At 66.7% G+C, this 57,671-nt stretch carries 49 protein-coding genes (2 of these 49 cut by a window edge); 34 read left to right on the forward strand and 15 right to left on the reverse strand.

The window, feature by feature from the left end; translation table 11 throughout:
• The 14 genes from eccCa to AB0H61_RS29815 all read left to right on the forward strand — a co-directional run.
• A protein-coding gene (eccCa, locus tag AB0H61_RS29750; RefSeq protein WP_357310882.1) for a type VII secretion protein EccCa crosses the window boundary here: on the forward strand, positions 1–1,294 show its end. It extends 2,717 nt beyond the left edge of the window; only the last 1,294 of its 4,011 coding nucleotides appear in the window; its start codon lies off the left edge, out of view; its stop codon occupies positions 1,292–1,294.
• Between the two features lie 99 nt (positions 1,295–1,393).
• Positions 1,394–1,708 carry a hypothetical protein gene (locus AB0H61_RS29755; protein WP_357310883.1) on the forward strand — a complete coding sequence of 105 codons (315 nt, stop codon included), beginning with the start codon at positions 1,394–1,396 and terminating at the stop codon, positions 1,706–1,708.
• Positions 1,709–1,729: 21 nt separating this feature from the next.
• Positions 1,730–3,178 carry a PPE domain-containing protein gene (locus AB0H61_RS29760; RefSeq protein ID WP_357310885.1) on the forward strand — a complete coding sequence of 483 codons (1,449 nt, stop codon included), beginning with the start codon at positions 1,730–1,732 and terminating at the stop codon, positions 3,176–3,178.
• Between the two features lie 45 nt (positions 3,179–3,223).
• Positions 3,224–3,595 (forward strand): hypothetical protein, encoded by a 372-nt coding sequence (locus AB0H61_RS29765; RefSeq protein ID WP_357310887.1) that lies wholly within the window; start codon positions 3,224–3,226, stop codon positions 3,593–3,595.
• Between the two features lie 50 nt (positions 3,596–3,645).
• Positions 3,646–3,951: a hypothetical protein gene (locus AB0H61_RS29770; RefSeq protein ID WP_357310889.1), complete on the forward strand. Its 306-nt coding sequence runs from the start codon at positions 3,646–3,648 to the stop codon at positions 3,949–3,951.
• 81 nt (positions 3,952–4,032) lie between these two features.
• Complete coding sequence (locus AB0H61_RS29775; RefSeq protein WP_357310891.1) at positions 4,033–4,863, forward strand: ESX secretion-associated protein EspG; 831 nt, start codon at positions 4,033–4,035, stop codon at positions 4,861–4,863.
• A gap of 34 nt (positions 4,864–4,897) precedes the next feature.
• Positions 4,898–6,496 (forward strand): AAA family ATPase, encoded by a 1,599-nt coding sequence (locus tag AB0H61_RS29780; protein WP_357310893.1) that lies wholly within the window; start codon positions 4,898–4,900, stop codon positions 6,494–6,496.
• Positions 6,487–8,010, forward strand: coding sequence for a type VII secretion integral membrane protein EccD (gene eccD / locus AB0H61_RS29785; RefSeq protein ID WP_357310895.1), 1,524 nt, complete (start codon positions 6,487–6,489; stop codon positions 8,008–8,010). Before AB0H61_RS29780 ends, eccD begins: the two co-directional genes overlap by 10 nt.
• A complete protein-coding gene (gene mycP, locus AB0H61_RS29790) occupies positions 8,010–9,368 on the forward strand; it encodes a type VII secretion-associated serine protease mycosin (RefSeq protein ID WP_357310897.1) in 1,359 nt (452 codons plus the stop codon). Before eccD ends, mycP begins: the two co-directional genes overlap by 1 nt.
• Positions 9,365–11,059 carry a type VII secretion protein EccE gene (gene eccE, locus AB0H61_RS29795; RefSeq protein ID WP_357310899.1) on the forward strand — a complete coding sequence of 565 codons (1,695 nt, stop codon included), beginning with the start codon at positions 9,365–9,367 and terminating at the stop codon, positions 11,057–11,059. The genes mycP and eccE overlap by 4 nt, the downstream gene beginning before the upstream one ends.
• A gap of 15 nt (positions 11,060–11,074) precedes the next feature.
• Positions 11,075–11,425, forward strand: a complete 351-nt coding sequence (locus AB0H61_RS29800; protein ID WP_357310901.1) for a helix-turn-helix transcriptional regulator — start codon at positions 11,075–11,077, stop codon at positions 11,423–11,425.
• A gap of 82 nt (positions 11,426–11,507) precedes the next feature.
• Positions 11,508–12,509 carry a discoidin domain-containing protein gene (locus AB0H61_RS29805; RefSeq protein ID WP_357310903.1) on the forward strand — a complete coding sequence of 334 codons (1,002 nt, stop codon included), beginning with the start codon at positions 11,508–11,510 and terminating at the stop codon, positions 12,507–12,509.
• Positions 12,510–12,517: 8 nt separating this feature from the next.
• Positions 12,518–13,216 (forward strand): hypothetical protein, encoded by a 699-nt coding sequence (locus AB0H61_RS29810; RefSeq protein WP_357310905.1) that lies wholly within the window; start codon positions 12,518–12,520, stop codon positions 13,214–13,216.
• A 116-nt stretch (positions 13,217–13,332) separates the two neighbouring features.
• Positions 13,333–18,276, forward strand: coding sequence for an NAD-glutamate dehydrogenase (locus tag AB0H61_RS29815; protein ID WP_357310907.1), 4,944 nt, complete (start codon positions 13,333–13,335; stop codon positions 18,274–18,276).
• A gap of 90 nt (positions 18,277–18,366) precedes the next feature.
• Here AB0H61_RS29815 and AB0H61_RS29820 read toward each other — a convergent pair whose 3' ends face one another.
• Complete coding sequence (locus AB0H61_RS29820; RefSeq protein ID WP_357310909.1) at positions 18,367–19,410, reverse strand: SPFH domain-containing protein; 1,044 nt, start codon at positions 19,408–19,410, stop codon at positions 18,367–18,369.
• A 204-nt stretch (positions 19,411–19,614) separates the two neighbouring features.
• Between AB0H61_RS29820 and AB0H61_RS29825 the strand changes: the two genes are divergently transcribed.
• Positions 19,615–21,153, forward strand: coding sequence for an amino acid permease (locus AB0H61_RS29825; RefSeq protein ID WP_357310911.1), 1,539 nt, complete (start codon positions 19,615–19,617; stop codon positions 21,151–21,153).
• A gap of 138 nt (positions 21,154–21,291) precedes the next feature.
• Positions 21,292–23,865 (forward strand): tetratricopeptide repeat protein, encoded by a 2,574-nt coding sequence (locus AB0H61_RS29830; protein ID WP_357310913.1) that lies wholly within the window; start codon positions 21,292–21,294, stop codon positions 23,863–23,865.
• 4 nt (positions 23,866–23,869) lie between these two features.
• On the opposite strand, the gene AB0H61_RS29835 is transcribed toward AB0H61_RS29830, so the two are convergent.
• A complete protein-coding gene (locus AB0H61_RS29835; protein WP_357310915.1) occupies positions 23,870–24,223 on the reverse strand; it encodes a DUF1707 domain-containing protein in 354 nt (117 codons plus the stop codon).
• A 109-nt stretch (positions 24,224–24,332) separates the two neighbouring features.
• On the opposite strand from AB0H61_RS29835, the gene AB0H61_RS29840 reads away from it, so the two are divergent.
• The 5 genes from AB0H61_RS29840 (at position 24,333) to AB0H61_RS29860 (ending at position 31,409) form a co-directional block, all read left to right on the forward strand.
• Positions 24,333–24,629 (forward strand): WhiB family transcriptional regulator, encoded by a 297-nt coding sequence (locus tag AB0H61_RS29840; protein WP_357310917.1) that lies wholly within the window; start codon positions 24,333–24,335, stop codon positions 24,627–24,629.
• 85 nt (positions 24,630–24,714) lie between these two features.
• Positions 24,715–25,446: a MerR family transcriptional regulator gene (locus AB0H61_RS29845; RefSeq protein ID WP_357310919.1), complete on the forward strand. Its 732-nt coding sequence runs from the start codon at positions 24,715–24,717 to the stop codon at positions 25,444–25,446.
• Between the two features lie 139 nt (positions 25,447–25,585).
• Positions 25,586–26,149 (forward strand): dihydrofolate reductase family protein, encoded by a 564-nt coding sequence (locus AB0H61_RS29850; protein WP_357310920.1) that lies wholly within the window; start codon positions 25,586–25,588, stop codon positions 26,147–26,149.
• Positions 26,150–26,265: 116 nt separating this feature from the next.
• Positions 26,266–28,821, forward strand: coding sequence for an AAA family ATPase (locus AB0H61_RS29855; RefSeq protein WP_357310922.1), 2,556 nt, complete (start codon positions 26,266–26,268; stop codon positions 28,819–28,821).
• A 5-nt stretch (positions 28,822–28,826) separates the two neighbouring features.
• On the forward strand, positions 28,827–31,409 hold the full coding sequence (locus tag AB0H61_RS29860) for an AAA family ATPase (RefSeq protein WP_357310924.1): 2,583 nt from the start codon (positions 28,827–28,829) through the stop codon (positions 31,407–31,409).
• 83 nt (positions 31,410–31,492) lie between these two features.
• On the opposite strand, the gene AB0H61_RS29865 is transcribed toward AB0H61_RS29860, so the two are convergent.
• Complete coding sequence (locus AB0H61_RS29865) at positions 31,493–31,807, reverse strand: hypothetical protein (protein WP_357310926.1); 315 nt, start codon at positions 31,805–31,807, stop codon at positions 31,493–31,495.
• A 218-nt stretch (positions 31,808–32,025) separates the two neighbouring features.
• Here AB0H61_RS29865 and AB0H61_RS29870 point away from each other — a divergent pair, with 218 nt between their 5' ends.
• Positions 32,026–32,337 (forward strand): pyrimidine/purine nucleoside phosphorylase, encoded by a 312-nt coding sequence (locus AB0H61_RS29870; protein ID WP_357310928.1) that lies wholly within the window; start codon positions 32,026–32,028, stop codon positions 32,335–32,337.
• A gap of 4 nt (positions 32,338–32,341) precedes the next feature.
• Here the strand turns inward: AB0H61_RS29870 and AB0H61_RS29875 are convergent, their stop codons facing one another.
• On the reverse strand, positions 32,342–33,718 hold the full coding sequence (locus AB0H61_RS29875) for a lipase family protein (RefSeq protein ID WP_357310930.1): 1,377 nt from the start codon (positions 33,716–33,718) through the stop codon (positions 32,342–32,344).
• A 340-nt stretch (positions 33,719–34,058) separates the two neighbouring features.
• Between AB0H61_RS29875 and AB0H61_RS29880 the strand changes: the two genes are divergently transcribed.
• Positions 34,059–35,315, forward strand: a complete 1,257-nt coding sequence (locus tag AB0H61_RS29880) for a helix-turn-helix domain-containing protein (protein WP_357310932.1) — start codon at positions 34,059–34,061, stop codon at positions 35,313–35,315.
• A 13-nt stretch (positions 35,316–35,328) separates the two neighbouring features.
• Here AB0H61_RS29880 and AB0H61_RS29885 read toward each other — a convergent pair whose 3' ends face one another.
• Complete coding sequence (locus tag AB0H61_RS29885) at positions 35,329–36,636, reverse strand: helix-turn-helix domain-containing protein (RefSeq protein WP_357310934.1); 1,308 nt, start codon at positions 36,634–36,636, stop codon at positions 35,329–35,331.
• Positions 36,637–36,854: 218 nt separating this feature from the next.
• On the opposite strand from AB0H61_RS29885, the gene AB0H61_RS29890 reads away from it, so the two are divergent.
• From AB0H61_RS29890 to AB0H61_RS29920, 7 genes are all read left to right on the forward strand, one after another.
• Positions 36,855–37,613 (forward strand): ABC transporter ATP-binding protein, encoded by a 759-nt coding sequence (locus AB0H61_RS29890; protein ID WP_357310936.1) that lies wholly within the window; start codon positions 36,855–36,857, stop codon positions 37,611–37,613.
• Positions 37,610–38,344, forward strand: a complete 735-nt coding sequence (locus AB0H61_RS29895; protein ID WP_357310938.1) for an ABC transporter ATP-binding protein — start codon at positions 37,610–37,612, stop codon at positions 38,342–38,344. Before AB0H61_RS29890 ends, AB0H61_RS29895 begins: the two co-directional genes overlap by 4 nt.
• Position 38,345: 1 nt before the next feature.
• Positions 38,346–39,227: a branched-chain amino acid ABC transporter permease gene (locus AB0H61_RS29900; protein ID WP_357310941.1), complete on the forward strand. Its 882-nt coding sequence runs from the start codon at positions 38,346–38,348 to the stop codon at positions 39,225–39,227.
• Positions 39,224–40,315, forward strand: a complete 1,092-nt coding sequence (locus AB0H61_RS29905; protein ID WP_357310943.1) for a branched-chain amino acid ABC transporter permease — start codon at positions 39,224–39,226, stop codon at positions 40,313–40,315. The genes AB0H61_RS29900 and AB0H61_RS29905 overlap by 4 nt, the downstream gene beginning before the upstream one ends.
• Positions 40,305–41,555, forward strand: a complete 1,251-nt coding sequence (locus AB0H61_RS29910) for an ABC transporter substrate-binding protein (protein ID WP_357310945.1) — start codon at positions 40,305–40,307, stop codon at positions 41,553–41,555. The genes AB0H61_RS29905 and AB0H61_RS29910 overlap by 11 nt, the downstream gene beginning before the upstream one ends.
• 77 nt (positions 41,556–41,632) lie before the next feature.
• Positions 41,633–42,382, forward strand: coding sequence for a hypothetical protein (locus tag AB0H61_RS29915; protein WP_357310947.1), 750 nt, complete (start codon positions 41,633–41,635; stop codon positions 42,380–42,382).
• A gap of 170 nt (positions 42,383–42,552) precedes the next feature.
• Positions 42,553–43,017 carry a DUF2231 domain-containing protein gene (locus tag AB0H61_RS29920; protein WP_357310949.1) on the forward strand — a complete coding sequence of 155 codons (465 nt, stop codon included), beginning with the start codon at positions 42,553–42,555 and terminating at the stop codon, positions 43,015–43,017.
• Positions 43,018–43,600: 583 nt separating this feature from the next.
• Here the strand turns inward: AB0H61_RS29920 and AB0H61_RS29925 are convergent.
• Together AB0H61_RS29925 and AB0H61_RS29930 are read right to left on the reverse strand one after the other, a co-directional pair.
• Positions 43,601–44,359: a TipAS antibiotic-recognition domain-containing protein gene (locus tag AB0H61_RS29925; protein WP_357310951.1), complete on the reverse strand. Its 759-nt coding sequence runs from the start codon at positions 44,357–44,359 to the stop codon at positions 43,601–43,603.
• 58 nt (positions 44,360–44,417) lie between these two features.
• Positions 44,418–45,305: a DUF2268 domain-containing putative Zn-dependent protease gene (locus AB0H61_RS29930; RefSeq protein ID WP_357310953.1), complete on the reverse strand. Its 888-nt coding sequence runs from the start codon at positions 45,303–45,305 to the stop codon at positions 44,418–44,420.
• A gap of 2,029 nt (positions 45,306–47,334) precedes the next feature.
• Here AB0H61_RS29930 and AB0H61_RS29935 point away from each other — a divergent pair.
• Positions 47,335–48,825: a DUF222 domain-containing protein gene (locus AB0H61_RS29935; protein ID WP_357310955.1), complete on the forward strand. Its 1,491-nt coding sequence runs from the start codon at positions 47,335–47,337 to the stop codon at positions 48,823–48,825.
• 222 nt (positions 48,826–49,047) lie between these two features.
• Here the strand turns inward: AB0H61_RS29935 and AB0H61_RS29940 are convergent, their stop codons facing one another.
• Together AB0H61_RS29940 and AB0H61_RS29945 are read right to left on the reverse strand one after the other, a co-directional pair.
• Positions 49,048–49,236 carry a hypothetical protein gene (locus AB0H61_RS29940; RefSeq protein ID WP_357310957.1) on the reverse strand — a complete coding sequence of 63 codons (189 nt, stop codon included), beginning with the start codon at positions 49,234–49,236 and terminating at the stop codon, positions 49,048–49,050.
• Between the two features lie 150 nt (positions 49,237–49,386).
• The gene (locus AB0H61_RS29945) at positions 49,387–49,851 is read right to left on the reverse strand and encodes a hypothetical protein (RefSeq protein WP_357310959.1); all 465 of its coding nucleotides are present in this window, start codon (positions 49,849–49,851) and stop codon (positions 49,387–49,389) included.
• A gap of 566 nt (positions 49,852–50,417) precedes the next feature.
• Here AB0H61_RS29945 and AB0H61_RS29950 point away from each other — a divergent pair.
• Positions 50,418–51,029 (forward strand): hypothetical protein, encoded by a 612-nt coding sequence (locus tag AB0H61_RS29950; RefSeq protein WP_357310961.1) that lies wholly within the window; start codon positions 50,418–50,420, stop codon positions 51,027–51,029.
• A 79-nt stretch (positions 51,030–51,108) separates the two neighbouring features.
• On the opposite strand, the gene AB0H61_RS29955 is transcribed toward AB0H61_RS29950, so the two are convergent.
• The 4 genes from AB0H61_RS29955 to AB0H61_RS29970 all read right to left on the reverse strand — a co-directional run bounded on the left by AB0H61_RS29955 (position 51,109) and on the right by AB0H61_RS29970 (position 53,523).
• Positions 51,109–51,282 carry a hypothetical protein gene (locus AB0H61_RS29955; RefSeq protein ID WP_357310963.1) on the reverse strand — a complete coding sequence of 58 codons (174 nt, stop codon included), beginning with the start codon at positions 51,280–51,282 and terminating at the stop codon, positions 51,109–51,111.
• Between the two features lie 39 nt (positions 51,283–51,321).
• Entirely contained in the window at positions 51,322–51,717 is a 396-nt protein-coding gene (locus AB0H61_RS29960; protein WP_357310965.1) for a hypothetical protein, read from the reverse strand.
• Positions 51,718–51,858: 141 nt separating this feature from the next.
• A complete protein-coding gene (locus tag AB0H61_RS29965) occupies positions 51,859–52,656 on the reverse strand; it encodes a DUF5984 family protein (protein WP_357310966.1) in 798 nt (265 codons plus the stop codon).
• A 75-nt stretch (positions 52,657–52,731) separates the two neighbouring features.
• A complete protein-coding gene (locus AB0H61_RS29970) occupies positions 52,732–53,523 on the reverse strand; it encodes a 3-oxo-5-alpha-steroid 4-dehydrogenase (RefSeq protein ID WP_357310968.1) in 792 nt (263 codons plus the stop codon).
• Positions 53,524–53,637: 114 nt separating this feature from the next.
• Between AB0H61_RS29970 and AB0H61_RS29975 the strand changes: the two genes are divergently transcribed.
• Together AB0H61_RS29975 and AB0H61_RS29980 are read left to right on the forward strand one after the other, a co-directional pair.
• Positions 53,638–54,447, forward strand: a complete 810-nt coding sequence (locus tag AB0H61_RS29975) for a ketosteroid isomerase family protein (protein ID WP_357310970.1) — start codon at positions 53,638–53,640, stop codon at positions 54,445–54,447.
• Between the two features lie 107 nt (positions 54,448–54,554).
• On the forward strand, positions 54,555–55,724 hold the full coding sequence (locus tag AB0H61_RS29980) for an alpha-hydroxy-acid oxidizing protein (protein WP_357310972.1): 1,170 nt from the start codon (positions 54,555–54,557) through the stop codon (positions 55,722–55,724).
• On the opposite strand, the gene AB0H61_RS29985 is transcribed toward AB0H61_RS29980, so the two are convergent.
• The gene (locus AB0H61_RS29985) at positions 55,721–55,912 is read right to left on the reverse strand and encodes a hypothetical protein (protein ID WP_357310974.1); all 192 of its coding nucleotides are present in this window, start codon (positions 55,910–55,912) and stop codon (positions 55,721–55,723) included. The two genes, AB0H61_RS29980 and AB0H61_RS29985, sit on opposite strands and share 4 nt — an antisense overlap.
• A 142-nt stretch (positions 55,913–56,054) precedes the next feature.
• Positions 56,055–57,671, reverse strand: partial view of a cytochrome c oxidase subunit I gene (ctaD, locus tag AB0H61_RS29990; protein ID WP_357311085.1) — the 3' portion only. Its footprint extends 108 nt past the window's final position; 1,617 of the gene's 1,725 nt are visible here — the last part of the coding sequence; its start codon lies off the right edge, out of view; the stop codon is at positions 56,055–56,057.

The following is a 57,671-nucleotide window of genomic DNA, read 5'->3' on the forward strand; positions in this document are numbered from 1 at the left end:
CACCGAGCTCGGTATCGATTCGATGCGTGAGTTCCGGCGGCGCAGGAACTCGCCACGGGAATCGGCCGAACTCACGGCCCGGGGTGACCAGCACGGTGACGTCTTTCTCGTCGTCGACGGGTGGGATATCGGATTCGCCGTCACCGGGCCGTATTTCGATGAGTACCTGCCGGTAATGGAATCGATTGCGACGCAGGGTCTCAACTTCGGGATCCACCTGGTGGTCAGCAGTTCCCGCTGGGCGGCGATTCGCCCCGCCATCAAGGATTTGTTGCAGACCCGCCTGGAAATGCGACTGGGCGATCTGACCGACACCGTATTCAATCAGCATCGCCATGTGGTCGCGGCGATTCCGGCCGATCGCCCGGGTCGCTGCATTTCGAATGACGGGCTGCACATGTTGACCGCCTTGCCGCGTGTCGACGGATCCGGTGATATCGACTCCGCGGGTGCGGGTCTCGCGGCCGCGATCGACCAGCTGACGCAGTCGTACTCGGGCCGCATGGCGCCGCCGGTCAGACTGTTGCCTTCGCAGATCAGCCTCGACGAGATCCGTGGTGGCCGACCGGCGCCCGCGACCCTGGCACAGCGTTTGGTGGTGCCATTCGGTATCCGTGAATCCGATCTGACGCCCGCGGCCATCGATTTCGGTGTCTCGACACACCTGATCGTGCTCGGCTCGACCGGGTGCGGTAAGTCGACGGTATTGGCCGCGCTGCTCGAATCGATCCGTACGCAGTTCGACAAGGACCAGGCCCGCGTACTTCTGGTCGACTATCGCCGCCAGCACATGGAGGCCATCCCGGACGAGCAGTCGATCGGATATCTGACCAGCGAACGCGACTTGCGGGAGGGGCTACCGGCATTCGCCGAGAAAATGCGTAGCCGTCGCCCACCCGATGATGTGACCCCGCAGCAGCTCAAGGAGCGTTCGTGGTGGACCGGCCCGGAGATATTCGTGGTCGTAGACGATTACCACATGGTGGCGCAGCGTGGCCAGATGAATCCGCTGGAACCGTTGAAGGACATCCTTGTCGACGGTAGGGATACCGGCCTGCATGTCATCGTGGCCCGGAATATCGCGCAGGCGGATACGGCCCTGTACGACAACGTGATGGGCCAGATGAAGAATCTCAACTCGTCGGGTCTGATCATGGATGGGTCGAAGCTGGACGGCATGCTGATCGGTGATGTGAAGCCGTCCAAACAGCCGGTGGGCCGTGGCGTCCTCGTCGAGCCGCTGCACTCTCGAAAGGATCTCGTGCAGGCGGCCTGGACGCCGCCGCAACCGTGATCAAAGCCTCGCCCGGCAATATTCCCAAGGTTGGGAATGGCATAGCGTTCCTGGTGTACCGCTCCACTCGAGCAGGTGTCCAGCGTTAGGAGATTTTCAATGCTCGATATCAACCCGGAACATCTCCCCATTATCAGCGCCCAGCTCGGTATCACGCAGGCCAGCCTGGCAGCGGTTATCGGCACCTCGGCTTCGCGGTCGGCCCCCGTGCCCTGCGCGATAGATCCGGTGAGTACGAGTGTCGGCGAAATGATGCTGAGCTTCGCCCAGGACTTCTATCCCCAGACGGCGAATGGGTCCGCCAGACTCGCCGAGGGTTCGGAAGTCCTCGTCCCGGTGAGCGCGAGCTATATGGCCGGCGATACCACCGGCGGTGTCGATGTCGGCTGCGCGGGCGCAGTCCTGAACGCGTAGCAGACCGGGTCGGAGCACATCATGCCCGCCGATTATGGTTCCGCGGAAGAGGCCAAGCTCGCGGGATATGCCAGGGCGATCGGTCATCTGACGAAGCTGGCCTCCACATTTCAATACGGTGGCCTGCCGCCCGAGGTCAATTCCGCACGTTTGAGTTCCGGGCCGGGGCCGGGGCCGCTGCTCGCCGCGGCAGGGGCGTATCAGGAATTGTCCGCGACGTTGGCCGCGACCGCGGCCGCGTCCGATGGCTCCATGACCACGATGGACGTGTCGTGGCAGGGGCCCTCCTCGGAGCAGGCGAAGGCGGCGTTCCGAAAGCACGCGCACTGGCTGCGCGCTCAGTCGCAGGTGGCCAACGCGGCGGCGACCAAGGCTACCGCCGCGGCGGGTGCATACGCCGCCGCGATGTGCGCCATGCCACCGCTGCCTGTCATCATCGCGAACCGGATGACCACCATGGCGCTGATCCTCGGGAATGGCCTGCAACAGAATCAGGTGGCCATCGCGGCCAATGAAGCCCTGTATATGGGCATGTGGGTACAGGCGGCGCAGACCATGGACGCCTATTCCACCACCGCCACAACCCTTATGGCGACTATGCCGACACCCGAGGCGCCGCCCTCGATCGTGCCGCCGGGTGGCGGACCGACTCCTCCGGGCGGCGGTCCGGGCGGCGAACCGCCGGTTTTCAGAATCGGTCCGAATGGTCCGGACAATCCCGGCCCGGGAGATCCAGGTCAGCCGGGTCAGCCCGGCAATCCCGGGCAGCCTGGGAACCCGGGCCGGCCCGGTGATCCTGGTCAGCCGGGAGATCCGGGACAGCCGGGAGATCCTGGTCAGCCGGGAGATCCGGGTCAGCCCGGTGATCCTGGTCAGCCGGGAGACCCTGGTCAGCCGGGAGACACGAGACCCCCCGAGCACGTGGATGTCGAGAACGCCTTGGCTGATCTGACGGACACGATGTCCGGCTCGGATGGCCAGGGTTCGGTGGAGAATCTCGGCTTCTACGGGACATCCCCGTATTCGTCGACCTTGGCCGGACTCAATGGCGGTCTCGGCAGTTCGGTGGCACTCGGGATGACACGCGGTGGACTGGGTTCGATGCCGGGTTCCGGCACCGGATTCCGGATGCCCGCCAATTGGTCGCTCGGCAGCGGACAGGCATTCGGCGCGACATCGGGCAATATGACGTCCGCGCCGATGGCCCGCAAGGCCCTTCCCCGTGGAGTCACCGCGCCGAAGGCCCGGATGCGCAGGCGCCGGGATGAGGAAAACCGTCAATCGAAGGTCTTCGTACCGGGTGAACTGCAGGAAGTGCCGGTGCTGGAGCGTGCTCCCGCCATCGGCGTCATCGAGTACGTAGATGGTGACCGTCCCGACGAGTCGATCACCGAACAGCTCCTGCTGGTCGGCGTTGTCGGGGGTGCCGATATCGATTCGGCATCGGCCGATCAAGAGCGTCCCCGGTGATTGCACCGAGGCCGAGTGTAATTCAGCTCCGGAAAGGAAATAACAATGGCTGGCGAACTTAATGCCAACCCGGATCAATTGATCCCCGCAGCTAAGACGGGAATCGGCCTGCAGGGCAATCACGAAGGCTATCTGAAGAGCCTGATCGCCGTTCAGGACGAATTGCAGGCGGCGGTCAAGAGCCAGGGCGGCGGCGTGGCGATTCAGCAGGCGATGACCCAGGCGTGGGAGAAGGGCAGCGCTCTCTCCACCTCGCTGCAGGAAATTATCAATACCCTGCTGGACACGGGTATCAAGGTCGACGTCTCCGATATGGAGAATGCCGCCCAGGTGCAACGTGCTACCGCTTTCGGTCTCGATGGCGTGAACAGCGTTGCCGGGGATATGAGCGGCGGCAAGGTCAATACGCACTGGTGACGGCCATCCGGCTGTCCGATCGATAACCGCCCGAGAAAGATAGATACGCGATGATCAGCTACAAATACGCCGCCGTGAGCTCCAATGCATTGACCTTCGGGAACATTGTCACGCAGATCACCAACAACAACAATGCGCTGCGGGGCCTGGAATCGGGTCTCAAGGGTGCCTTCACCGGTGAGGCCGCCGATACCGGTTGGCACCCGCAGATCGACCGCCTCATGGGGAAGATCGACGAGTACTCCAATGCCCTTGGCAACCTGAAGACAGTCATCGATACGGTCGCCGGTGAAGCGGGCACCATGCATATCACCGACAAGGATCAGGGCGGACGGTTCCTGGCCCTCAAGATCTAGTTCTTCGGTACATTCGGTTCGCTCCGAAGGACAGCACAGGGCGGCCGGAATCCATCCGACGACTACATGTTTGGTGAAAGTGTGGAGACTGATCCGGTCGCCATCGACCTGAATGTCGATGCCGCCCTCATGTTGCAAGACATGGTCGGCATCGACTCCTATCCGCCGGTATTGGCTTTGCTGCCGAATATCTATCACATCGAGGATCGGGACCGGGTACGCGCCGTCGTCGGCGAACAGCTCACCGAGGTGGGCGTCATCGAGGACGGTCGCGTACACCCGGTGGTGGAGCATTGGCTGCAGTGCCTCTACCGGCCGGATATGGAACTTGTCGCGCGGGTCGCCGATACCGGCCTGGACGGCCGGCCCAAGGCGATGCTGCGAATGTCGTTGGTGCGCAGCGGCGAGACCCATGTGCTCGCGGTGCGCAATGACGATCACGTCGTCATCCAGTCGGTGTTCCAGCAGCAGCGCGAGCTGGACACGCTGGCGGCGGCACTGGCCGCGGCGTTGAATCCGCATCCGGTGCTGCGGTTCCAGCCGCTCACCGCGTCGATGGAAGATTTCGCCGATATCCCTGCCGAGCAGCGGGAGCGTCAGCTGGCGCTGCTGGAGCTGGGTGCGAATCCGCATACGGCGGGGCTGCTCAGCCGGGTGCTCGACGAAATCGTGCAGCGGGCAGAGGTATTGATGATCGAACACCGCGACGGCGGCTCGGCGCAGACCCAATTCTGCCTGAGCGTGCTCGACACCTTGTCGGGCCGGGTTGTGGTGACGCCGAGCGTGGCGATGGACGGCCAAGGGTGGTCGACCTACACGCCGGGGGATGATTCGGCCCTACGCGCGGGCATCGCGGCCCTGGTCGAAATGTTGCCCGGCAGAAGCTGGTTCGATACCAGCAGAGTCAATTGAACGTCCCTGTGTGGTTGTGGAGAGGACGGCGGATATGAGCCGAACGTCGATTGTGAACGGTCATTCGACGGAATCCGTGCGACCGAAGGGCGGTTACGACGCCTTCTTCGCTTCGGCGGACCCGGTCGAACCGGCTGCCACGCATGAACTTTCGGGTGGGGTCGTGGCGTCGGCCCAGCCGCAGCACGAGCCGCCCGCACCGCAGCCTCCCATGTCGCAGCCACCAGCATCGACGCAGGGCGCTTCCCACGACGGACCTCCTGGATCCGGCGCGGTCACCCCGAGGACCGACGCGGGTCCGCAGGCGCCACGCTGGACGCCGGAGGCAAGTGCGCAGTGGTCCCAGCAGGCGTCCACTCCGTCGGCGGGGTCTGTCCATTCGGCGCAGTCTCCTTCGGCCGCTCAGCCGGTTCCGCCCGCGCAGCACACACAACCGCCACAGGCGCAGTCGGCTCCGCTCCCGCAGCAATCGCAATCGGCCCAGTCGGTTCCCGCCACCAACGCGGTACCGGCCGCTGAAGCCCAGTACACCGAGCGGCACGCGGAGGCCCAGTACACGCCGTTCACCCCGGGCGGCTCGGTCGTACCCGTTTCCGCGCACAGCGAAGCGTCCACCCGTGTCCCCGACCGAGTGGACCACTCCGCCTACGAATCCCTCCCACGGATCGAGGTCCTGCCCGCCGCCCTCAGCTCGAGCGATCTGCTCGCCGATATCGCCGCGGCCAAACGCGCCCAGCTGCGTTCCACCACCGGTATGCGCGGCGCACTCAACAAGGTCGGTTTCAACCTCGGTCTCTCGCCCGCCGAACAGCGCACCGAGGAGCGCCGCGGCCGAATCCGCCGCCAGCTCACCTCGACCTATCAGATCGCGGTGGTCAGCGTGAAAGGCGGCGTCGGCCGCACCACCACCGCCGCGACGCTCGGCTCCACTTTCGCGGGCCTGCGTCCGGACCGGGTGGTCGCCATCGACGCCAACCCCGATTTCGGCGATCTCTCCACCCGGACCAGCCGCCACCCCTACGGGCTCACCCTCCGCGATCTGGCCCAGGCCTCGAATATCGATGCCTTCTCGGCGGTGCAATCGTTCACCTCGATCAACGACTCCGATCTCGCGGTGGTGGCCTCACCGTGGACCACCGAGGCCACCGAGGCCCTCTCCGGTCCCGAGTACAACACCGCCGTCGAGGTCCTGCGCCGCCACTACAACCTCCTGCTGGTGGATTGCGGTACGGGAGTGCTGGATTCGGCGACCGGAACCGTTCTGCAGACCAGTGACGCCGTCGTGGTAGTCACCCCCGCCACGGTGGGTGGTGTGACCGGCGCGGTCGCCACGCTCAATTGGTTGAGCTCGCACGGCTTGCAGCATTTGGCCGCGACCTCGATCGTCGCGATTGTGCACCACCAACCCAATAAGCCGACGGTCGAGGTCGGCGCGATAGAGAAGTTGTTCGCGACGGCACAGCGCCCGACCTGCCTGCTGCCCTACGACGCGCACCTGGCCGAGGGCGGCGAAATCGATCTGCGACTGCTGGATTCGGATACCGTGCTCGCCTTCGAGGAACTCGCGGCCGGACTGGCCGACAACTTCCCGGCCTACCTCACCGGTGGCGCGGGCGATCGCGGGTGGCGGTGACCACCGCCGTCGCACCTGCACCGACCACGACCGATTCGCCCGCGGAGGTCGCGCGGGCACGTATCGCGGTCATGGTCGCGACCTATCAGGTCGACGTGGTGCTCCCGACGAAGTTCACGATCGAGACCTTCATCGACGACCTGCTGGTGGTCCTGGCCGCGGCGATCGATGACGAGAGCGTCGATTTCACACCCCCGACGGGGCAGTGGAGTCTGGCCCGCCCCGGCGAGGCGCCGCTGCCCCGATGGCGCAGTCTCGCCGATCACGACATTGTCGACGGCGCGGTGCTGATGCTGTCGGTGGTAGAATCCGCCGAGGTCTTCACGCCGGTCGTCGAGGACATCACCGATGCGCTCGCGCTGATCAACGAACGCGAATTCGCCGAATTCGACGCCGATACCGCCGCGGTGGTCGGACTGACGGTGCTGGGAGTCGGTTCGGTCGCGATCTCGGCCATGTGGTCGTGGTGGTGGACCGAGACCGGTTCGGTGCTCTGGTGCGGGTTGCCCGCGCTGCTGCTCGGCGCGATCTGCTGGGGCGCGGCGGTGCTGGCGCGCAAGCGCAAGTCGGCACCGAAAATCTCACTCGGCCTGGTGCTTTCGGCGCTGCCATTGCTATTCGTCGGCGGTGCGATGCTGGTGCCGGCGGCCTACGGCGTGCCGGGGCCGTTCGCCGCGGCCAATTACGCGGCCGGATCGGTGGTGGCGGCCGCCGCGGCCATGACCCTCATGCGGTTGACCGGATTGGGCATCGCCACGCTGATGGCGGTGACGGTGCTCGGCGTCTCGGTGACCACCGCCATGATTCCGCTGACATATCTGGATATTTCGCTCCGGCAGGTCACGGGTGGTGCGGTCGTGGTCGGTCTGATCCTGCTCACGGCCGCGCCGCGCATGGCCGTTGTCATCGCGCGGATCCGCCCACCTGACCTGCCCGACCCCGGTAACGAGGTATCCCCGGCCACCCTGAACGACATCTTCGACGCTGAAACCCCTCGCGACGGCGAGGTGACCGAAGAGCCCGAGGGCCAGCGCAATCAGGCCGTCGGCATCGAAACCCGGGCACGGCTGGCGGTGACCAGCCTGCGCGGGCTGATCGTGGCGACCTCGACCCTGCTCGCCGGTTCCGCGGTGATCTCGGCCGCCGTCAGCCCTGGCGGCATCCGGGAGATCGTGATGGCCGCCGCGGTGGTCGGCATTCTCGCGATGCGCGCGCGCTGGTTCCCGGATCGGGTGCAGGCGATCGCGCTCGTCACGGCGGCCGCGTGCACGGTGATCGGCGTCTGCGCGATCCTGCTCGCGGCCTACGAGACCGCGCCCGCGCGCCTGGTCGTCGTCCTCGTCGTCGCGCTGGCGGCCTGCGCCGGATGCGTTGCAGCGGTGCGCCTTCCCGGCGTACGGCTGTCGCCGGTGACCCGCCGTGTCATCGATCTGTTCGAATTCGCGCTCATCCTCGTCGTGCCGATCATCGCCTGCTGGATCATGGGCATCTACACCGCGATGAGAGCGATTTGATGCGCCCCGGCCATACCGTGGCGGCGCTGCTCGCTGCCATCGTGCTCGGCACCGCCGCTGGTCCCGCGGGCGCGGTCGATCCACCGCAGGTGATTGTCGGGCAGGCGCCGGGCGACGAACCGCCCGGTCCGGAACTCCCGACGAAACAGGACAAGGGCTGCCTCGCGGCCGGAGTGCTGCGCGACAGCGACCTGACCCAGGTGCCGCCCGCGGAGCAGATGCTGAACCTGCGGCAGGCCAGGGCGCTGAGCCGCGGCGGCGGTGTCACGGTCGCCGTCATCGATACCGGGGTCCACCCGAATCCCCGCCTGCCCAACCTCGTCGGCGGCGGGGACTTCGTCACGGCGGGTGGCGACGGCCTCTCCGACTGCGATGCCCACGGCACGCTGGTGGCCGGAATCATCGGCGCCGCATCGGATGTCGCGGATGGGTTCACCGGCGTCGCCCCCGATGCCAGGATCATCTCCATCCGGCACCGCTCCGGTGCGTTCAGCCTCGAACGACCGATAAGCAGCGATCAGGCCCAGCAACTCGCCCTCGAGATCCGGACCTTGTCGCGGGCCATTCTGCGCGCGGCGAGCCTGGGGGCCGGGATCATCACGGTGTCGCTGCCGGTGTGTATGGCCGTGGACGCGCAGGTGGACCAATCAATGCTGTCGGCGGCCATCGGATACGCCGTGCATGTGAAGGGTGCGCTCATCGTGGCGGGCGCGGGCAATACCGGCAGCAACGGCTGCGATCAGAATCCGGATATCGACCCGGGCAGGCCCACCGACAAGCGGAATTGGTCCAAGGTCAAAACGATCTCCACCCCCGGATGGTTCGGCCCCGAAGTGCTCACCGTCGGATTCACCACCGCGACGGGCGTTCCGATGGCGGATTCGCTGACCGGCCCCTGGGTTTCGGTCGCGGCGCCCGGCACCGGAATCGAATCGCTCGGCCCCGGCGGCGGCGGCCTGATCAACGGCGTCGGCGACCCGAACAAGCTGGTCCCGGTCGGCGGCGCTTCCTTCGCCGCCGCCTATGTCAGCGGCGTTGCCGCGCTGCTACGGTCGCGCTTCCCCAACGAGACCGCGTCCGAGATCGCCGCCCGCCTACAGGCCAGTGCGCACGCCCCTGCCCGGGGCATCGATAACGCGGTGGGCGCGGGCGTGATCGATCCGCTGGCGGCACTGAGCTATCGCACGCCGCCCGAGCCCCCCGCCGGGCTGTTCCGATCCGCGCCCCTCGTCATGCCGGACCCGCCGCGCCCCGCCGATCGGCGGCCCGCCGTCGCGGCGACCATTGTCATCGTGGCGACGGTATTGCTCGGCCTCGGCACGAGTATCGGGACCGCGGTGGTCCGGAGGCGGCGGTGAGCTTTCCGAGTGTTCGGGTGGCCGGTCTCGAACGGGGTCCGGTCGCCGTTGTGGTGATCGGCGGCGCGCCGGTTCTCGTCGCGCTGTCCGCGCGCACCCCGTGGTGGGTCGGCGCCGTGACATTGACCGTCGCGCTGGTGGCGGTCACGGTCCAGGTCAACAATCGGACCGCCGCGCGCTGGCTGATCGACTGGTCCGTCTACAGATTCGGCAGGACGGCAAGGGCCAGGGCCCGCGCGAATCTGCCGAATGTGCTCGATGTGGAGGTCGCCGCGGGTGTCTGCGGCGTCAGCGAGGCGGGTTCGGTGCTGGTCGCGATGATTCAGCTCGCCCCCGATCTCGACTTACCCACGGTGATCGCCGAACAAACCGTCTACACCGAAGATACGGTGCCGATCCACCTGCTGATCCCGATGCTCGACCAATACGGCATCGCGGTGGACATCGATATCGTGACCACCGGCCAGCGGGTCCGTCCCTCCGGCAGCTACAGCATGCTGTACGACCAGCTGATCGGTTCGCATCCGGTGGTCGGTAACCGCCTGACCTGGCTCGTGGTCCGGCTCGATCAGGAACGCAACCTGGCGGCGCTGGCCAAGCGCGGACCGTGCTCGGTGGTGGCGCCGAAGGCGCTGGCCAGCGCGGCGCATCGCATCGCGGGCCGCCTGCGCGAGCACGGCCTCGCCGCGCACGCACTGCCCGCTGCCGCCTTGCGCGACGCGACCCGACTGTTGCACGCGGGCATCGAGCTCTCCGATCTGCGAGAGACCTGGAGCAGTCTGGAATCGTCGGTACCCGGTCGCAGTGTGACCAGCTTCCTGATCGACTGGACTCGGCTCGACGGCGCCGGTTTGGACGACTGCTGGGCCTGGCGGCGCGGACGCACCACCCTGGTGATCAGCCTGACCGATACCGCCACCGGGCCGCGTGCCCTGGTCCGTTACGTCGGGCCCGCGGCGACCACGTCGCCGCCGGAATACCTGCGTTTGCTGACCGGTCGGCAAACCGAGGCGCTGCTGGCCTCGCTGCCGGCGGCACTGTCCGCGCACGCGTTGCCGGGTGAGTCCGCGCGCACCGAGCTGGCACCCGAGGAGCTCGCCGATCTGGCGATCGCCATCGGACCCAACGGGCAGATCCTCGGCGCCATCAGCGGCCAGCAGCGCCATACCCTGGCGCTACCGCTCTTCGATCCCGCTCGCTACAACCCGCGCAGGCGCACCATCGACGTGCACGCGAACCTTCCTGTCGCGCAGCAGATCGTGCTCCGGGCGATGGTCGTCGGCGCGGATGTGGAGGTGCACACCACCCGCCCGCACCGCTGGCGGCAACTCGTGGCCGAGGTCGGGGATCCCACCTCGCTGCGGCTTGCGCCGGAACGTGGGGCCGCCGACTCGGACGCTGCTCCCGCGACGATGGCCGTCTTCGACCAGGTGCCGCCGCGGGCTTCCGCGGCGCACACCACGGTGACCATCAGTGATCCGGGTGGTCCGCGTCGTCGTTCCGCGGATCTGGCGATCAATCAGGTCAGCGCGACCGTGGTGGATGTCAGCATTCCGATGCGCACGGTGCGGGTCGATCTGATCGAACCCCGCGGCGAGACCCGCTATTTCGACGCCGATGAGGCGGGCCCGGCCCCGGCCTCGGCGAATGGGTCCGCGGTGGCGCCGCCCGGTGGGCGTCGCGCGGGCTGAAAGAGCGAGACGGTAATGTTCAGCAGTGTGGTAGCGGATCCTCGAGCCGATGGCAGCGAATTCCATCAGGATGGCGAGGAGGCGTTGACTCCCAGGCAAGCGGCAGCGGCGATCTTCTCGAGCCGACTGTCGGAGCTGATCGCGGAGTCGGTGGTCTCGACCGATGACGGGTCCACGCGGTCGCTCACCCTCTATTCGCTGGCGCAGCACCTGGAGCTGGCGTATCCGGATGTCCCGGTCTCCCAGTCGGGGCTGTACCGGCTCATCCACGGTGACGCGATCCCGCGGCTCGATCTGATCATCGCCCTCGCTCGCGTATTCGATGTTCCCCCCGAATACTTCGTGACCGAGGAGAAGAAGTCCTGACCGTGTCCGGCGCGGTGCACTGTTCCCGTCACCGGGAATAACCGCGAACCGCGGTGTGGCTCGGGCGCATACGATCCCGTCCATGTCCGGCGCGGATCCAGGCGACGTATTTCTCCATCATCGAGTCGCCATCCTGGATGCTCTGCTCGCGGATCCCGCGTTCGCGTCATCCGGCGCGGGTGCGGATCCGGAGTTCGGCGACGCCGCCACCGGTTGGTCGGCGGCGATGCCGGGGCCCGACTCGATGCCGTCCGGCCCGCAGGTCCGGCGGCGCGCGGCCGGGCCGAAGGCGAGTGACCGGATCAACGCGCTGCTGAACGGGCATGCGACCGAGGCGGATCCGCCCGCGGACTTCTCCTCGGAGTTCGCCGAGGCGGTGACCAGGAACACCGAGGCCACAGGCAGCAAATCCGAAGCGCCACCGGCCGCCGAGCGGCCGGACCGCAAAAGCGCACCGGATCTGCTGACGCGCCTGAAGCAGCCCAAAGTCGCTTTGGCGATCGCCGGTGTCTGTGTGGTCCTGCTGGTGTTGGTATTGGTCCTCACCGGTGGCGAGGACCAGAAACCGCAGGACCGGGTGCTGGTCATCACCGCGACACCCACCGCGGCGGCCACGGCGCCGCCAACATCCGCCGCGCCCGTCGCCAAAACCCTGCAGGTGCAGTCCGCGGTGGCCAACTGCCCGCCCGGAAGTACCGCCGGAATGGATGCTTTCGGTGGCCAGCAGGGCAAGGCGTGGTCCTGCGTACGGGCATACAAGATCGACGGCCAGATCCTCACCATCGACCTCGGTAAGAGTCAGCAGATCGACTCGATCGGCATCGTGCCCGGCTGGGACCACATAGATGCGGACGGGCAGGATCAGTGGACCAAATACCGGACGGTCAGGCGGGTTTCGTACCAATTCGACGACAGCGCCGCGACCACCTACACCCAGCAGACCATGGACCAGCGCACCCTGGTGGTCACCAAGATCGATCCCCCGGTGACCGCCTCCAAGATCGTGCTGACGGTCCTGGAGTCCAAGGGCGCCCCCTCGATCAACACCACGGCGATCTCCTCGATCGTGATCACCGGGCGGTGAGGACCGCGGTGTCCGGTTTGATCTGCCAGTACTGCTCGCACCGCAATTCCAGTGCCGACCCGCGCTGCAACCATTGCGGTGCGCCGCTGGTCAAGGCGTTGGAAAAGGCCGTGGAACTCGGTACCGCGGTGGCGACGGGTGGTGCGGCGACGGTCGCGAGCGCGGTGGCGGGTGTCGAGGCGATCGAGTCGGCGGCCAAGGGCGCCGAAAACCCCTCCGGCGGTAAGGCTCCGATCTGGCAGTGGCGCGCGGTGGGGATGATCATCGTGGTGCTGTCCGTCTTGGGCATCGTGGTGGCGCGTTCCTGTGCACTACACCTGCCGTCGGTGGCGGAGGTATCCGGCGCCCAGGTGCTGCCCGAGCGATTGCGCACCGCCGCCAGCTGTCAGCGGATGGACCCCGTACAGGAGGTCGACAAATGCGTGATCGCCGGAAATGATCCGATGCTCTGGGGTGGGATCACGGCGGGTCGGGAGCTGACGTTCTATTTCCAGGTGTCCGCGTCGGACCGGCTGACCGAGACCATCGCTCGCTGGCGCGCGGCGGGCGGGGTCATCGTCACCGATTCCTGGGTCTTCGCGGCGGTCGGGCCGTCGGCAACCGTGTTGTACGCGAATACCCGCACCGGGCTGCGCATCGAGACGGGAACGTTCGCTGGTGTCTCGGGGGCGCAGACCTTCTTGACGCGCTCGGGCCTGACTCGGTGAAGCCGCCGGTCCGGGTGGTGACCTGTTTAATGTGCCGCTATACAATGGCACATTAAACAGGTAGTGTTTATGGACCGTACGCGGTACGGACTCAGATCTCCGGAAGGCACGGGCCGATGGCGGCACCCACTCAGCAAATGATCTCCTCGAAGCGGTTCCACACCGATCCGACCGATTTGGCCTCGGCCTACTTCCGGTGGATCCAACCGGGCGCGACCGCGCCGACGATCACCGATCGCGCCGAACAGATCTTCCGGCACCATCGGGAGCTCGCGGCGATCCGGCGGCCCGGCTCGGCGACCACCCGGGTGTATCGGCCCGCGGACGGCAGCGGTCTCGGTGCGGCCGTCCAGATCGTGAACGATGATATGCCGCTGCTGGTCGATTCGGTGACCGCCGCTCTGCGCCGGCTCGGCGCGACCGTCACCGAGGTGGTGCACCCGGTCTTCGACGTGGTGCGGGACGAGGGCGGCGCCCTGCGCGCCATCGCGCCGACCATCGGTGAGGACCCCGGCGAACGCCGGAAGCCGGTGGACGGCGGCAGTTTCGCGGAATCCTGGATGCACGTGCAGCTGGGGTCGGAGGTGCGCGAGGAGGTGCTGGACCGGATAGAGCAGGCGCTGGCGCCGCTGCTCGGCGATCTGCGCCAAGTCGCCGACGACACCGCGGCGATGGTGGCGGCCATGGGCGAGGTGGCCGAACGGCTCGACCGGGGTGCGGCCCGGACCTCGGACCCCGAACTGACCGAATGCTCGAAGCTGTTGCGCTGGCTGGCCGACGGGCACTTCACCGTGCTCGGCTCCGGGTACTACCGATTCCGCCGATCCGGTCCGACGCCCGAGGCCGAACTCGAACAGTGGCAGGTGCCCGGCACCGGGCTCGGTGTGCTGCGCACCGGATCGCGCGCCGGGCTCAGCGTTCCGGTGCAGGGCGTCAAACGACCGGTGCTGCGCATGTTCCACGGATCGCTCGATTCGCTCATCTCGGGCTCGCGGGACCTCTACTTCGTCAGCGTCGCGGATTACGGCAGCGATGATCCCGACGGTACGGACCCCTCCGGTGACACCGTCGCCCTGGTCAAGGGCGAACGGGTCTTCGTCGGCACCTTCACGGTGACCGGCCTGCACGAGAACATCCTCGATATCCCGGTCATCTCCAGCCGGGTGCACCAGGTCATCGAATGGGCGGGCTTCGGGCTCAATTCGTTCTCCGGCCAGGCGATGCTGGAGATGATGCAGTCCTTCCCGAGGGTGGAGCTGTTCTCCACCGATGCCCGGCGCCTGTTCGAAACCGTCTCCGCCGTCATGAATTCGGTGCTGCGGCGCCAGGTTCGCCTGTTCATCCGCCAGGATGCGCGCAGTGGCGCGGTCTACTGCCTGGTCTATCTGCCGCGCGATCGCTACTCCACCGAGGTTCGAACGCGCATGAGCGATGTCCTGCGCGCCGAATTCGGCGGTGAGCAGATCGCGTACTCGGCCAGGGCCACCGAATCGGAGTCGGCGGTCGTCTATTTCACGGTGCACCGCAGCCCCGACGCGGGTCCGGTGGACAGCTCCGAGGCCAACCGCGAGCGCGTCCAGGAATTGCTCTTCGCCGCCACTCGGACCTGGGCCGACCGTTTGGTGGCCGCGGCCGGGCTGACCACGGTGCCGCAGGCGGTCGCGCAGGAGTACGCGGCGGCATTCCCGGCGAGCTACCAGCAGGAGCACGATCCGGACGGCGCGCTCGCCGATCTGCAACGGCTGGAACGGCTGGGCGAAGGCGCCATTGATACGAATCTGTACCGCAATCCCGAATCACCGTCGGGCGATTGGCGATTCACACTCTATGTGGCCGGCGACGGCATCTCGCTGAGCCGGGTGCTTCCGATGCTGCACAGTCTCGGCGTCGAAGTGGTCGACGAGCGTCCCTACCGGATCGTGCGGGCGGGCGGCGCGCAGCGCTGGATCTACGACTTCGGCGTGCGGGTTCCCGCGGCGCTGCTGCGGGATGCGTTCGACCCGGACCTGGAGGCGGACCTCACCCGCTCCGAATTCGAGCCGGGTGCCGACGGCGGGCTGCGAAGGCGCTTCGCGGAGTGCGTCGCGGCCATGTGGTTCGGCCGCGCGGAGGTCGATGGACTCAACGAGCTGGTGCTGCGCGCGGGACTGCATTGGCGCCAGATCGCCATGTTGCGCGCCTACGCGAAGTACCTGCAGCAGGCCGGGTTCGCGTACACACTCGGCAATATCACCCGCGTGCTGCTGACCCACCCGATGCTGTCGCGGTCGTTCACCGAATTGTTCGACGCCCATTTCGATCCGGACGCGACGGGTCCGCAGGCCGCCGGACGGGCGAGCGAGATCGCCGCGCGGCTGCGGGCGGAGATCGATGCGGTGGTCAGTCTGGATACCGATCGGATTCTGCGCGCCGTGCTCGGCCTGATCACCGCGACTCTGCGCACGAATTACTACCGACGCGATCGCGACGGTGCGGCTCCCGCCTACCTGTCGTTCAAGTTCGATCCCCAGGTCATCACCGAATTGCCCAGGCCGAGGCCGCAATTCGAGATCTTTGTGTATTCGCCGCGGGTGGAGGGCGTGCATCTGAGGTTCGGTCCGGTGGCGCGTGGCGGGTTGCGTTGGTCGGACCGGCTCGAAGATTTCCGTACCGAGGTGCTGGGCTTGGTGAAGGCGCAGGCGGTGAAGAACGCGGTGATCGTGCCGGTCGGCGCGAAGGGTGGGTTCGTGGTGAAGCAGCCGCCCGCCGCCACGGGTGATCCGGTGGTCGATCGGCAGGCGATGCTGGCCGAAGGTGTGGCCTGCTATCGGACCTTCATCTCCGGTCTGCTGGATCTCACCGACAATGTCGACCACGCGACCGGTGCGGTGCTGCCACCCGATCGAGTGGTGCGCCGCGATGACGACGACACCTACCTGGTGGTGGCCGCGGATAAAGGCACCGCGACCTTCTCCGATATCGCCAATGATGTCGCGCACCAGTACGGCTTCTGGCTCGGTGATGCCTTCGCCTCCGGCGGCTCGGTGGGCTATGACCACAAGGCGATGGGCATCACCGCGAAGGGCGCGTGGGAGAGCGTGAAGCGCCACTTCCGCGAGCTCGAGATCGACACCCAGGCCCAGGATTTCACGGTCGTCGGCGTCGGCGATATGAGTGGTGACGTCTTCGGCAACGGCATGTTGCTCTCCGAGCACATCCGTCTGGTCGCGGCCTTCGACCACCGGCATATCTTCCTGGATCCGAATCCCGATGCCGCGCGTTCCTTCGCCGAGCGGGCACGGATGTTCGCACTGCCGCGTTCCTCGTGGGCCGACTACGATTCCACGCTGATCAGCACCGGCGGTGGCGTCTACGACAGGTCCGCCAAGGCCATTCCCGTCACGCCGGAGGTGCGGGCGGCACTGGGCCTGGGGCCCGAGGTGACCAGGCTCGCGCCGCCGGAGATGATCAAGGCGATCCTGCTGGCTCCGGTGGACCTGCTCTGGAACGGTGGCATCGGCACCTACGTCAAGGCGGCCTTCGAAACCCACGGCGATGTCGGCGACAAATCCAATGACGCGGTGCGCGTCGATGCGGATCGGTTGCGCGTCAAGGTGATCGGCGAGGGCGGCAATCTGGGTGTGACGGCGCTCGGACGGGTCGAGTACTGCCGGGCGGGCGGCCGGATGAATACCGACGCGCTCGACAATTCGGCGGGTGTGGACTGCTCCGATCACGAGGTCAATATCAAGGTACTGCTCGACGCCGTGATCTCCGGTGGCGAACTCGCCGCGGCCGAGCGCAACTCGCTGCTGGCGGAGATGACCGATGAGGTCTCCGATCTGGTGTTGCGCGACAATATCTCGCAGAACTTCCGCATGGGCCTGTCGCGCGCCGAATCGGTCGCCATGGCGGGGGTGCATCGGCGGCTGCTCACCGATCTGGAATCCCGCTACGGTGTGGATCGTGAGCTGGAGGCGCTGCCCTCCGACGACGAACTGGCCCGGCGCATGGCCCAGGGCGGTGGGCTCACCTCCGCGGAGCTGGCGAATCTGCTCGCACACGTGAAGCTTTCGATCAAAGCGGATCTGCTGGCCGGTGATCTCCCGGACGGCGCGGCCTTCGCTGCCGCACTGCACCGCTACTTCCCGGCGCCGCTGCGCGAGCGGTTCGCGGGGGCGATCCGGCGCCATCCGCTGCGGCGCGAGATCATCGCTACCGCGGTGGTGAACGACGTGGTCGATCACGGCGGAATCACCTTCGCCTTCCGGTTGGCCGAGGAGGCGGGCGCCACCACCGACGATGCGGTCCGCGCCTATACCGCCGCGGTCGAGATCTTCGATCTGCACACCCTGTGGGATCGCATCCGGACCACTCCGATGGCGACGGCGGCGCGTAACGAACTGGAGTTGGAGACCAAGCGCACCCTCGACCGGGCCTGCCGGTGGCTGCTGGCGAACCGCCCGCAGCCCATCGCGATCGGCGCCGATATCGCCCGGTACCGGCACGGCCTGCGCGCCCTCGCCACATATGTGCCGTCCTGGCTGCCGAGGGGACTGGCCGACGAACTGCGCACGCGCTCACAGGGTGCGATCGAGCGTGGCGCGCCAGCGGCGCTGGCCGAGGAGGTATTCCGGCTCATCCATCACTTCCCGCTGTTGGACGTGCTCGATATCGCCGACATCTGCGAGCGGGACGCCGATGAGGTCGCCGCCCTGCACTACGCGCTCAACGGGCATTTCGAGATCGAACGGCTGCTGGCGGCGGTCGGCAGGCTGGAGCGCGGCGACCGGTGGCGCACACTGGCCAGGCTGGCGGTCCGCGACGATCTGTACGACTCGCTGCGCTCGCTGACCGTCGATGTGCTGACGGCCACCGAGCCGCACGAGAGCGCCGCCGAGAAGATCGCCTACTGGGAGTCGAGTAACCGTTCCCGGCTGGCCCGTGCGGGCGCCGCCCTGGACGAGATCTTCGCCTCCGGCACCCACGATCTGGCTACCTTGTCGGTCGCCGCCCGCCAGGTGCGCAGCATGGTGAGCGGTGCGGAGACCACCGCGACCGCGGCGGTGGTCGCGGGGTAGGGCGGTCCCCGGCTTCTCCGGCGCGGTATCGCACGACCGTACCGGAGAAGCCGGATCCGTTGCCGAGCAGCTTTTTTCGAGGTGTGCCGATCAGGTGCGAGCTACCGGGGTACCGCAATCTCCGCAGAACTTCGCCGTGCTCGCCAGCTCCGCGTCGCAGGTCTCGCACTGTCGCGGCGGACCGAGCGGATCGCCGCAGTTCATACAGAAGCGAGCCCCCGCCGGATTGGCGGTATCGCAATTCGAGCACGGCGTCGCGGCCGCCTCGACCGGGGCCGGTCGCTGATTCCAGGGCGTGGCGTGCGGTTGTAGCGCGTTGAATCCCAGTGCCGCACCGAGGAATCCGCCCTCACCCCCGCCACCGTGGGCAAGACCCTGGCCCGCGCCGATCGCCATCTCGCCGATCGCGTAGCGCTGGAAATCTCCGGCCAGCCGGATATAGGTGACATCCTTGGCCAGTCGCTTCAGTCGTTCGGCGTCCTCGGGGGCCAATGTGATGTCGACATTGCCCATTCGGGGGATGCGCAGGCCGTACTCGTAGAGCGCGATATTGGTCTGCCGCAGCACCGCGGCCTCGATCGCACCGAGCTGGGCCGACAGCCCGAGCACCTTCCATTCTCCCTCTGAAATACCCTGGGCGACAGCGACCTTCATGGACTTGAGCAAGAGGTCGGAGCACCAGGATTGCACCCGGGCCGGATCGGCCAGGTCGGTGCTGCCCGCCAGCGAGGTGAGCAGCTGCGCCGGATCGCGCACCGCGAGCGCGAACTCGCCGAAGGCGCGCAACGTGACCACCTGTTCGCTGTCCGGATCGACGATATCGGCGAGGCGCCCACCGAATTTGATGCCGGGGAACTCCCCCGCCGAGACGAAGTACAGCTCGGCGCGGTAGTAGTTGCCGCCGGTGACGGTATCGACGAGGGCGCCGAGGATCGGCAGTTCGTCCGCGTCGATCCGGTGCTTGCCCGGGCCGAGGGCGGCGACCACCCGTCCGGTCTTGATGAACAACGCGGTCTCGTCGACATTGACGATGACCCGGCTGTAGCGGCGGATGTTGACATCCGGCCACTTGAAGACCAGCTGATTCTTGCGGTCTTCCGGGACGGCGATGAACTCGCGCTCGAACCATGCCATGCGTTGCTCCCTCAGCTGAATTTCCCGTCGAGCGTACCGATGTATAACGGCACGATCAATCGGCTTCGTCCCTGCTCATCGCGACAATCGCTGTGGGTCAACGGTTTCCGTGATGTTACAGGTTTCTGTTCACTATTGATCGTGCCGCTATCTAGCGGTACATTAGCCATCGATATGATCGCCGTCACGTGAAAGGCCCTCACCATGACCACAGTTCGACCTCCCTCGCAGGTGCAGGCGCCGCCGGACGCGCTGCAGGACGAGGATGCGGGTTACCACAAGGCGCTACGCCCCCGTCAGCTGCAGATGATCGCGATCGGCGGCGCCATCGGCACCGGTCTGTTCCTCGGCGCCGGCGGCAGGCTGGCCAGCGCCGGACCCGGGTTGTTCCTGGTGTATGCCGTCTGTGGTGTGTTCGTATTCTTCATCCTGCGGGCGCTCGGCGAACTGGTGCTGCATCGCCCGTCCTCGGGTTCCTTCGTCTCCTACGCCCGTGAGTTCTACGGTGAGAAGCTGGCTTTCGGCGTCGGCTGGATGTACTTCTTCCACTGGTGCATGGTCGGGATCGTAGATATCACCGCCATCGCGACCTATGTCCATTACTGGGGAGCGTTCGAGGCGATACCGCAGTGGCTGATCGCGCTGGTCGCGCTCGCCCTGGTCGTCAGCATCAATATGGTGTCGGTGAAGTGGTTCGGCGAACTCGAGTTCTGGGCCGCGCTGATCAAGGTCGCCGCGCTGGTCACCTTCCTGATCGTCGGCACGATCTTCCTCGGGGGCCGGTTCAAGATCGAGGGTCAGAGCACCGGTCTCAACGTCATCGGCGATAGCGGCGGCCTGTTCCCGAGCGGAATTCTGCCGCTGGTGCTGGTCACCACGGGCGTCGTCTTCGCCTACGCCGCGGTCGAATTGGTCGGCACGGCGGCGGGTGAGGCGGAGAACCCGGAGAAGATCATGCCGCGGGCCATCAATTCGGTCATCGCCCGGATCGCGCTGTTCTACGTCGGCTCATTGGTGCTGCTCGGACTGCTGCTGCCCTACACCGCGTTCAAGTCGGGCGTCAGCCCCTTCGTGACCTTCTTCTCCAAGCTCGGCGTGGACGGCGCGGGCTCGGTGATGAACCTCGTCGTGTTGACCGCGGCGTTCTCCAGCCTGAACGCGGGCCTGTATTCGACCGGCCGGATCCTGCGCTCGATGTCGATCAACGGCAGTGCGCCCGCGGCGGCCGCCAGGATGTCCAGCACCGGGGTGCCCTACGTCGGCATCCTCGCCACCGGCGCCGTCGCGCTGCTCGGCGTCGGCCTCAACGCGATGGTCCCGGAGAAGGCGTTCGAGATCGTGCTGAACATGTCCGCGCTGGGCACCATCACCTCGTGGGGCGCGATCGTGCTCTGCCAGCTGTCGCTGTACCACCGGTGGCGTCGCGGCGAGATGGAGCGCCCGTCGTTCCGCCTGATGGGTGCGCCGTACACCAGCTACGCGACGCTGGTCTTCCTGGTCGGCGTGGTAGTGCTGATGGCCTTCAGCGACGACGAGGTGCAGCGCGGCGCGGTGATCGCCACCGGACTGATCATGGCGCCTGCGCTGGTCGGTGGCTGGTACCTGGTGCGCAGGCGGGTGCTGCGCATCGCCGAGATCCGGCAGGGGCACACCGGTCAATTCCCGGTGGTGGCCGAACGGCCGCTGCAGACCCGTGTTGCCAACGGGGCCGTGGTGGTCCTCGAGAAGCAGGACGACGAGTAACACGGCAAGACCGGCCATGCCCCGGGCGATATCGCCTGGGGCACAGCCATTCCCAAAGCAGGGAACAACGCGTGCGCACAACGACAGGCGGCGGACCAGAATGAGGCCCCAATTCACGAGTGGGTTTGAGAGGTTCGTATGCCGGAGCACTCCAGCGCATCCGACCATCCGCTGCCGCATCCCTGGGCGAAGCGGCGCACGCCGCACCCCTGGGCGACCCGGCGCGGCACCAGAGTCGAGCCCTCCCAGCGCTTCCTACATCCGTGGTCGGTGCCGCGCGTCCGCGACGGGGGGTTGTCCCCGCTGATGTCGCCCACCGATCCGCCCGCTGTCGCCGAGCCCGGCCCCGACACCCGATCAGCGCCCGCTCTGCAACCGGATCCCGCGGCCGATCTGTCCCCGATCCCCGACGATCCCGATCCGTACACCGAGGGCGAACTCGATCCGCTGCTGGCGGCCGCGCTGGAACTGGAACTCGCGGAGGAATTGGCGGGCGAACGCGACCCCCGCCTGGAGGCCGCGCTGGAAGCGGAGCTCGAGGAGGAATCCGACCCGGAACTCGACGGGGACCTCAGCTCCGGCCGCAGTATCCGCTCGCGTCCGAGCGTGCGCAGGCTCGGTGCGGGTCTGGTGGCGATGCCGCGGGTGACGCCGATCGATCCGGCGAGCGCCGTGCTGGAAAACCCGGAAGTGCCCGAATACAAACGCTTCTGCTGGAAATGTGAGGAGCCGGTCGGCCGCAAGACCGCCGCCGGGCCGGGTCCGGTGGCCGGTGAATGCGCGCGCTGCGGTTCGCCGTTCAACTTCCGGCCCGCACTCCAGCCCGGCGAGCTGGTCGCGGGCCAGTACGAGGTGCAGGGATGTCTGGCCCACGGCGGACTCGGCTGGATCTATCTCGCCATCGACCGCAATGTCAGCGACCGCTGGGTGGTGCTGAAGGGGCTGCAGAACCCGCTCGACTTCGAGGCCCATGTGGTCGCGCTCGCCGAACGTCAATTCCTTTCCGAAGTGGCGTATTCCGGTGTCGTCAAGATCTACAACTTCGTCAAGCACCGGTCCGCGCGCGAGACGCCGGACGGCTACATCGTGATGGAGTATGTCGGCGGGCGTTCGCTGAAGAAGATGCTCGATCAGCGCGCGCCGGGACGGATGCCGGTCGCCGAGGCGATCGCGTACATGATGGAAGTCCTTCCGGCACTGGACTATCTGCACTCGTTCGGACTGGCCTACAACGACCTCAAACCGGACAACATCATGGTGACCGGGGACGAGGTCAAACTCATCGATCTGGGTGCGGTGGCGGCCATGGAGTCCTACGGCAGTATCTACGGCACGCCCGGATTCCAGGCGCCGGAGATCACCGATACCGGACCGACGGTGGCCTCCGATATCTACACCGTCGGAAGGACATTGGCGGCGCTCACGCTCGAACTGCCGCGCGACCGCGGCGGTCATACCCGGCACGGAATCCCCACACCGGATGAGCAGCCGCTGCTGCACCGCTACCCGGCGTTGTACCGGCTGCTGCTGCGCGCCACCGACCAGGACCCGGCGCGCCGGTTTCCCTCCGCCTACTCGATGTACTGCCAGCTCGCCGGCGTCCTGCGCATGGTGCTCGCGCTGGACACCGGTCGCGAACATCCTCAGGTGTCGGTCGAGTTCGGTTCGCTGCGAGGGGATTTCGGAATCGAGACGCTCATCGGACAGACCGACGGGATGGTCGACGGCCGGCACCGCATGCCGACGGTCGATGCGTCCTGCGTGGCCGCGGCGCTGCCGACGCCGCTGATCGATAGCGCCGATCCCAGTGTCGACCTGCTCACCACGCTGCTGCACGGCGATCCGCGGCGCGCATTGGATGCGTTGCAGCGGGCCGACGAGCGGGTCAGAGCGGGCACCATCAGCGCACCGGACACCTTCGAACTGGAGGGGACGCTGACCGCGGTGCGCGCACATCTCGATCTCGGCGAACTGGTCCCCGCCCGGAAGCGGCTCGCCGAATTACATCCCCGCTACGAGGGCGACTGGCGCATCGAGTGGTACTCGGGCGTCGCCGCACTGCTGGACGCCCATTACGAACATGCCTATCGGCACTTCGACCGGGTGCACACCATGTTGCCCGGCGAGCTCGCCCCGGCGCTGGCCCTGGCCGCCACCGCTGAGCTGGTGCTGCAACATCTGGACAGCCCCGCCGATCCGGAGCGCTGGCATCGTGCCGCGGCGGAGTACTACCGAACAGTGTGGCGGACCAACCACGGCGTGGTGAGCGCGGCCTTCGGGCTGTCGCGCCGTCTCGCGGCCGACGGGGAGTCCCGCGCGGCCGTGGCGGTTCTCGATCAGGTGCCCGCGGTCTCGCGCTACCACGGCGTGGCCTACCTGACCGGCTGCCTGCTGCTGGTATCCAGGCCGATCGCCGATATCACCGAGGCGGATCTGCGGGAGGCGGCGGCGCGGTCGGCGGCCATGGCGGAGGAGCCGCGCGCGCTGCAACTGCGTGTCATCGTGGTGGGGGCGGCGCTGGCCTGGCTGCGCACCGGCGGTCGATCGGCGGTGGGGGACCCCACCCTGTTCGGCTTCCCGGTCACCCCGTCGGGGTTGCAGCGTGGGCTGGAGTCGAGTTTGCGCGCGCTGGCGCGCACCGCACCCGACCGGCTGCACCGCTACCGGCTGGTGGATCTGGCCAACCAGCTGCGGCCGCGCACCTGGTGGTAGCCACTCAGCCCGCGCGGCGGCCGATGACGAGGATGACCGGGACGGCGGCGAGCACGCACAGCCACAACCATTCGCGCGAGGCCACCGCGAGGGTGAGCGCGAGCGCCCCGGTGATCACCGCGAATACCGCGTGCGGGCTCCAGGCGCGCGTCACCTGGATCGGCGGGGTCGGTATCGCACCGGGCAGATCGGCGAAGAGTTCGGCCAGTTCCACCCTCGTATCGGCGATCGCGGCCTTGGCGCTGCGTTCGTGGAACTCGATCACGTCCAGACGGCCCGCACCGAGATGTTGCGACAGTTCGCGCAGCGCACGTTCGCGATCCGCGACACTCACCCGGGAGTCCGGCAGGTTGGCCATATCCGAAGGATAGGTCCGGGTCGGCGCGGCGGTTCGGAAGCCGAATTCCCATGTGCGGGAAGCTCATAGGCTGACCTGCAAATCGGAAAACACCCACAAGGAGTTCCGCATGCCCCGTGTGATCCAACACTACGGCCCGGTTGCCGAAGCCTGGGACTGGCAGCTGCACGGATCCTGTCGCGGGGTGGATTCGGCGGTGTTCTTCCACCCGGAGGGGGAGCGAGGCCGGGCCAGGACCGCGCGCATCCAGCGCGCCAAATCCTTCTGCCACGACTGTCAGGTGCTCGCTCAGTGCCGTACCTACGCGCTCGGAGTCAGCGAACTCTACGGTGTCTGGGGCGGCATGTCGGAGGAGGAACGGCGCAGGATCGCGCTACGCCGCGACAGTCACCGTGTGAGCGCTTGACCTACCGGCATCCGATCCGTCATTCAGGCACACCGCGAGCGCCCGCTGACCCTCCGTCAAGGTTTCGGTGTGGTTTCCTTGATGTATGGCTGCGGGTGTTGAATACACGATCGACGAGCTGGCGCGCGAGGCCGGTACGACCGTGCGCAGCCTGCGGGTCTACCACGAGCGAGGTGTGCTGCCTCCGCCGCAGGTCAAGGGTCGGACCGGCTTCTACGGGCCGGACCACCTCAATCGCGTACGGACCATCAGCAGGTTGCTCGATCGCGGGATCAAGTTGAACGGGATCAAAGAGCTGCTCAACGCGTGGGATCGCGGCGACGACCTCGGCGATATCCTGGGCGTCGGCGATCTGGGCGCACCGCCTGCCACGACCGCCCCGACCGATACCATCGCCGCGACCGAACTGGCGGAGCGCTACCGAGAGGTGCCCAACGGCCTGGCCCGGGTCGTCGCCGCCGGTCTGTACGAGCCCATCGACGCCGCGACCTACCGCATCGCCGATCAGCAGCTGATCCGGATGGTCGACCAATTGGCGGCGGCCGGGGTACCCGACGACGACGTCCTCCGCGAGCTGGAGAAGCTGCGTGTCGATTGTGACCGGCTGGCGCGTCGATACGTCGACCTGTTCCATCGCACGGCCTGGCAGTCGTTTCAGGAGTCGGAGCGCAGCTCCGCGGATCTGGCCGAGCTCACCGAGCGCCTCGCCATCACCCGGGTGATCCCGGGGCAGCTGACCGCCGAGCTGGTCAATCGGATGGTCGGCAAGTACCTCGAGCACGACTCCGAACTCATCGAGGCGTTGCCCGGGATCTGATCGAGCGCCGGGGCGTATTCCCACCCCTGGCAAGTCGACTACCTACTTAGGTATGGTCCGCGCGCACCTACCGATGCGCGGCGGCGTTGTGGCCGCACACAATCTCACAATCGCACGGAGCAGCGGATGAGGTTTGTGTATGGGAAGCGTGACATTGTGGATGCAGATGTCGCTCGACGGATTTGCGGAGGGTCCGGATCAAGAGATCCACTGGCCGGTGGTGGACGAGGAGCTCTGCGAATCGTTCCTGGATGAGCTACGCGCGGCCGATCTGTTCATCTACGGGCGCAAAACCTATGAGATCATGGCCTCCTTCTGGCCGACCGCCGATGCGGATCCGGCGATCTCACCCTTCTATGTCGATTTCGCCCGCTGCTGGAAGAGCACCCCCAAGCTGGTCTTTTCGCGCACCCTGCGCGGCGCGGACTGGAACACCAGGGTGGTTTCGGACAATCTGGTCGAGGAGATCACGGCGCTGCGGGACCGTCCCGGTTGTGACATGGTCCTGTTCGGTGGTGCGGAGACCGCCTCCGCGTTCATGAAGCACGAATTGATCGATGAGTACCGGTTATTCGTGCATCCGTTGGTGCTCGGTAGCGGCGTTCCGCTGTTTCCCGCCCCGGTCGACGCGTCCGGACTGGAACTCGTCGACGTGATGACCTTCGACAGCGCGGTCGTTCAGGTGCACTACCAGCAGGTATGAAATCGCCAGGGGCGCAGCGAGGTCCATGGCGTCATTGGAACATCGGCGTCGGGTCATCGGGATGTAACCACTGATTGCCCAGCGGGTTACCGGTTCGTCGGCTAACTTTGGTTTGCATGTCCGCGGTACCGGTACCGGGTGTGTCGTCACCCGCTTCGACCAGTGAATTCATCGGTAGACAAGCGGAATTGGAGCGCCTCGACGCCCTGCTGTCCGGGACCGCGCGGCTCATCACTCTGGTGGGGCCGGGCGGAATCGGCAAGACCCGCCTCGCCGCCGAGGCGCTGCGGCATGCGCACCGTGTCCAGCACCGGCCGGTCTATTGGGCGCGCCTGGCCGAACTCGGAGCCGATACCGGCGTGGATGATCTGGTCCAGTCGGTGGTCCGCACCGATGTCCCTTGGCGGTCTGCGCGCGATGTGAACCTGGGCGGCATCACCGGCGCCAACCTCCAAGCGGACCGGTGGATCCTGGTATTGGACAACTGTGAACACGTGCTGACCGGCATCGGCGCGGTGATCGCGCAGTTGCTCGACAGCGCCCCGGGGTTGACCATCCTGGCGACCACCAGGGAGCCGATCGGCTGGTACGACGAGTACATCCTGATGGTGCCGCCGCTCTCGCCTCGGCAGGGGCTGGAACTGTTCCGGCAGCGCGCCGAACTCACCGGTCGGCCGATGGCCGAGGATCCGGGCACGCTCGACCTCGCCGCCGAGATCTGCAAGCACGTCGACCACAACCCGCTGTTCATCCGGTTGGCGGCGGCACGGCTACGGCATCGGTCACCGGCCATGTTGCTGCGCGAACTCACCGGCGACGCCGACGACAAACGGCTGCGCTGGTCACACGGCGCCACGGTGGGCGCCGAGGCACGGCACCGCGGTGTGTACGACGTCATCGCCTGGTCGTTCGCGCTGTGCGGCGCCGGTGAGCGAATGCTGCTCGAGCGGCTGTCGGTATTCGCCGCCGGATACGAGACCGTCGGTGAGGAATCCCTGTGCAACGGTGTCGATCTCAACGCCGTCATCGCGGTCTGCGCGGACGACGAACTGCCCGCCGCCGAGATCGAGCAGTTGCTGGATCGGCTGGTGGAACGGTCGCTGTTGTCGACGCATATCACCGCCACCGAGGTGCGGTGGTATCTGGTGGAGAGTCTGCGCGTCTTCGCCAGGGGGCAGCTGGAGCTGCGCGGTCCGGATCGGGTAGCGGTGACGTTACATCGTCACCACCGCTACTACCGGGACAAAGTCCTTGCCGGACAGTCGATCTGGTACGGCCCACGGGAACAGGAATGGATGGACTGGGCCTGGTGCGCCTGGGACAACCTGCTGATCGCGATCGAGACCGGCCTCTCGGATCCGGACGACGCGGTGCTGGCGCTGGAGACGATCACCATGCTGTTGCCCATGTGGATCCCCTTCGTCAAATGCGGTGGTCACGCCGTCACCCGGCTCATCACACTGGGGCTGGCGGCGGTCCGCGACATGGATCCGGTGCCCGTCGAGCTCTGCATCCGTGCGCAGACGCTGCTGTGCTGGATTTCGATGTGGAAGGGCCGCACCGACGACGCCGTACGCCAACTCGACGACTGCGTCGCGACCTGGCTGCCCGAGTTCGGCCCGGACTGGCGCGACACCCTCGGGACCGATAGCGGTCTGCCCGCGCCCGTGGAATGGGCATGGGGTTTCGAACTGCTGCTGGTCGGCCAGGATTCGGGCGCGATCGCCGTACTCGACCGCGCCCGTCGCAAGTACGTCGACATCGGTGATCGCATCGGCACGGAGCGCGCGGGCATATTCCACGCGCTGGCGTCGGCGATCCTCGGCGAACCCGGTGCGGCACTGCATCACACCGAACGGCATCTGCGACGCGCGATGTCCTCGGGCTCTGACCTGCTGGCGTCCTGGTCGGCGGTCGCGCGCGCCATCGCGCTGGCCAAATACGACCGGCCCGCCGCGGCGCTCACGACAACGCACGCCATGTTGACCGACCATGTCGCCGAGGGCGACACCTGGACGGTGAGCTGGGCGGTGATGGCCCGGGTGGTGGCATTGGGGCAGGTCCTCGCCGAGCCCGCCGCGGCGGGCGAGGACGACCCGCAGGTGGTAGGCGTCGAGATCGCGCGCCTGGTGGGTGCTTTCCAGACCTCACACCGTGCGATGGGCACCGGGATCGATCGGGTTCCGATGATCGCCGAGGAGATCCGCAGGACCGTCGAGATTTCCACCGCGGTCATCGGTGCGCGCAGGTACGCGGTGGCGGCGGCTGAGGGCGCCGCACTGCGGCCGGAATTCGACGAGTTGCGGTGCTATCTGCTGGGAACGTTATCGCCCGAACGGCGTCCGCCCGATCCGCCATCCGCCGATCCGCCGTCCTCGCGCTGGCGCGAACTGTCCAACGCCGAATGTGAAGTGGCCGTACTCGTGGCCGCGGGCTGGCCCAACAGCGCCATCGCCGCCCGGCGCCGCAGCTCGATTCGCACCGTCGACGCCCAGGTCGCGGCCATCCGGCAGAAGCTGGCGGTGGCGACCCGCACCGCCATCGTGGACCACGTCCCCGCCGAGCTCACCGCACTGATTCGCGAGGAATCCGAGCGGCGGCCGGGGCGCTCCACCCGAAAGATCCAGCAGCGGAAGGTGATACCCGTCGGCCGCATCGACAGTGTCGGGTGACGCGGATGTCCGAAGTGCAGCTCTGCGGCAGCGCGCTGCCCGCCGCGGGCGGTGAATTCGTTGGCAGACAAGCCGAATTGAGGCGACTCGAGCGATTGCTGTCCGCGGTGGAGAACCGGCTCATCACCCTGACCGGGCCGGGCGGCATCGGCAAGACCACGCTGGCCGCCGAGGCGGTGCGCCGGTACCGCCCCAGCGGGCCGCGCGCGGTCTATTGGGTACGACTGGCCCGGCTGGCGCCCGGCTCCGCGACCGGCATCGTCGCGGAACAGATGGTGCAGTCGGTCGCGAAGGCCGATGTCGCGGGCCGCCCGGCCTGGGCGGGACTGATCGATACCTTCACCGGCGATGGTCCGGGCGCGCAGCGGACGCTGCTGGTGCTGGACAACTGCGAGCATGTGCTCGCGGGATTGGGGCCACTCGTCATCGATCTGCTGAACGCGGTGCCGGGCTTGACCATCCTCGCCACCAGCCGGGAACCGGTGGGGTGGATCGACGAGCACATCGTCGGTGTGCCGCCGCTACCGCTCGGCCAGGCGCTGGAGTTGTTCCGGCGCCGCGCCGAGCTCACCGGGCGGCCGGTACCGGAGGATCCTGCGCAGCTTGCCATCGTCGAGCAAATCTGCGGGCATGTGGACAACAATCCGCTGTTCATCCGCCTGGCCGCGGCGCGATTGCGGCATCGCCCGCCCGCCATCGTGCTGCGCGAACTCACCGGCGACGGCGACGACAAACGCATGGAGTGGTCACACGGCGCGCGGGTGGGCGCGGAGGAGCGTCACCGTAGCGTGCGTGACGTGATCGGCTGGTCCTACGGGCTGTGTACCGACGCCGAACAGTTGCTGTTGGATCGGATGTCGGTATTCGCGGTCGGTTTCGACACCGAGGGCGACGAAACCCGGGGCAGCGGTGTCGATGTGGATGCCGTCATGGCGATCTGCGGTAATCCACCGGGCTCGGAGCAGGTCGAGGGGCTGCTGGAGCGGTTGGTGGAGCGATCGCTGGTGTCGGCGCGTATCACCGCCACCGCCGTGCGGTACTACCTGCACGAGAGCGTCCGGGTTTTCGCCAGGGATCGGCTCGGCCGCCGCGGCGACGGTGTGGACGAGGCCCAGCTGCGGGCTCGGCATCGGCGCTACTACCGGGACAAGGTCGTAGCCGGACAGGCTCTCTGGTACGGACCGCGGGAAAGGGAATGGCTGGACTGGGCGCGGGCGTCCTGGGACAACATCCTGACCGGCATCGAGACCAGCTTGACCGAGCCCACCGAGGCCGTTATCGGCTTGCAGACCGCCACGTTGCTGATGTCGCTGCGCGTCCCGTACGTCACCGGTTCCAACCGGGCGGTCATGTGCCTGATCGAACAGGCATTGGAGGCGACTCGCTGCCTCGTGCTGCCACCGACCCGGTTGCGGATCGACGCCAGGACCATGGTCGGGTGGATCGCGCTGTGGCAGGGCCGATGGACCTATACCGCGCAGTTGCTCGACGAATGCGCCGCCATCTGGATCGCCGATCCGGCGCTGCGCCGGAATTGGCGGGGGACCGCCCGGATCGATATCGGCCTGCCCGCGCCGATGGAGTTCACCTGGGGCCTGGAACTGCTGCTGATCCATCTGGATCCGCGGTCGATCGACGTATTGGCTCGCGCGCGACGGAAATTCGCCGTATCCGGGGATCTGGCGGGGGAGCAGCACAGCGAGTTGTTCGAGGCGCTCGCCTGCTCGGCGCTGGGTGATGCGGAACAGGCTTTGAGCACCAACCGGCGTCATGTCGACCGTGCTGTCACCTCGGATGCCGCGTGGGCGGTCTCCTGGGCGGAGCTCGCATGGGTACTCGCGCAGGCGATTCACGGTGATGCGGCCGAGGCGATACGAACCGCGCGCGCATCGCTGGAGCGCCTGCTCGCCGCGGGGGACGCGTGGACCGCCGGGTGGCTGATCCACTTCATGATGCTGGCATTCGCCCGTCTGCTCGCCGACCGGCTGGCCGCGGGCGACAGTGATCCCGCCGAATGCGCCGCGCAGGCGCGCCATATCGCCCATCTGCAGGGCGGTCTCGCCACATTGCATCGGTCGATCGGCATCACCTCGGACAAGGTGACACTGGCGCAGAATCAGGCCGCGCAGGCCATCGAGGTCGCCACCTCGGTTCTCGGTGCCGAGGTCTATGCCGCCGCGGCGCGGAAGGGGGCCGGGTTACGTCCGGAATTCGGTGAGCTGCAACGGTTTACGCTGGGTTTGTGCACCGTGGATGAGTTGCCGGGTGGTCCGCCCGATGCTCGGGCGACGGCGTCGCGGTGGCCGGAACTCTCGCGTGCCGAGCGCGATGTCGCGGTGCTGGCGGCGGCGGGTTGGGCCAACAGCGCCATTGCCGCGCGCCGGGGTAGTTCTGTTCGCACGGTCGACGCACAGGTCGCCTCGGTGCTGCGGAAGTTGGTGGTGGCTACCCGGGCGGACATCATCTGGCAGGTCCCCGACGAACTCGAGGCCCGGGTTCAATTCGAATCCCAGCGTCGGCCGACCCGTTCCGGGGCCGCTCGCGGCGTGCGCGATACCGAGGTGGTCTGGGAGTTGTCGGCGCGCTGACGTCGCGGTGTGTGGTCAGCGCGTGGTGTCTCGACTCGGTGGTGGCCGGACACCACGCGCTGCCCGCGGTGCGCGCAACTGGGTCACTTCTGGTCGTGGCCGTACACCCGGGGGCGGCTCTCGTAGGTGGACCCCCGCCGGGAACCCGCGTTGCTCACGCCTTCCCGATCCTCGACCTTCCGGTTCTCCGACACCCGGTCGCTGCCGTAGCGGTTGTTGCGCGAACCGAGGCCGCTGCCGTAGGAGCCGTGGCCGTTGGGGCCGCTGCCGTGGCTCGACGAGCCGTTACCCGACGACGAGCTGTGCGGGCCCGCCGCCGCGAGCTGCGGCGCGATGGTGGCCGGAACCAGCGCGAGTGCGCCCGCGATCATGGTGGTGGCGACGAGTTTCTTCGTCATGGTGTGCTCCATTCGCGTTGCCCGCTCCGGACGGGAGCAAGCTCTAACTTGAATTAACGTACCGCTATATAACGGTACGTTGATCAGTGTGCCACCTATCTACGAGTTGAGCATTCCCGCTGATGGGAAGTCGAGGGGACGGCCATTGCCGAGTCGACGCGGTCCGGTCGACCGGGCCGAGTAAGCTGACGGCTCCACATCACCTCGGGAAAGAGACCATGTCGCAGTTCGAGAACGTCAGCGTGACGAAGAAGGCCAACGTGTACTTCGACGGCAAGTGCGTCAGCCACAGCATCCAGCTGTCCGACGGCACCTCGAAGTCGGTGGGCGTGATCCTGCCGTCCGCGCTCACGTTCAACACCGGCGCGCCGGAGATCATGGAGCTGATCGAGGGCGAGTGCAAGGTCACCCTCCCCGGCGCCACCGAGGCCGTGACGTACCGCGGCGGCGAATCCTTCAGCGTACCGGGGGACAGCTCATTCGATATCGAAGTGATCGAGACCCTGCACTACGTCTGCCACTTCGGCTGAATCGTCACTCGCCGCCCGGCCGGGCCCGCCGGATCGGCGCGGAAACGGCATCCGGACGCGTCCGGATGCGACGTGCGGTGATCGGTCGGCCCGCGAGCATGCGGGCGAACAGCCGGGCGAAGCGCAGGTGGCCCTTCGCCTCCCGCTTGGTCCAGGCCACCGACCACACCGTCGCGGTGCCGGCGGGCGCGAGGTCGCGTCCGCCGAAACGGTCGGCCAGCCAGTTCATGGTGACCGGGGTCCCGATGTAGAGCAGTGGCATATGCAGGCTGAGCCGGTCGCGCAGGTAGTGCACATAGGCGCCGCCGCTCCGGTAGCGGTCCACATGTTGGTCCACATCGTCGACGGCGATGAGTTCGTCGTTGACGCCTTGGAGGACGAATAGCGGCATCGCGGGCGCCTGCCCGCCCGGCCGGATATCGTCCAGTACCCGCTGTAACTCCGGCTGGGCCAGTAGTTCGGCGAAGGTGGAGTTGCTGTAGCGGTCGATGTTTTTACCCGCGAAGCGGGATACCAGCGACAGCGTGGTGCGCGACTCGGCATCCGCGAGCAGGTCGTGGAACTCGGGCTTGGCGTGCGCGGACAGGACGCGCTCCAGCTCCGGGTAGGCCCGGCGTAGCGCGGCCACGCATACCGTCGAAAAGCCGGACAGCAGTGAGCCGTTCAGCCGGACGAATGCCGAGGCCGGATCGCCGACCGGTGAGCCGGCCACCGCGCCGACGATATCGAGTTCCGGTGCGTACCCGGCCGCCAGTTCGGCGGTCCAGGCGGTGGCGAGCCCGCCGCCCGAATAACCCCAGAGCCCCACCTGGGTCGCGCTGCTCAGCCCGAGCGGCTGGAAGCTCAGCGCGGCGCGAATCGCGTCCAGTGCGCGATAGCCGGGCTCGCGCGCCACCCCGAAATGTCCGCCCATCCCGCCGTGGTCGGGGACCGATACCGCCCACCCGCGGGCCAGAGCTTCGGCGATGACCGGCAGCTCCAGCTGCGGAATCGCGCCGAGGGCGCGGGCGCCGCGGCGCAGCGAATAGGAAGGGAAGCACTTCGAGCTGACGCCATCGATCGCGCACTGGAACGAGACCAGCGGCCGGGAGTCGGTGGGGGCCGTGCCCCATGGCAGCAGTACGGTCGTCACCGCGGCGTCGGCGACACCGTTCAGGTCATTGGTTCGGTAGAGCAGCTGCCACGCCGAGATCTTCTGCGGCACCCGGCCGAACAATGCCAGGTCGACCGTGCGGGTGCGCAGTACGGTGCCTGGTGCGAATCGGGCGAAGCCGGTGGGTGGGAGGTAGAACCGATCGTGTTCGGGCAGACGCGGATCGCCGGCATCGGGGAATATCTCGGCCACCGGCTGGAACGACCCGGACTCGGTGTGCACGCTCATTCCTGTCCATCCTTTCGCACCGTGCTCCGCATGTGGTGCGTCGGCTACGGCAAATGACGACGGGCCGGAAAAGTGGCCGTGAGCGTCGATTTCAACTTAGCAATCAGGGGCCGTTTAATTAATTGTGTCCGAACACAATTGGATCGTTGATATTTCTGCTACCGATGCAGTGACGGTTTCTGGTCGCCCTCGGTACCACGGGAACAGCCAGGTAGGAGTGGGTGATCGGATGTCCGAGGACAATGCCCTTCGGGGGAGAATAATGCGGCGGAATCTTGTTGCGGGAGACAAAAGGGAACGAGAATCGGTGCCGAACAATGGTATTGGTAACGTTCGATCCATGTCTGTCGCTCTACCCCCGCTGCCCGGCGATGCGCCGATAATCGCCCGGCTGCTCCGGCGGCTACCGGATATCGCCGAGCGCATGCTCGCCGCGGGTCTCGGCGCGACGCCACCGGCGGCCGACCTGCCCGACGGTCACTTCACCGACGAGGTGCTGCCCGCCATCTACGCCTGCGGCTGGGCCTTCCTGCGCGCGCTGGAGGAGCAACGCCCGTTCACCTCCGCCGAGGTCGCCGAGTTCGTCGGCCCGGTGGCCGAACGTCACGCCGAGGACCGGATTCCGCTGGGCGTGCTCATGGACGCGGTGCACGGCTCGGCGCAGCAGATACTGCGCGAGGTCGCGGCCCTGGCCGAGCCCGAGGATATGGATGATCTGGTGGCCTTCGGCAGTCGACTGCTCGACCTGTTGCGGCATATCAATATCGCCGTGGTCGAGGCGTATACGGAAGTCGAGCAGTCGATCTACAACGCCGAACGGGAGGCGCGGCGGGCACTGTGCTCGGCGCTGCTGCGCGGGCAACCAGCCGAGGAACTGGCCGCCCGTGCCGATATGGCGCTGGAGGATCGATATACGGTGCTGGCCACGCATATTCGGCCGGAGGGGCAGCCGGCCGCCGTCGCCGATCTGGTGACCCGCCGTCGGATACGGATCCTGCAACGCGCACTGGACGCCATGGCCGGGACCACGGCGCTGAGCACCTTCGACGGTTCTACCGGAATCGCCCTGTTGCCGGCCGGAGGGGAGGGATCCGGGCCCGAGGCCGCGCGGCTGGATCGGCTGGCCACCGAACTCGCCGCGCAGTTCGGCGTCGATGTATTCGTCGCGGAGCGCCGCGCCATCGCGCGCGAGCGACTGCCGGATGCCGTCCAGGAGGCGACCGATCTGGCCGAACTCGCGCGGTTGCTCGGGCGACCGACCGGGCGCTACGGGCTCGACGAGTTGCTGCTCGAGTATCAGTTGACCCGGCCCGGTCCGGCGCGGGATCGACTGTCCGAGCGCATCTTTCCACTGCTGCGGCATCCACATCTGTTCGAGGCGCTCGACGCCCATCTGCGCCACGGCTCCGATCGCAAGGCGGCGGCGGCCGAGGTGCACGTGCACCCCAACACCTTCAGCTACCGGCTGCGTCGCATCGCCGAACTCACCGGCATAGACCCGAGCGAGCCGACCGGGTCCCGGTTGCTCGCCGCGGCGCTCACGGTGTATCGGTTCTATCCCACGGCCGAATCGGCGCAGCCGGTCGAGCCGGAATGACCGGCTCGGGCCGCTAGCGTTGCGCCTTCTCCTGCAACTCGATCGCCACCAGCAGTTCGATCAGATCGCTGATATGCCGCACATTGCGGCCGGTGAGTTCCTGGATGCGCCGCAGCCGGTATTTGGCCGTGTTGTGGTGGATGTACAACCCTTCGGCGGCCTCCCGCAGATTCATATCCGCGGCGGCGAAGGCGCGGATCGTGTCCGCCATCGCGCCGCCGCGGCCGCGGTCGTCGGCGAGCAGTGTGCTGATCCGCGGGTCGACGAGGTGGCGGGCGGTGTCGTCCGCGCGCCGCAGCAGGTAGTGGAACGGTGTGAGGTGCGGTAGGGCCATCACTCCGCCGTCGTCGGACAGCAGCTCCAATGCCGCGCGTGCTTCCTGATACGCGCGCGGGATCTGGGCGATATCGGTGACGACGGTACTGACTCCGATACCGAGTGTGATGCCGTCCACGCGCAACTTCTCCCGCATCGTCCGCAGTCGATGACAGAGCTCGTCGACGGTGCCCGTGCGACCGAGCGCGGGTATGGCGACGATGTCGCCGCGTTGCACCACCGACAGCGTCCGTAGACCGCTCACGCCGATCCGAGCCAGCGCCGCGGACGCGAGATGCCGCGCGTCGGTGTCGGATCCGCCGGAATCACCGTCGCCGATGATCCGATGGTTCGCCGTATCCAGCACCACCCCGGTCACCACCACCATGGCGGTGGACTGCTCCGTGCCGAGGCCGTGCGCATGCGCCATCGCCAGCTGCGGGCCGCGCTCCGGCATCGTGCCGTCCAGCAGGCTCTCCATCAGTTCCCGGCTCTCTCGGCCGGATTCGGTGGTGAGGTACTCCTGGAACTCCAGGTAGGCGTTGGCCGCCTGGGTGCTGATGAAATCGCAGTAGCGGGTCAGCGGAACGACCATGGACAGTGCCGCTTCCCTGCCCACCTCCGATTCCCCGGCATAGGACACCAGCGACCGCCACAGCGCGTGCTGACCCATACGGAACGCCTTGATGTATTCGACCAGGGTGAGGCCGGTCTGCGCCCGTCGCGCCGCCGCGCGCCGGGTGGTTCCGAGATCGGCGGCGGTGACCGTGCGCTTCTCCAGCAACGCTCCCAGCCCGGTGCGCGTGAGGCGCGCGAGCTGGTCGTGTACGTCGGCGCGGAAGCTCTCGTCCCTGGCCGCGTAGGCGGGAATCTGGGCCACGATCGCGGACACCCCGGCGTCGGCCATGTCGTCTACCCGATCGAAGAGATTGCTGACTATGCGGGTGCGCTCGACCAGCACCGTGGGCGAGGTCACCGCGTCGGTCGGGTGTGATCCAGCTGACATACCCGGATGATTCATGCCGCGTGCGGGCGTGTCAACCGAGCCTGCCGACCCCTAGGTGCTGTTCGCGGCGGACAAACTCGGCGACCGAGATTCGGCCACCACGTCCGATGTGTGGCCTGACCAGCGAATTTACGCTGACCACACCCTGCAAGCCAGTCTCCGACTGAGCGACCGCACGGTATTGCATCCGCGTCGCAGACGCGTGGACCGGAGGACGAATGCTCGAAATAAATAGTCTGACCGTCCGCTTCGGCGGCATCACCGCCCTGCACGAGATCGAATTTCACGTCGCCCCCCGGGAGATGGTCGGGCTGATCGGACCGAACGGCGCGGGCAAGACCACGTTGTTCAACTGCCTGACCCGACGCAATCAGCCGGATACGGGTGTCATCCGGTACGAAGGAAGCGACCTGCTCGCGCTGCGTCCGCATGCTCTGGCCGCGCTCGGCATTGCCCGGACCTTCCAGAATCTCGGGCTGTTCCCGCATATGTCCGTGCGAGACAACGTCCTGGTCGGTGCCCATCATCGGGCGGGGGCCGGGTTCGGCTCCGCCGGACTCTGGTTGCCGAATGTCCGTCGCGAAGAGGCGCGACTGCGCCGCGCCGCCGACATGTTGCTGGATCGGCTGGACCTGGCCGACGTAGCGGACCATCCGGCCGCGGGACTGCCGTTCGGCACCCTCAAGCGGGTCGAACTGGCGCGTGCGCTGGCCGTCGACCCGCGACTGTTGCTGCTGGACGAGCCGGTCAACGGACTCAGCCACGGCGAGGTCGACGAGTTCGCCGCATTGCTGCGCGATCTCCGGGAGGAGCTGGATCTCACCGTCGTCGTGGTCGAGCACCATATGGGGTTCGTCATGGGCACCTGTGATCGCGTGGTGTGCCTGGATTTCGGTCGCGTGATCGCCGAGGGCGCGCCCGAATACGTGCAGCGGCATCCGGCCGTCATCGAGGCGTATCTGGGGGCGACGGCATGAGCACCGGTACCGGCGAACCCTTTCTGACCGTGACCGATCTGCACGCGGGCTACGGCGGCGCGCGGGTACTGCACGGGCTGAACTTCGCGGTGGCACGCGGCGAGGTCTGCGCCATCCTCGGACCCAACGGCGCGGGCAAGACCACACTGCTGCGCGCCCTGTGCGGAATGGTGGCGGCTCGCGGCGTGGTGCGGCTGGACGGCGCCGACATCGTCGGGCGCGCACCGGAATCGGTGGCCCGGCTCGGCGTGGCCCATGTGCCGGAGGGTCGCGGCACCTTCATGCCCTTGACCGTCGAGGACAACCTGCGGGTCGGTGCGTACTCGGTGCGCGACCGCGTGCGTGTCCAGGCCGATCTGGCGCGGGTCTTCGACTTCTTCCCGGTGTTGAAGGAGAAGGTGCACCAGCAGGCGGGCGGGCTGTCCGGCGGCCAGCAACAGATGCTCGCCATCGGCCGCGCGCTGATGATGCGGCCCCGCCTGCTGCTGCTGGACGAACCATCGCTCGGGCTCTCGCCCCTGGTCACCCAGGAGCTGTTCCAGATCGTGCACACCATCAACCAGGAGGAGCACACCACCGTGATCGTCGTCGAGCAGAACGCGCACCTCGCGCTCGCGATAGCCCAGCACGCCCACGTGCTCGAAACCGGGCGGATCGTGTTGTCCGGCACCGCGGCACAGATCAAGGCCGACGAGCAGGTCGCCAAGTCCTATCTCGGATACCGGGTGTGACATGGCCGAACTACTACAGCAACTCATCGGGGGACTGAGCGCGGGCGCCCTCTACGCCGGCCTTGCCCTCGCGCTGGTGCTCATCTATCGGTTCACCGGGATCGTCAACTTCGCGCAGGGCGAGCTCGCCATGTTCTCGGCGTTCCTGGCCTGGCAGTTCATCGAGGGCGGGATGTCGTTCTGGCTCGCGCTGATCGCGACACTCGCGGTGTCCTTCGCGGGCGGCATGCTGATCGAACGGGTGGTCATCCGACCGGTCGAAGGAGCTCCCGAACTGACCCTGGTGATCGTCACGGTGGGGTTGTCGTTCTTCATCAATGCCGCGGCGGGCTGGATCTGGTCGTTCCAGGTGAAGTCCTTTCCCGATCCCTTTCCCGCCGGCGCGGTACGGGTGGGCGGGGTGAGCGCCGGATACAACAGCCTGGGCGTGCTCGCGGTCGTCGGGGTGATCATGGGTGTGCTCTATCTCCTGTTCCGGTACACCAAGATCGGGCTCGCGATGCGGGCGGTCGCGGCCGATCCGCGGTCGGCCCGGCTGGTCGGCATCCGGGTGGGTGTGGTGCTCGCGCTCGGCTGGGGGCTGGCGGCGCTCGTCGGAGCGGTGTCGGGGGTGCTGTCGGCGCCATTGCTGTTCTTGGAACCCAACATGATGGGCGGCGTCCTCATCTACGCCTTCGCCGCGGCGACGCTGGGCGGATTCGACAGTCCCGGTGGCGCGGTCGCGGGTGGACTCATCGTCGGGCTGGCCGAGACACTCGCCGGCGCCTACATCGGCTTCATCGGGACCGAACTCAAGATCGGGGTGCCGCTGGTGGTCATCCTGACGGTCCTTCTGGTGCGGCCGCAGGGGCTGTTCGGTCGAGCGGTGGTGGAACGGGTATGAGCGATATGACGATTCCGAACGCCACTACCCAGCTACCTCCGGACCGCAACGAAGCCGCATCGGTCTCCGGCGGGCACACACCGGAGCCCCCATCGACATCGCCGTTCTCCCGGATCACGGGTGTCCGATGGCAGTGGCTCGTCATGACGGCGCTGTTCGCCATGGCCTGTTACGCGCCGTTCCAGCTGGTGCCGTTCCGCACCTTCCAGCTGACCATGGCCCTGGTCTACGCGATCGCTCTGCTCGGGCTCAACCTGTTGGTCGGCCACGCGGGTCAGATCTCGCTGGGCCACGGCGCCTTCTTCGCGGTCGGCGCCTACGGGTCCGCCGTCATGATCGACCGTTGGGACACACCGTATTCGGCTACGCTGCCGGTGGCCGCCGGGCTCACCTTCGCGCTCGGGCTCGCGCTGGGTGTTCCCGCGCTGCGGTTGCGGGGTCTCTACCTCGCGCTGGTCACCCTATCGATCGCGATCTTCCTGGTTCCGCTGCTGAAGCGGTTCGAATCGGTCACCGGCGGGTCGATGGGTCTGTCGCTGGACAAGCCGATTCCGCCGGAGTGGAGCGGGTTGGCGGAGGACCAGTGGTTGTACTTCCTGGCACTCGCCACGGCGGTCGTGAGCTTCTTCGTGGCTTCCGGGTTGTTGCGCTCCCGCGTCGGCCGTGCGCTGCACGCGATTCGCGATAACGAGGCGGCCGCCGAGGTAATGGGTGTGCGACTGGCGTTCTACAAGACCCTCGCCTTCGCCTGGAGCGCGATGTTCGCCGGGGTGGCCGGTTGTGTCTACACGTGGGTGATCGCGTTCGTCTCGCCCGACTCGTTCTTTGTCGGGCTGTCCATCACCCTGCTGGCCGGAATTGTCGTCGGCGGCCTCGGATCGCTGTGGGGTCCGCTGCTCGGCGGGCTGTTCGTGATGTACGTGCCGAGCTTCGCCCAGGACGTGAATCAGGCTGCGCCGGGGGTCATCTTCGGACTGCTCATCATCGCGGTCATGTACGTAGCGCCAACCGGACTGGCCGGACTCGCCGGCCGCGGGGCGCACCGGATCCGACAACTGGTCGGGAAAGGAAAAACCGATGCGCACTAAGGCAATTCGCGCCACCGGGATCGCGGCGGCGGTGTTACTCGCACTGACCGCGTGCGGTGGACGCGGCGCCGAGGACGGCTCCGCGGCCCAAGGCGAATGCAAGGGCCAGCAGACGACCGGCGTCACCGATACGAGCATCAAACTCGGCGGCATCTACCCACTGTCCGGACCCGCGTCCGCGTATGGCGAACTCCCCAAGGGTGTTCGGGCCTACTTCGATTACATCAACGCCGAGCAAGGCGGAATCGACGGTCGTCAGGTCGAATACCTGGTGCGCGACGACGGCTATCAGCCGCCCAAGACCGTCGAGGAGGCACGCAGACTGGTCGAACAGGACCGGGTATTCGCGATATTCCAGACACTGGGTACCGCCACCTCCTCCGCGGTGTGGGACTACCTCAACCAGCGCGAAGTGCCGCAGGTATTCGTCGCGGGCGGCGCGACGAAGTGGGGTGACGGCACCGAGCATCCGTGGACCATCGGCTGGCAGCCCAGCTATCGGTCCGAGGGCCGCGCCTTCGCGCAGTTCCTGCAACGGGAGCGGCCGAACGCGACGGTGGCCGTGCTCTATCAGAACGACGACTTCGGCAAGGATCTGCGAGCGAGTTTCACCGAGGGCATCGCGGGCAGCGGCGTCCGGGTGGTCGCCGAGCAGAGCTACGAGGTCACCGATCCCACGGTGGAACCGCAGCTGCGTAATCTCGCCGCTTCGAAAGCCGATGTGCTGCTGAACTTCACCACACCGAAGTTCGCTACGCAGGCACTGGCCGCCGACGCCCGCAATACCGACTGGAATCCGCTGGCGGTCGTCTCGACGGTATCCAACGCGCTCAGCACCCTCAAACCCGTTGGTTTCGAGAACGTGCAGGGTGTGGTCTCCGCCGCGTTCACGAAGGATCCCTCGGACCCGCAGCAAGCCCAGGACCCGGCCGTGCGGCTGTACAAGGAAAAGCTGGCGAAATACGCGCCGGGAGCCGACCCGACGAACCAGTTCACCGCCGTCGGCTGGGCGGCCGCCGACAGTTTCCGTAAGACCATGGCGGCCGCGACCTGCCCGACCCGCGAGGGCCTGCGCGACGCCATGCACAAGCTGTCGAATGTCGGGGTCGACATGCTGCTCCCCGGCGTCACGCTGAATACCGGTCCGGGCGACGCCTTTCCGATGGAGGCCTTGCAGATCCAGCGGTTCGAGGGGGACCACTGGGTTCGCACCGGCGACATCATCGACACCAGCAAGTAGCGCCCGAATCCCGTGGACCGAGGCGCAATCCGGCGCCCTCGGCAGTTCGGAAACAGATAGATAGATGAGGATCAACAATGAAGTTGTGCCACTCGGTGCTGACCGCTGTGCTCGCAGCCGCGGCCGTCGGCATATCGACGGGAACAACCGCTGCCGCACCGGCTTCGGAGCCCGCCCAGCAGGAAGTTCATTACGAGGTTGCCCGCCAAGGTGATTCGGCGGTGATCCGGACCACCGACGGCAGACTGCAAGCCGTGGCCGATCAGCTCGTGCTCACCGACGGGCAGGGCGTACCGGTCGCCGCGGTGCCGCTGACCTACCGGATGAACAACACCGCCTATCCGATCGCGGCACGGATCGAGGGTGATACGGCGACGCTCACCCCGTCCCAGCGGGACGGGGTTCCCGTCGCCGACGTGGCGGCGAGCGAGATCGTGAGCGCGTCGCAGGTCGCCGAATCCTTCACTCCCCGTGATCAATCCGCGCTCGGCGTACTCGCTCAGCGGCTCACCATCGGTGGTGCGGTCTCCGCGATCATCGGTGCGGTGCTCGGTGGTGGGGTCGGCTGCCTGGTCGGGGCGGCGGCCGGCGCGACCCTCGCGAGCCCGGTCATCGCACTGCTGCTGCCCTGGGTCGGTGCGGCCATCGCCGGATGCGTGATGGGCGCCGCCACACTGGGCGCGGTCGGCTCGATGGTCGGCCTGATCACCGTTGGTGGGCCCATCGCGTTGTTCTCGGCCTTCCAGTACTTCTCCACCATCGTGACGCCCTGCCCGCAGGAACTGGCGTTCTGTCGGGATCCGTCGGTGCCCGCCCCGGCGAAGTAGGCGCGACGCCGATCGGTAGCCCCGGGTCGCCCGCACACCCAGCGCGGGAGATCCGGGGCTCGGTCGTCGGCGCTGCGGTCCGGTGAACCAACGGCCTGCGGAAACCGTATGAAGGAAGAACACTGATCCTGGGACCGCCGCGGCGGTCGAATCCGAGGAGAGTGCCCCGCATGTCGACGATCAACGGACTGCCTGCCCACGTTCTGCTTGTCCACGCCATTGTCGTGCTGGTACCGCTGACCGCGGCTCTGCTCGTCCTGTCCGCTCTCTGGCCCGCGGTGCGTCGGCGGTTGATCTGGTTGGTCACCGCGCTCGCGGCGGTCACCGTCGCGCTGACGCCGGTGACCGCCGATGCGGGGCAGACCTTCGCGGAGCGCTTCGGGCCGTCGGAGGCATTGCGGACGCACACCGAACTCGGTGACACCATGACGTATTTCGTGGTGCCGCTGCTGCTGGTCACCGCCCTGCTCATCGTCGTGCATCTGCGCGAACAACGCGGCCGGTCGGTCAACCGCCTCTTCGCCGTCGGCTTGGCGGTTCTCACGATCGCGGCGAGCGTCGCGGCCACGGTGCAGGTCTACCGGGTCGGTGATTCCGGCGCGCGCGCCGTCTGGGGTACGCAGACCGCGGGCTGAGCCCCTGGGCACTATCGCGTGCTTGACGGCGGCTGTGATCCGCGTCGCGGCTGCTTCTGTGGCGGTGGCGGCGCACGCGATCGCTGTCGCGTCGGTGGCCGTGCACATGATCGCTGTCGCGCGGTCGCTGGCCGGGTGCGGGTGCCGAGCATGTCGGTGATTTTGGTGCGCGCCGCCGTCTGGGTACACAGATTGCGGGCTGAGTTCCTGGCTCTATGGCGTGCCCGGCAGTCGCCGTCGTCTGCGTCGCGGCTGCTTCTGTGTCGGTGGCGTGCACATGATTGTTGCCGCGTCGCTGCTGACTGTGCGCGGGTGCGGAGCATGTCGGTGATTTTGGTGCGCGCGCCGTCTGGGTACGCAGACTGCGGGCTGAGTTCCTGGCTCTGTGGCGTGCCCGGTAGTCGCCGTCATCGGTGTCGCGGCTGCATCTGTATCGGTGGCTGTGCACGTGATCGCTGTCGCGCCGCTGCCGACTGTGCGCGGGTGCCGATCATGGCGCGATCGTGGTCGGGGTCGACGGTGTCGTGCACTCGTGGGGGCGGGTTGGGTCGGTGGGGTGACCAGGTGACCCGCCCGGCGGCGGCTACATCTGTGTCCGCGCGTACTCGTGCAGCGCGTCGCGGACGAAGACTGCTCCCTCGACGCCGTGGTAAGTGCTGGCGAAGCGGGGATCGTCGACGTACATGTCGCCCAAGCACTTCACCATCTCGATGGATCGGTCCCGGTCGCCCTCGGCCGTGGGGGTGCCGGGAATCTCACTCAGCCACTGGACATGCCGGGCGGCCAGTGACTGCGCGCGTTCCGACATCGGAGCAACCCCGGCCCGCCACGCCGCGATCCATGCGGCGACGAGGTCGTCACTGGCCTGCTTCCAGGCCAGTTGCTGTTCCAGACTTTTCGCGTGCCACCAGTCATTGCTGGCCCGGAACGCGTCCTCACCCCAGCGGGAGACCACCTCGTCCGCATAGCGATCGTTGAACCCCTCCAGCATGACGTCCATACACGGCTCTGTCCCGGCCAGCATGGAGTCGAGGGTGTGGCGCACCGCCCGGAGTTGCTGTGCGATTCGGTCCCGTTCACCTTCCAGCGCGGCTATATGCCCACGGAGTGCGTCACGCTCGTCCACCTCCTCGGCCAAGACCTCGGCGATGGTCGGCAGGCTCAGCCCCAGCCGGCGCAGCAACAGGATCCGTTGCAGGCGGGCGACCGCGCCGGGGCCGTAGTAGCGGTATCCATTCGAGCCGATACGGGAGGGGGCCAGCAGCCCGATGCGGTCGTAGTGACGCAGCGCCCGGGTCGTCAAACCCGCCCTGGTCGCGAGCTCATGGATCATCCACTCCATTGTGTCTCCTGGTGTCGAAGCCCTCCGATCGAATCGCATCCGGTCTCCGATGCCTGGATCAGCCCTCGGCCTGGAGGGCGGTGGCGATGATCTCCGAGCTCTCGGCGTGCAGGGCCTGTGCCGCCGTCTGCCCGGTCGCGGTCAGGTAGGCGTCGACCAGCCTATTGCCCACAGCGTATCCGGCGCCGGTCGGCAATCCCACCGGGGTAACGCCGAATTGCTCGGCGCTGGCGTCGCCGTGTACCCAGGCTGTGAAGTTCTGCATGCCGGTCACGCCGAGTCCGGACACGACCTTGGCGAAGACCGCCTCGTCACGCAGATGTGGCACGCCGATGCGGGTGTAGCCGAGTTCGTCGCCGTAGAGCTGGCGGGCGAAGGCGTCGGCCAAGCCTTCCGAGACGACATGCTCGCCGACCGTGACGGTCATCGGATTCCACACGACCCCACCCGGGCTGTAGCGCAGATTGTGGTTGAGTTCGTGCACGGCGGTGGCCTCGAGGTCGGCCACATTCTCGGGGAAGGGCCACAGCGTGATCATGATATGGCCCGAGATACCGCCGTTCCCCGTGATGCCGAGGCAGGTGTCCATGAAGTGGGCATCGCCCGGGTCGCCGAGTACGAACAGCACGGTGATATCCGGGACCTCGATCCCCGGCGTCGCCGTCATCTGTAGGGCAAGAGCATCGTCGAGAGCGCGCTGCATCCGTTCCCAGGCACCGGCCGCGGCCAGCGTTTCGAGCGCGTCGAGGCAACGCCGCTCGTCGCGGTCGAGGGGAAACCCGGATGCCCAGCCATGCATTGCCACCAGATCGACGTCACCGGGAAAGTAACGGTACATATCCCTGACCGGCTCGAGCATCGAGGTAAGCATGCCGACGCGATCCGTGGCCGGAGCCAGCAGGATTTGCTTCATAGCCGAGTAGGTGTCGAGAACAGTGATCGTCATGGCATCCGACGCTAAACATTGACGTATGGGCAAGGTCAATCGAACAAGCGCTACTGCCGAACCGGCGGATCAACGTGGGTGGGTGCGGCGCTCACTGCTCGGCGGGTTTCACGAGCCCGGCTCGCGGTGTTGGAAGGCGTGTCCGGACGGATTGGTTCGCCGTGCTCGGTGTTCGGGGATGCGTTGACGAATGTGGTTCCGGCGTCGGCTTTTCGGGGTGCATTCGAGTGATTGAGAGCGGTGATTCCTGGGGTGTGCCGTTGGTCGTGTTTGGTGGTGGGGTGCGTAGAGAGCCGAGATTCCAGGGGTGAGCGGTTGGCGTGCCTTTGGGGGCGGTGTTTTGGGAGCGGTGACTGCCTGGGTGGGCTGTTGGTGGTGCCGTTCGGTGGCTGGGTGTGTGGGAGCGGTGATTCCCCGGGCGGACAGTTGGCGGTGTCTTTGGGTGGCCGGGTGGGTTGGGGGACGACTTTCCCCAGGAATTAGGTGTCGCAGTGGCGGCGAGCCTACCCAGGTTTGCACTGGAGCAGTGCTGGGCGCGTTGGTGCCCTACCGGGCTTACCTCCCGCTGTCGGGTGGGCGGCGTTCGGCTTGGTTGGCCGGTCGACCGGCTGTGGTCCGGTCTCGAGAATTCGATGGTGAGGATTTGAACAGTGAGGTGTCGTCGGGCGGTCGGAGAGTGGTGGCGTTGCGGGTTGTGCGGCAACAACTTCCCTGTGGGCATTGCCGGTTCGTCGTCAACCGTCGCGAAGTAGTGATGTTGTGCCGTAGCCATTTCTCTATCGTCGATGACCGCCTTCTCGTCCGGTGGGTTCGGATGGTGACCACAGCCGGTCAGCCAGGCTGGAAGCTTGCACCGTGCATCATGACGGCAGGGGACAGTCAGGTAAGGCAGGCGGTGTGCTCAGCACTGCTCTATCGGCCCGAAGGACCGCGAAACCCCCGCACCCCACCGGGGGCCGCGCCCAAACGCAATTCGCGGATCAGTGGCTGGTATCGATTCACCAGTCGCACAACGCTTTCGGCGACGCGCGATCGCACATGTACCGCAGCGATCGCCGATGTGTGGGTCACGGCGGGTTATTCGCGATCGCGGACAGTGGCGCGAGGTTGCCGATAATGGGCGAGATTGCGAAGGCCGGTTCAGATCGCGGCGATGCGCGTCGCTTGCTCACCCACATCGAATGCACCCCCCACACTCGCGCGGCCAGGTTTCGTCCTGAACCTGTGGCGGCCTGCGTAACTCGCATCAGTACACTGCGCACCGCAGCGGGCTCGACGACAGCGCCCCCACTTGCGGCCGGACTCGTCGAACCTGGTGTCGGCCTGTGCGCCACCCGCATCAGTGCCCCGCGCATGGCCACGGTATGTGCTGCGGTCGCATCGCTCACTTGCGACCAGGGTCGTCCTGAACCTGTCACGGTCCGCGTTACTCGCATCAGAACACTGTGTACCGGCTCCAGCTTCGATAGCACCAACCACGCTCGTAGCCAGCTGGTCGTAAACCTGTGGCGGCCTGCGCTACTCGCGCCAGCGTCCTGCGCACGGAGCAGCCTCGACCACGCACTTTACAGCCAGGCTCGTCGAACCGATGTCGGCCTGCACGCCGCTCGCAACGATGCCCCGCGCACCAGTCTCGGTTCGGGCTTCGAACTCAACGCTCGATCGCGATCGGGTTTGCCTCGACATATGGCGTCCGCGTTACTCGCATCAGCGCCCTGCGTACCAGCTCCGGATTCGGCGCCGGCTTCGATCGCACCGCTCGCACTCGCGGCCGGGCGGTCCCATATCTGTCGTGGCCCGTGCTACTCGCATCGGCGTCCGGCACACAGGCACCGGTATCGAATGCACCGTTCACGACGGTCGACACGGCAGTGCCGACTCGGCCCCGCGCGGGACGCGGGCACAGCAGGAGGGATCCGGAAAATGGCTGCGGTCGTGCGTATTTCACACATTTGTCCAGTGTGAAGACGTGCAGATCAGACCGGGATTCTGCTGGCGTGTCGCGATGTCGGACGGGCATGTTTAGTACATGCGTTCGAGCGATGGGGCAGGGCCGCAACGGGTTACCGACCCGCTGCTGAGCTCTGTTGCCGCGCTTCGCGACCTTTCACTCACGGGGCTGAGCGATGACGAAATCGTTCATGCCATGCGGGGAGTCGAGCAAGCTGCCAGGATGTTGGCGGCGGTCGGGCATCGGTTGATTGTGGAAGCATCCGATAGGTCGTTGCCATCGCACACCGGTACCGGCACGGTGAAGCGATTTCTGATGCAAACCCTGCGCCTGTCCAACGCGGACGCCGGAGCTCGCGTCGCGGCCGCGACCTCGTTGGGGACATGGCACGACATGGGTGGCGATGCTGTCGAGCCACGCCTGCCTGCCACCGCCGCGGCGCAGGCCGACGGGGATATCTCACCCGACCATGCCCGTGGGATCGCCGCTGTCATGAAGCGCGTCCCGGGATCCACTCGGGACGCGGATTTTCACGCGGCCGAACAGATTCTGGCCGATTTCGCTCGCACCGGATCTCCGGACGATATCGGCAAGGTCGGTGACGCGATCCTGGCGCGTCTGGATCCGGACGGGCAGCTCACCGATGACCGCGACCGGCAACGTATGCGCGGCATCGCGATCGGGCGGCAGCGTGCGGACGGGATGTCGCCGGTCAGCGGCGAGCTGACCCCGACCCTGCGCGCGTTACTGGATCCGGTGGTGGCGAAGCTGGGGCGCCCCGGCATGAACAACCCGGACGACCCGGACTCCCCTTGCGGCAATGACGAATCCGTCGACCGGGATGTGCTGGCCGCCGCTGCGCGACGAGATGTACGCACCGCCGCCCAGCGCACGCATGATGCGGTACTGGCATTGCTGACGCCGGATGTGTCACCGGATGCGCTCGGCGGCCATCGCGGGTTGCCCGTCTCGACGATCCTGACCATGAGTGTCGCCGACGTCGAAAGAGCAGCGGGTGTCGCGACCACAGCCACCGGCGGTACCGTCCCGTTGCCGGAGGCATTGAAACTCGCGGAACGGTCCACGCCGTTCCTGATGGTGTTCAACCACGACGGCCTCCCCTTGCATCTGGGGAGGACGAAGCGTCTCGCCACCTCCGATCAGCGGATGGCATTGATAGCCGCCGTGCGCGGCTGTTCCCGCCCCGGATGCGATGCGCCCGCCGCTCTCTGCGCCGTCCACCATGTCACCGAATGGGGCAAAGGTGGGCCCACCGATATCGGCAACGAAACCCTGGCCTGCGACCGCTGCCACGCAATGATCCATGACGGCCCGGGCGGCTGGAAAACCGTTGTCCTGGGCCCGGACTCGAAGCATCCGGGCCGCACCGCATGGATCGCCCCACCCCACATCGATCCGTCCCGAACCCCGACGATCAACCACCGCCACCACCCCGGCGAGTTGCTCGCCGAGGCACTGGCGCGCATCCATGCTCACAAAGATCTCGAGCGCGCCCAACACCACGAATGGCTGCAACAACTCCGACAGTCATCCGATGACGCGGCATGAACCCGCAGTCAGCGCCGCCACTTTGGCGAGACGATCGCTGCCCCGCAACGCCGAAGGCGAGCTAGAGATCGCCTACTACCGGTGCGGCGGTCCGATCGGCACCAGCGACGCTGAGCTGATCCGCGTCGCCCGTGCCGCTGGTCGGTCGAGGACTGTTTCCGGATCGCGAAAACCGAAGTTGGGTTCGACCGGACTGCAATGGCACTCCGGTGGCTGACTGGGCTACCGTTTCTGCGCACGGAATCGCTTGAGAAGCACGGTGATCGTCTCGTGGTCCCGGCCGCGGTTCAGCGCGTCCACCAGCTCGTCCGGGCACAGCTCATAAAGATCGCCCCACCAGCGCCGGACCTTGTTGTCCCAAATCCGGTAGCCGCCGGGCACTCCGCGTGCCACGTATCGTCTTCGGCTCATGCGCTAATACTGCAACGGCCTTCAAACAAGAGGGTGGCCGCGGCGCTGGTAGTGAGATAACAGGATTGGTGCTGGTGTCGCCGATTCAACCAGTCCCGGGTCGGCCGCATGCCGTGGGGTGAGCACGACCGCGATGTGGCCCAGGGCTGGTCACCAGCCTGTTGGCAGGACTTTCGGCTTACGGGTCCGCCACCACGGGAGGTCGATGCCGCTGGCGACACGTTTTGAATAGCGGGCCAGTTCGGTGCCGACATCATCTTCAGTCACTTCGCGGAACCGGCGGTCCAGGTCGGTAACCACACGCTCGACCTTTCGTTGGAGGCTCGTAGGCATCTCGGCGAGGTTCTCCTCGATCCCGCTTCGCACATCGAGCATGTTCAGGTACTCGTAGACCATGTAGTAGTCGCAGGCGGACCAGAAGTCTTCCATATTGCGAACGAGGACATCCCACATCCGCAAGCTGGCGAACGCGCCATACATCGGGGTAGACACCTGAGCCGCGACCACTCGGCTAAGACGAGCGCGTTCAACCTCGAGGCGCCGCGCGTCGAGGGCAGCCACCGCATTGCGCTCGTCGGGTGTCAGGCTGGCGAGCAGGTCATCGAGATCGGTCACTGCGCAATTGTTCTGCCCGAGTGTATACGGCGCCAACCTGCCAAGGATCGTCACGTCCGCCAGGCGGTCCCGATGATCAGCGCCAGTCAACACCCGCTCATCAGCGTAAGGTGTTTTGTGTCAAGCAGTTTGGTCGGTGCCTCGCCCGTTGTCGTCCCGGTATGGCTGCGGGTTCAGGCGGGTTATCGGTAGACGACTACGCGTCGGGCATATCTCCGAGTTGGTCGATCGATACGTCACACACGCGGTTGCCGAAGGGGTCTGACACTCCTGCCTGCAACTCGACGGTGACGATCTGTCGGCCATGCCGGTCGTGTTCGATGTGTAGAACGTCGCAGCCTAGTCGCCATGGAACCGGGTGCGCCGTATCGGTCGTCAGGCGGAAAAACGTCATATCGCGAACGATCTCTCTCACCTCGGAGCACAAAACGTGCGCCGCGAGCGCGTGCGCTCCACCGCGCTCGAACACACCCTGCTGCCGAAGGGCGGACGGTCTCGGCGATCCGTCGCCCCTTTCCGCAATGGTGAACTCGCGTATGTCACTTGCGTGGTCGATGATGTGCCCCGTGGACCTGGATCAGATCAACACCCGCACCGCCGAACTCGCGGCAAGGCTGGGGGTGCAGCCTCCGCTCATCGAGTCGGGCCGAGTGCCCCAGCGGTGCGCGGCCGGTGTATTCGCGCGCTTGAAGAAGCGGCAACCGGCCCTCGTGGTCGGGCCTGCCTTCGACAAACTCACTGCCACCGAGCAGGACGGCACGCTCGCGGAGAACATCGTCGCCCTGGACCTGTTCAGGGCTGGGCGGTTCAAATTCCGGGTCGCCGTCTGGTTCACAGCTGTCTTGCCGCTGGTATACCTGCTCTTCGTCGCGGACGGGTACGTCCTACAGCCGTGGCAGGGCGCCCTCGTAGGCATGGTGGTGTACGTGATCTGCCATTACGTGGGGTTGGTGATCTGGTATCGACGCATCACCTACCAAGCCGATCGCAGGCTGGCAGCGGTGTTCGGGCGGCCATTCATGGATCTCATGTTCGAGCTCGACGCCCGGCTGTGGAACCAACGCCCCGACTTCGTCCGGACGTTGCTGAAACTGCTCATGCCCAGCGAAGCGCGCCGCGCCCAACGTCTCGACGCGATCGCTGCCACAACTGTCCGGTCGACGACGTCCTCTCGGTAGGTCACCACCTGCGCCCCTGGCTGGATACGGGCGGCGAATCTTGCCATCGCGAGCGGCCGCACATCCCGCTGACCGCATATCAAGTGTCGTACTCGCCGCTGTCCCACGGTTCTGTGAATGCCATGTAGTTTCCGGGATGGAGTTCCACCCACCACGGATCGTCCTCCTCGTCACCGGGACGGGCGATGAGCCCGAAGGTGGTGTCGAACTCCTCGAGCTGAAAAGGCGCTATCTGGATCCGGGTGAACGTCACGTCGCCCAGTTCGCGCAGCCGCTGGGGATATCCCCGGCATCATTCGATGAATCTGCCGGTTCTCTTGTCGAACCCGCTCACGCCGGACTCTCGAAGGAAGGCCTCTCGGGCTGACTCTCGCCGCCCGTATAGCGCGCCGAGACGATCGCGATCTCGGATGAGTGTCGGGTATCCCCACAGTGCACTTATGAATCCCGTCCTCGTGGTGAATTCCCATCCCGCAGGGATTTGAGCGTCCACGACGACGAATCGGTCGACCGGAAACCACGTCGGCCACCCGGTCTCGCTTACGAGGAATACGGCCAGCTTGTTGTTCATCAACGCCATCGCGCGGACGGTGTACTCGGCCCCTATGGCCGCCGGATGCATGAAGGCCGGCGTGCCGTTCTCGTCCCGTATATCACTCTCGAGGGGCCCGATGCACCGAACCTTCAAAGTTCCTCCTTCGCTGGCGATCTGGCGTTGGCGGCCCTGGTGTGACACAGCGACCGGTCAGTGGAGCGAGACTACTCCCCGCTGAAACGTCCACGCATGGCTCCCCGGGCGCGTTCTGACATCTCCCACGACTACAGCGATCTACCTCGAATACGGAGCCAGGATCGACACCCCTGCCCGCACCGCATCCCAGTCGGTGTTCACTTGCTGCGCCAACGACTGCGACAGCCAGGTCCGCCGCGCGGCCTGCTCCCGGATCAAACCAGGAACATCGAGATTGATCCGTGCCGGAGCGCCGGTCGCGGCGATCCGGTCCACCCGCACCTGCATGGCCTGGAATAGCTGGTGGTCGAAATCTGTTACCGCGGCGATGAATTCGTCGGTGCTGACGGATGCCCGGCCCGATAGCGGTGCAGTGAATGCGACCTCGCCATCGGGGTCGACGGCAAACCGCCAATCCACGCTGACGGTGTCCATCGACTCGACCGTGCGCCACCACCGCAGCCCGGGCCCGAAGCGCAGATAACCAGTGTCGACGTGCCGATGATCGCAGACATCGAGGGCCGCGTCGATCAGCGTGTTGTTCAGGAACTCTGCGTTGTCGATGGTGTCGTCCCACTCGATGGACCACCCGGTAGCCACGATATCCACCAGATCATCCGGCACGGGTTCGAGGATGTAGGGCAACGCTTGCAGCATGTCCTCCCATAGGCGGGCCACGTAATAGTCCGCCCAAGGTGGCGCCGCTCGCTCGCCCTCGAGGGGGTGCCTGGCTGTGGTCTGCTCGGTGTATCGCAGCAAGTCGACTCCACCCACATCAAGGCAGTACCAGCCCTCGGTGAGCCCGAACCAGTGCAAGTTCCGGTCTGTCCCCCACGGAACGACCTCCTCAACCGGTACGAGCTCGAACTGGAAACGCACGGCACGATGCAACCCCATCGCCACACACTCTGTCGACCGGCTTTTGCCGTAGGACATCCGGTTATCGGCTACGGCCACGAGGCAGCACCCGGCTCAGAGGACGAAGGGGATCAGCGCCTTTCGGTCGGCCGGGTAGTCCGCGAACTTTTCCCGGTACCACTTGTGGGTGGCGAAGGCGCGCGGGACGAGATTGCCCGCGGTGATCAGGAAGATGACCACGCCCGCGAGCGACCAGGTGAGCAGGGCGAATCCGGCCCAGGCGATCAGCTCGCCGGCGTAGGCGGGGCTGGTGACGAAGCGGAAGCCGAAGCCGTAGGGGATTCGGTATTCGGTCGTGCCGGGGTTGTTCTTGTCGCGCAGGTTGCGCACGATAGTCTCGGAGCGAACCAGCAGCGTGAAGCCGCACAGGTAGACGGTCACGCCGATCAGGAAGCGTGGATCGGTGAACCAGTCGGTGCGGTACTGGTGCTTGTAGTCGTGGCTGAAGAACGCGCCGTTGAGGTAGCCGTGCAGTGCGGTGACGAACATGCCCGCGGCGAGTACCGAGACATTGAAGCTGCTGCGTTTGCCGGGGACCTGCCGGATGGAGAGCGGGAAGAACCAGCCGCGATTACCGTAGTGCAGCAACCAGATGCAGGCCAGTACCAGCGGGACCGGTTCGAATCGCTGCGGGCCGCTGAGGTAGAACACCGCGAACACCACCGTCGCAGGTATTTCCATCAGCCACCAGCCGAGTTTCGGGTTGAGGTTGAAGCCGACCTTCGTGGTGGCGAAGCGGCCATACGGGCTCTGTGCGAATAGCCCACCGACCAGCACGAATGCGGCGAAGGCGAAGGCGATCGTGAGCACGGTGTCGTAGGCGATGTCGCCGGTGTACCAGTCCATCGAGGTCCTTTGTCGAATGGTGCGCGGCGCTGTCTCGCCCGACAGGCGGCGCCGAAATTAGAACATGTTCTAACATATGCACTATCGTGGCCCTTGACTATGGAGGAAGCCGTCATGCCGCTCGATCCGACCGCCGAAGACCTGCTGGCGGCCGTGCAGGCCTCCCCGCGCGCCGTCGCGGCGCACGACAGGACGGCCTGGGTGGACCTGTTCGGCACGGACGCGGCGGTCAACGACCCGGTCGGCTCCCGCCCGCATATCGGTCGCGCCGCGATCGAACGCTTCTACGACACCTTCATCGGGCCGAACACCATTGCCTTCGATGTCCGGCGCGACATTGTGGCCCGACAAACCGTGCTACGGGACCTATTCATCGCGACCACCATGTCCACCGGCGCGACCGTGCGGGTTCCGATGCACCTGCGCTACGACCTCGCGGAGGTCGACGGTGAGTGGAAGATCGCCCGACTGGCAGCGCACTGGGAACTGGCCCCGATGATCGTGCAACTGCTGCGCACCGGACTGCCCGGGCTGGGCGCCGCACTGAAGTTGGGCCCGCAACTGGTCGTGAACCAGGGGGTGAGCGGCGCCATTGGCATGATGCGGGCACTCATCAGCGTCGGGCGCGCGGGTAAGAGCGCGACGACGGAGCTGTTCACCGCGGCCGCGGCCACCGATATCGGCCGGGTGCGCGGACTGCTGGGGGACCGGGTGGCGCTCGAGTTGCCCGCCGGGACCCCGGTCTCGGTCGAGGAGTTCACCAACCGCGCACGGAATATGCGGTGGGACAAGCTGATCGCCGCCGGACGCACGGTGACCGCCACGGTCGAACTCGGCAATGCGCATGGAATCGCGATCGTCGGCTTCGCCCCGAACGCCGCCCGGATCACCGGCATCGAGGTATTCCTCGACGCCAACCCGTAGAACTTTCGTGCCTCGGTCCGGTCCGCGGACCCGACGGCCCTGTCTAGGATCCGGAAGGGGAGCGCTTCGGCTCCCGCGTGACCTGGCGCCGACGGAAGGGCCGAACGATGGCGTTCGCCGACTATCAGAACGAGATCTACTTCGCCGCGCTCGGCGGGAATCTGCCCGAGTTTCCGATGGACTACGCCACGCTCGAGGCCAAGGCCGCGGCGGCATTGCCCGCCTCGCTGCATTCCTATATCGCGGGCGGTGCGGGCGACGAGCTGACCCAGCGGCGCAATGCCGAGGCGTTCGAGGACTGGGGTCTGGTGCCGCGCATGCTGGTCGGCGCTACCGAGCGCGATCTCTCGGTCACGGCATGGGGGCAGACCTTCCCGACCCCGATCTTCATGGCGCCGGTCGGGGTGATCGGACTGGTCACCGGCGATAACCACGGGGATATCGCGGTCGCCGAGGCATCGGCGAAAACCGGTGTGCCCGCGGTCTTCTCCACACTGATGGAGGATCCGCTGGAGGATGTCATCCCGCACGCCGAGCAGACGCCCGGTTTCTTCCAGCTCTACACCCCCAAGAATCGGGATCTCGCCGCCAGTCTGGTGAGTCGCGCGGAGAAGGCCGGATATCGCGGTATCGCAGTCACTTTGGATACCTGGATCCCGGGGTGGCGGCCCCGTGACCTATCGACCGGGAACTTCCCGCAGCTGCGCGGGCACGTGCTGAAGAACTACACCAGCGATCCGGTATTCCAGCGGATGGTCGGCTCCGACGATCCGAAGATGACCGTATTGCACTGGGTCGGCACCTTCGGTAACTCGCTGACCTGGGACGACCTGGAATGGCTGCGGTCGCTCACCGATCTGCCGATCATTCTCAAGGGTATCTCGCATCCGGACGACGCGCGCCGCGCGCTCGATCACGGTGTCGACGGCATTTATTGCTCGAATCACGGTGGGCGCCAAGCGAATGGCGGGCTCAGTGCGCTGGAGACGTTGCCCGGCGTGGTGGCGGCGGTCGAGGACCGGGTTCCGGTGCTGTTCGACTCGGGTGTGCGGTCCGGCTCGGATGTGATCAAGGCGCTCGGTCTCGGCGCGACCATGGTCGGCATCGGCAGGCCGTATGTCTACGGGCTGGCACTCGGTGGGGTGCGCGGCCTGGAGCATCTGCTGCGCATGATCCTCGCGGAGGCCGATCTGCTGATGGCGGTGAACGGCTACCGGGATCTCACGGCGGTGCGCGAGAACATCCGTCCGACCACGAAAGGCCGTGCCGCGCACTAGGTCATGGCCGGGTCCGGTAGTGCGCCCTCCGCGGTGCGGAGTCGCTCACTGAGCTGGGTCAGCAGGTCCACGGATTCCTCGGACAGCTCGACGGCATTGCGCAGCAGGCGGCGCAACCGTGGGCTGGAGAGCTGGTCGGCCAGCATGGTGTTGTGGTCGCGGTATCGGTCGAGACGGTCGAGATCCACTGCGGTTGCTCACAATCTGAACTCTCAGGCACGGGGACGCTCAGGTCACGGGCATTCCGGCACTGGTCTGCTATCGCACGAATTCCTTCGCCGCGATTATCCCGGAATGTTTCGAACTCGACTGCGGTCGTACTCTGGGCGTCTACTTCTCTGTTGTACCGGAATCGCCCGGCGCAGTGTCGGTTCCGCCCGGCGGAGCGTCGGTCTCGGTGTCCTGGGCAGCGGGCGCGACGGGTGTCTGCGCGACAGTCGCGGCATGCTTCTTCGACCCCCAGCCCACGTTCGCCTCGGCTCGTATCCGCTCCACCATATGCGGGTAATGCAGCTCGAAGGCCGGGCGTTCGGACCGTATTCGGGGCAGTTCGTAGAAGTTGTGGCGCGGCGGCGGGCAGCTGGTGGCCCATTCCAGTGAATTGCCGTAACCCCAGGGATCGTCCACGGTGACCACCTCGCCGTATCGGAAGCTCTTGAAGACGTTCCAGATGAACGGGAGCATCGAGCTGCCGAGGAGGAATGCGCCGATGGTGGAGATGGTGTTCAGCGTGGTGAACCCGTCGGAGGGTAGGTAGTCCGCGTAACGGCGCGGCATTCCCTGCGCACCCAGCCAGTGCTGCACCAGGAAGGTGGTGTGGAAGCCGATCAGTGTGGTCCAGAAGTGCAGCTTGCCCAGCCGTTCGTCGAGCATCCGCCCGGTCATCTTCGGGAACCAGAAGTAGATGCCCGCGAAGGTGGCGAACACAATCGTGCCGAAGAGCACGTAGTGGAAGTGCGCGACCACGAAATAGCTGTCGGTGACGTGGAAGTCGAGCGGCGGGCTGGCCAGCACGACCCCGGACAGCCCGCCGAACAGGAAGGTGACGAGGAACCCGACCGACCACAACATCGGTGTCTCGAAGGTCAACTGGCCGCGCCACATGGTGCCGATCCAGTTGAAGAACTTCACCCCGGTCGGCACCGCGATCAGGAAGGTCATCAACGAAAAGAACGGCAGCAGAACGGCTCCCGTCGCGTACATGTGATGCGCCCATACCGCTACCGACAGCGCCGCGATCGAGAGTGTCGCGTAGATCAGGGTGGTGTAGCCGAAGAGCGGCTTACGGCTGAAAACCGGAAATATCTCGGTCACGATGCCGAAGAACGGCAGCGCGACAATGTACACCTCGGGATGGCCGAAGAACCAGAACAGGTGCTGCCACAGCAGGATGCCGCCCGTCGCCGGATCGTAGATGTGTGCGCCGAGATGCCGGTCGACCGCGAGCCCCATCAGCGCTGCGGTCAGGATTGGAAAGGCCAGTAGCACAAGCACACTCGTTACCAGGATGTTCCAGGTGAAGATCGGCATCCGGAACATCGTCATACCGGGCGCTCGCAGGCAGATCACCGTGGTGATCATGTTGACCCCGCCGAGGATGGTGCCGACGCCCGATACCGCGAGCCCCATGATCCACAGATCCGCCCCGACCCCGGGGGCGTGTTCGAAGGCACTCAGCGGTGTGTAGCCGGTCCACCCGAAGTCGGCGGGACCACCGGGGGTGAGAAAGCCCGCGGTGGCCATCGTCGCGCCGAACAGATACAGCCAGTAGCTGAAGGAGTTCAGCCGGGGAAAGGCGACATCCGGTGCCCCGATCTGCAACGGCAGCACCGCATTCGCGAATCCGAACAGGATCGGTGTCGCGTAGAAGAGCAGCATGATCGTGCCGTGCATGGTGAAGAGCTGATTGAACTGTTCGGGGGATAGGAACTGCATGCCCGGCCGTGC

Origin of the sequence: Nocardia sp. NPDC050710, assembly GCF_040654375.1 — a bacterium.
In the GTDB taxonomy this organism is placed as follows: Bacteria; Actinomycetota; Actinomycetes; order Mycobacteriales; family Mycobacteriaceae; genus Nocardia.

Coding starts and splice junctions, on each gene's coding strand:
- AB0H61_RS29755 (WP_357310883.1), top strand. CDS start 1,394: ATGCTCGATATCAACCCGGAACATCTCCCCATTATCAGCGCCCAGCTC.
- AB0H61_RS29760 (WP_357310885.1), top strand. CDS start 1,730: ATGCCCGCCGATTATGGTTCCGCGGAAGAGGCCAAGCTCGCGGGATAT.
- AB0H61_RS29765 (WP_357310887.1), top strand. CDS start 3,224: ATGGCTGGCGAACTTAATGCCAACCCGGATCAATTGATCCCCGCAGCT.
- AB0H61_RS29770 (WP_357310889.1), top strand. CDS start 3,646: ATGATCAGCTACAAATACGCCGCCGTGAGCTCCAATGCATTGACCTTC.
- AB0H61_RS29780 (WP_357310893.1), top strand. CDS start 4,898: ATGAGCCGAACGTCGATTGTGAACGGTCATTCGACGGAATCCGTGCGA.
- mycP (WP_357310897.1), top strand. CDS start 8,010: ATGCGCCCCGGCCATACCGTGGCGGCGCTGCTCGCTGCCATCGTGCTC.
- AB0H61_RS29800 (WP_357310901.1), top strand. CDS start 11,075: ATGTTCAGCAGTGTGGTAGCGGATCCTCGAGCCGATGGCAGCGAATTC.
- AB0H61_RS29805 (WP_357310903.1), top strand. CDS start 11,508: ATGTCCGGCGCGGATCCAGGCGACGTATTTCTCCATCATCGAGTCGCC.
- AB0H61_RS29815 (WP_357310907.1), top strand. CDS start 13,333: ATGGCGGCACCCACTCAGCAAATGATCTCCTCGAAGCGGTTCCACACC.
- AB0H61_RS29820 (WP_357310909.1), bottom strand. CDS start 19,410: ATGGCATGGTTCGAGCGCGAGTTCATCGCCGTCCCGGAAGACCGCAAG.
- AB0H61_RS29825 (WP_357310911.1), top strand. CDS start 19,615: ATGACCACAGTTCGACCTCCCTCGCAGGTGCAGGCGCCGCCGGACGCG.
- AB0H61_RS29830 (WP_357310913.1), top strand. CDS start 21,292: ATGCCGGAGCACTCCAGCGCATCCGACCATCCGCTGCCGCATCCCTGG.
- AB0H61_RS29835 (WP_357310915.1), bottom strand. CDS start 24,223: ATGGCCAACCTGCCGGACTCCCGGGTGAGTGTCGCGGATCGCGAACGT.
- AB0H61_RS29840 (WP_357310917.1), top strand. CDS start 24,333: ATGCCCCGTGTGATCCAACACTACGGCCCGGTTGCCGAAGCCTGGGAC.
- AB0H61_RS29845 (WP_357310919.1), top strand. CDS start 24,715: ATGGCTGCGGGTGTTGAATACACGATCGACGAGCTGGCGCGCGAGGCC.
- AB0H61_RS29850 (WP_357310920.1), top strand. CDS start 25,586: ATGGGAAGCGTGACATTGTGGATGCAGATGTCGCTCGACGGATTTGCG.
- AB0H61_RS29855 (WP_357310922.1), top strand. CDS start 26,266: ATGTCCGCGGTACCGGTACCGGGTGTGTCGTCACCCGCTTCGACCAGT.
- AB0H61_RS29860 (WP_357310924.1), top strand. CDS start 28,827: ATGTCCGAAGTGCAGCTCTGCGGCAGCGCGCTGCCCGCCGCGGGCGGT.
- AB0H61_RS29865 (WP_357310926.1), bottom strand. CDS start 31,807: ATGACGAAGAAACTCGTCGCCACCACCATGATCGCGGGCGCACTCGCG.
- AB0H61_RS29870 (WP_357310928.1), top strand. CDS start 32,026: ATGTCGCAGTTCGAGAACGTCAGCGTGACGAAGAAGGCCAACGTGTAC.
- AB0H61_RS29875 (WP_357310930.1), bottom strand. CDS start 33,718: ATGAGCGTGCACACCGAGTCCGGGTCGTTCCAGCCGGTGGCCGAGATA.
- AB0H61_RS29880 (WP_357310932.1), top strand. CDS start 34,059: ATGTCTGTCGCTCTACCCCCGCTGCCCGGCGATGCGCCGATAATCGCC.
- AB0H61_RS29885 (WP_357310934.1), bottom strand. CDS start 36,636: ATGTCAGCTGGATCACACCCGACCGACGCGGTGACCTCGCCCACGGTG.
- AB0H61_RS29890 (WP_357310936.1), top strand. CDS start 36,855: ATGCTCGAAATAAATAGTCTGACCGTCCGCTTCGGCGGCATCACCGCC.
- AB0H61_RS29895 (WP_357310938.1), top strand. CDS start 37,610: ATGAGCACCGGTACCGGCGAACCCTTTCTGACCGTGACCGATCTGCAC.
- AB0H61_RS29900 (WP_357310941.1), top strand. CDS start 38,346: ATGGCCGAACTACTACAGCAACTCATCGGGGGACTGAGCGCGGGCGCC.
- AB0H61_RS29905 (WP_357310943.1), top strand. CDS start 39,224: ATGAGCGATATGACGATTCCGAACGCCACTACCCAGCTACCTCCGGAC.
- AB0H61_RS29910 (WP_357310945.1), top strand. CDS start 40,305: ATGCGCACTAAGGCAATTCGCGCCACCGGGATCGCGGCGGCGGTGTTA.
- AB0H61_RS29915 (WP_357310947.1), top strand. CDS start 41,633: ATGAAGTTGTGCCACTCGGTGCTGACCGCTGTGCTCGCAGCCGCGGCC.
- AB0H61_RS29920 (WP_357310949.1), top strand. CDS start 42,553: ATGTCGACGATCAACGGACTGCCTGCCCACGTTCTGCTTGTCCACGCC.
- AB0H61_RS29925 (WP_357310951.1), bottom strand. CDS start 44,359: ATGGAGTGGATGATCCATGAGCTCGCGACCAGGGCGGGTTTGACGACC.
- AB0H61_RS29930 (WP_357310953.1), bottom strand. CDS start 45,305: ATGACGATCACTGTTCTCGACACCTACTCGGCTATGAAGCAAATCCTG.
- AB0H61_RS29935 (WP_357310955.1), top strand. CDS start 47,335: ATGCGTTCGAGCGATGGGGCAGGGCCGCAACGGGTTACCGACCCGCTG.
- AB0H61_RS29940 (WP_357310957.1), bottom strand. CDS start 49,236: ATGAGCCGAAGACGATACGTGGCACGCGGAGTGCCCGGCGGCTACCGG.
- AB0H61_RS29965 (WP_357310966.1), bottom strand. CDS start 52,656: ATGGGGTTGCATCGTGCCGTGCGTTTCCAGTTCGAGCTCGTACCGGTT.
- AB0H61_RS29970 (WP_357310968.1), bottom strand. CDS start 53,523: ATGGACTGGTACACCGGCGACATCGCCTACGACACCGTGCTCACGATC.
- AB0H61_RS29975 (WP_357310970.1), top strand. CDS start 53,638: ATGCCGCTCGATCCGACCGCCGAAGACCTGCTGGCGGCCGTGCAGGCC.
- AB0H61_RS29980 (WP_357310972.1), top strand. CDS start 54,555: ATGGCGTTCGCCGACTATCAGAACGAGATCTACTTCGCCGCGCTCGGC.